This is a genomic window from Kitasatospora sp. NPDC097691 (assembly GCF_040302665.1).
Classification (GTDB): Bacteria; Actinomycetota; Actinomycetes; order Streptomycetales; family Streptomycetaceae; genus Kitasatospora.
Genome location: NZ_JBEORY010000073.1, coordinates 1 through 44908, shown reverse-complemented (window position 1 = coordinate 44908; position 44908 = coordinate 1). Strand labels below are relative to the sequence as shown.

At 71.0% G+C, this 44908-nt stretch carries 39 protein-coding genes and 7 pseudogenes; 18 read left to right on the top strand and 28 right to left on the bottom strand.

The annotated features are described in order from the left end of the window. Positions 1–207: 207 nt before the first annotated feature. From ABTY56_RS34295 to ABTY56_RS34275, 5 genes and pseudogenes are all read right to left on the bottom strand, one after another. Positions 208–642 (bottom strand): hypothetical protein, encoded by a 435-nt coding sequence (locus ABTY56_RS34295; RefSeq protein WP_350633288.1) that lies wholly within the window; start codon positions 640–642, stop codon positions 208–210. Positions 643–822: 180 nt separating this feature from the next. Then, a pseudogene (locus ABTY56_RS34290) lies at positions 823–1089 on the bottom strand (ATP-binding protein); the annotation flags it as partial. Positions 1090–1214: 125 nt separating this feature from the next. After that, on the bottom strand, positions 1215–1742 hold the full coding sequence (locus ABTY56_RS34285; RefSeq protein WP_350633287.1) for a hypothetical protein: 528 nt from the start codon (positions 1740–1742) through the stop codon (positions 1215–1217). A 48-nt stretch (positions 1743–1790) separates the two neighbouring features. Then, the gene (locus ABTY56_RS34280) at positions 1791–2714 is read right to left on the bottom strand and encodes a tyrosine-type recombinase/integrase (RefSeq protein WP_350633286.1); all 924 of its coding nucleotides are present in this window, start codon (positions 2712–2714) and stop codon (positions 1791–1793) included. Between the two features lie 6 nt (positions 2715–2720). Beyond that, entirely contained in the window at positions 2721–3398 is a 678-nt protein-coding gene (locus ABTY56_RS34275; protein WP_350633285.1) for a TetR/AcrR family transcriptional regulator, read from the bottom strand. 62 nt (positions 3399–3460) lie between these two features. On the opposite strand from ABTY56_RS34275, the gene ABTY56_RS34270 reads away from it, so the two are divergent. Next, complete coding sequence (locus ABTY56_RS34270) at positions 3461–4270, top strand: 2OG-Fe(II)-dependent halogenase WelO5 family protein (protein ID WP_350633284.1); 810 nt, start codon at positions 3461–3463, stop codon at positions 4268–4270. A 24-nt stretch (positions 4271–4294) separates the two neighbouring features. Continuing rightward, positions 4295–5347, top strand: a complete 1053-nt coding sequence (locus ABTY56_RS34265; protein WP_350633283.1) for a pyridoxal-phosphate dependent enzyme — start codon at positions 4295–4297, stop codon at positions 5345–5347. On the opposite strand, the gene ABTY56_RS34260 is transcribed toward ABTY56_RS34265, so the two are convergent. Together ABTY56_RS34260 and ABTY56_RS34255 are read right to left on the bottom strand one after the other, a co-directional pair. After that, positions 5257–6135, bottom strand: a complete 879-nt coding sequence (locus ABTY56_RS34260) for a DUF559 domain-containing protein (RefSeq protein WP_350633282.1) — start codon at positions 6133–6135, stop codon at positions 5257–5259. The genes ABTY56_RS34265 and ABTY56_RS34260 overlap by 91 nt on opposite strands. Before the next feature lie 438 nt (positions 6136–6573). After that, positions 6574–7427 (bottom strand): annotated as a pseudogene (locus ABTY56_RS34255) (IS5 family transposase). Positions 7428–7612: 185 nt separating this feature from the next. Here ABTY56_RS34255 and ABTY56_RS34250 point away from each other — a divergent pair. The 4 genes and pseudogenes from ABTY56_RS34250 (at position 7613) to ABTY56_RS34235 (ending at position 11926) form a co-directional block, all read left to right on the top strand. Beyond that, the gene (locus ABTY56_RS34250; protein ID WP_350633281.1) at positions 7613–7852 is read left to right on the top strand and encodes a hypothetical protein; all 240 of its coding nucleotides are present in this window, start codon (positions 7613–7615) and stop codon (positions 7850–7852) included. 304 nt (positions 7853–8156) lie between these two features. Next, a pseudogene (locus ABTY56_RS34245) lies at positions 8157–9566 on the top strand (NF041680 family putative transposase). Positions 9567–9615: 49 nt separating this feature from the next. After that, positions 9616–10224, top strand: a complete 609-nt coding sequence (locus ABTY56_RS34240; protein ID WP_350633280.1) for a replication-relaxation family protein — start codon at positions 9616–9618, stop codon at positions 10222–10224. 448 nt (positions 10225–10672) lie between these two features. Beyond that, positions 10673–11926 carry a glycine-rich protein gene (locus ABTY56_RS34235; RefSeq protein ID WP_350633279.1) on the top strand — a complete coding sequence of 418 codons (1254 nt, stop codon included), beginning with the start codon at positions 10673–10675 and terminating at the stop codon, positions 11924–11926. Between the two features lie 80 nt (positions 11927–12006). Here the strand turns inward: ABTY56_RS34235 and ABTY56_RS38900 are convergent. The 4 genes and pseudogenes from ABTY56_RS38900 to ABTY56_RS34215 all read right to left on the bottom strand — a co-directional run. Further along, positions 12007–12186: pseudogene (locus tag ABTY56_RS38900) on the bottom strand (helix-turn-helix domain-containing protein); the annotation flags it as partial. 71 nt (positions 12187–12257) lie between these two features. Further along, on the bottom strand, positions 12258–12605 hold the full coding sequence (locus ABTY56_RS34225) for a GNAT family N-acetyltransferase (protein ID WP_350633278.1): 348 nt from the start codon (positions 12603–12605) through the stop codon (positions 12258–12260). A 4-nt stretch (positions 12606–12609) separates the two neighbouring features. Next, positions 12610–12789, bottom strand: a complete 180-nt coding sequence (locus ABTY56_RS34220; RefSeq protein ID WP_350633277.1) for a hypothetical protein — start codon at positions 12787–12789, stop codon at positions 12610–12612. Further along, on the bottom strand, positions 12786–12959 hold the full coding sequence (locus ABTY56_RS34215) for a hypothetical protein (RefSeq protein WP_350633276.1): 174 nt from the start codon (positions 12957–12959) through the stop codon (positions 12786–12788). The genes ABTY56_RS34220 and ABTY56_RS34215 overlap by 4 nt, the downstream gene beginning before the upstream one ends. Positions 12960–13644: 685 nt before the next feature. Between ABTY56_RS34215 and ABTY56_RS34210 the strand changes: the two genes are divergently transcribed. Continuing rightward, the gene (locus tag ABTY56_RS34210) at positions 13645–15087 is read left to right on the top strand and encodes a tetratricopeptide repeat protein (protein ID WP_350633275.1); all 1443 of its coding nucleotides are present in this window, start codon (positions 13645–13647) and stop codon (positions 15085–15087) included. 1179 nt (positions 15088–16266) lie between these two features. Here the strand turns inward: ABTY56_RS34210 and ABTY56_RS34205 are convergent. Beyond that, positions 16267–17262: a hypothetical protein gene (locus ABTY56_RS34205; RefSeq protein WP_350633274.1), complete on the bottom strand. Its 996-nt coding sequence runs from the start codon at positions 17260–17262 to the stop codon at positions 16267–16269. A gap of 419 nt (positions 17263–17681) precedes the next feature. Continuing rightward, a complete protein-coding gene (locus tag ABTY56_RS34200) occupies positions 17682–18137 on the bottom strand; it encodes a bacteriocin immunity protein (RefSeq protein WP_350633273.1) in 456 nt (151 codons plus the stop codon). Between the two features lie 95 nt (positions 18138–18232). On the opposite strand from ABTY56_RS34200, the gene ABTY56_RS34195 reads away from it, so the two are divergent. Together ABTY56_RS34195 and ABTY56_RS34190 are read left to right on the top strand one after the other, a co-directional pair. Further along, a complete protein-coding gene (locus ABTY56_RS34195) occupies positions 18233–18568 on the top strand; it encodes a hypothetical protein (RefSeq protein WP_350633272.1) in 336 nt (111 codons plus the stop codon). A 534-nt stretch (positions 18569–19102) separates the two neighbouring features. Further along, on the top strand, positions 19103–19612 hold the full coding sequence (locus ABTY56_RS34190) for a DUF6650 family protein (RefSeq protein WP_350633271.1): 510 nt from the start codon (positions 19103–19105) through the stop codon (positions 19610–19612). Between the two features lie 236 nt (positions 19613–19848). Here ABTY56_RS34190 and ABTY56_RS34185 read toward each other — a convergent pair. Continuing rightward, positions 19849–21100, bottom strand: a pseudogene (locus ABTY56_RS34185) (IS701 family transposase). A gap of 151 nt (positions 21101–21251) precedes the next feature. After that, a complete protein-coding gene (locus tag ABTY56_RS34180) occupies positions 21252–21674 on the bottom strand; it encodes a hypothetical protein (protein WP_350633270.1) in 423 nt (140 codons plus the stop codon). A 154-nt stretch (positions 21675–21828) separates the two neighbouring features. Between ABTY56_RS34180 and ABTY56_RS34175 the strand changes: the two genes are divergently transcribed. The 3 genes from ABTY56_RS34175 (at position 21829) to ABTY56_RS34165 (ending at position 26136) form a co-directional block, all read left to right on the top strand. Next, positions 21829–24531 carry a protein kinase domain-containing protein gene (locus tag ABTY56_RS34175; RefSeq protein WP_350633269.1) on the top strand — a complete coding sequence of 901 codons (2703 nt, stop codon included), beginning with the start codon at positions 21829–21831 and terminating at the stop codon, positions 24529–24531. Continuing rightward, complete coding sequence (locus ABTY56_RS34170) at positions 24528–24962, top strand: hypothetical protein (RefSeq protein ID WP_350633268.1); 435 nt, start codon at positions 24528–24530, stop codon at positions 24960–24962. Before ABTY56_RS34175 ends, ABTY56_RS34170 begins: the two co-directional genes overlap by 4 nt. 1003 nt (positions 24963–25965) lie before the next feature. After that, positions 25966–26136, top strand: coding sequence for a hypothetical protein (locus ABTY56_RS34165; RefSeq protein ID WP_350633267.1), 171 nt, complete (start codon positions 25966–25968; stop codon positions 26134–26136). A gap of 19 nt (positions 26137–26155) precedes the next feature. On the opposite strand, the gene ABTY56_RS34160 is transcribed toward ABTY56_RS34165, so the two are convergent. Both ABTY56_RS34160 and ABTY56_RS34155 read right to left on the bottom strand, forming a co-directional pair. Continuing rightward, a complete protein-coding gene (locus ABTY56_RS34160) occupies positions 26156–26749 on the bottom strand; it encodes an RICIN domain-containing protein (RefSeq protein ID WP_350633266.1) in 594 nt (197 codons plus the stop codon). A 392-nt stretch (positions 26750–27141) separates the two neighbouring features. Next, positions 27142–27333 (bottom strand): hypothetical protein, encoded by a 192-nt coding sequence (locus ABTY56_RS34155; protein ID WP_350633265.1) that lies wholly within the window; start codon positions 27331–27333, stop codon positions 27142–27144. 19 nt (positions 27334–27352) lie between these two features. On the opposite strand from ABTY56_RS34155, the pseudogene ABTY56_RS34150 reads away from it, so the two are divergent. From ABTY56_RS34150 to ABTY56_RS34140, 3 genes and pseudogenes are all read left to right on the top strand, one after another. Further along, positions 27353–27517, top strand: a pseudogene (locus tag ABTY56_RS34150) (restriction endonuclease fold toxin-2 domain-containing protein); the annotation flags it as partial. Between the two features lie 60 nt (positions 27518–27577). After that, positions 27578–27952: a hypothetical protein gene (locus ABTY56_RS34145; protein ID WP_350633264.1), complete on the top strand. Its 375-nt coding sequence runs from the start codon at positions 27578–27580 to the stop codon at positions 27950–27952. A 1008-nt stretch (positions 27953–28960) separates the two neighbouring features. Further along, on the top strand, positions 28961–29128 hold the full coding sequence (locus ABTY56_RS34140; protein WP_350633263.1) for a hypothetical protein: 168 nt from the start codon (positions 28961–28963) through the stop codon (positions 29126–29128). Positions 29129–29223: 95 nt separating this feature from the next. Here ABTY56_RS34140 and ABTY56_RS34135 read toward each other — a convergent pair whose 3' ends face one another. Next, complete coding sequence (locus ABTY56_RS34135; protein ID WP_350633262.1) at positions 29224–29529, bottom strand: ATP-binding protein; 306 nt, start codon at positions 29527–29529, stop codon at positions 29224–29226. A gap of 117 nt (positions 29530–29646) precedes the next feature. Next, positions 29647–30066, bottom strand: coding sequence for a Mu transposase domain-containing protein (locus ABTY56_RS34130; protein ID WP_350633261.1), 420 nt, complete (start codon positions 30064–30066; stop codon positions 29647–29649). Positions 30067–30656: 590 nt separating this feature from the next. On the opposite strand from ABTY56_RS34130, the gene ABTY56_RS34125 reads away from it, so the two are divergent. Next, the gene (locus ABTY56_RS34125) at positions 30657–31004 is read left to right on the top strand and encodes a hypothetical protein (protein ID WP_350633260.1); all 348 of its coding nucleotides are present in this window, start codon (positions 30657–30659) and stop codon (positions 31002–31004) included. Positions 31005–32376: 1372 nt separating this feature from the next. Here the strand turns inward: ABTY56_RS34125 and ABTY56_RS34120 are convergent. The 5 genes from ABTY56_RS34120 to ABTY56_RS34100 form a co-directional block, all read right to left on the bottom strand. Next, positions 32377–32916 (bottom strand): GNAT family N-acetyltransferase, encoded by a 540-nt coding sequence (locus ABTY56_RS34120; RefSeq protein WP_350633259.1) that lies wholly within the window; start codon positions 32914–32916, stop codon positions 32377–32379. 619 nt (positions 32917–33535) lie between these two features. Further along, on the bottom strand, positions 33536–33931 hold the full coding sequence (locus tag ABTY56_RS34115; protein ID WP_350633258.1) for a hypothetical protein: 396 nt from the start codon (positions 33929–33931) through the stop codon (positions 33536–33538). A gap of 1314 nt (positions 33932–35245) precedes the next feature. Next, a complete protein-coding gene (locus tag ABTY56_RS34110; RefSeq protein WP_350633257.1) occupies positions 35246–35701 on the bottom strand; it encodes an LppU/SCO3897 family protein in 456 nt (151 codons plus the stop codon). A gap of 745 nt (positions 35702–36446) precedes the next feature. Then, complete coding sequence (locus ABTY56_RS34105) at positions 36447–36944, bottom strand: hypothetical protein (RefSeq protein WP_350633256.1); 498 nt, start codon at positions 36942–36944, stop codon at positions 36447–36449. 487 nt (positions 36945–37431) lie between these two features. Continuing rightward, positions 37432–37800 carry a hypothetical protein gene (locus ABTY56_RS34100; protein WP_350633255.1) on the bottom strand — a complete coding sequence of 123 codons (369 nt, stop codon included), beginning with the start codon at positions 37798–37800 and terminating at the stop codon, positions 37432–37434. A 390-nt stretch (positions 37801–38190) separates the two neighbouring features. On the opposite strand from ABTY56_RS34100, the pseudogene ABTY56_RS38895 reads away from it, so the two are divergent. Continuing rightward, positions 38191–38959 (top strand): annotated as a pseudogene (locus tag ABTY56_RS38895) (IS630 family transposase); the annotation flags it as partial. 616 nt (positions 38960–39575) lie between these two features. Here the strand turns inward: ABTY56_RS38895 and ABTY56_RS34085 are convergent. Both ABTY56_RS34085 and ABTY56_RS34080 read right to left on the bottom strand, forming a co-directional pair. Further along, on the bottom strand, positions 39576–39950 hold the full coding sequence (locus ABTY56_RS34085; protein ID WP_350633253.1) for a hypothetical protein: 375 nt from the start codon (positions 39948–39950) through the stop codon (positions 39576–39578). Positions 39951–40710: 760 nt separating this feature from the next. Beyond that, the gene (locus ABTY56_RS34080; protein WP_350633252.1) at positions 40711–41112 is read right to left on the bottom strand and encodes a DUF6193 family natural product biosynthesis protein; all 402 of its coding nucleotides are present in this window, start codon (positions 41110–41112) and stop codon (positions 40711–40713) included. Positions 41113–42437: 1325 nt separating this feature from the next. Between ABTY56_RS34080 and ABTY56_RS34075 the strand changes: the two genes are divergently transcribed. Next, positions 42438–42581, top strand: coding sequence for a hypothetical protein (locus ABTY56_RS34075; protein ID WP_350633251.1), 144 nt, complete (start codon positions 42438–42440; stop codon positions 42579–42581). Between the two features lie 146 nt (positions 42582–42727). Here the strand turns inward: ABTY56_RS34075 and ABTY56_RS34070 are convergent, their stop codons facing one another. Together ABTY56_RS34070 and ABTY56_RS34065 are read right to left on the bottom strand one after the other, a co-directional pair. Further along, the gene (locus ABTY56_RS34070; protein ID WP_350633250.1) at positions 42728–43690 is read right to left on the bottom strand and encodes a hypothetical protein; all 963 of its coding nucleotides are present in this window, start codon (positions 43688–43690) and stop codon (positions 42728–42730) included. Between the two features lie 718 nt (positions 43691–44408). Continuing rightward, on the bottom strand, positions 44409–44908 hold a 500-nt coding region (locus ABTY56_RS34065; protein ID WP_350633249.1), incomplete at its 5' end, for a trypsin-like serine protease.

Here is a 44908-nt window from a genome sequence, read left to right as displayed (position 1 = left end):
TCACAGCACACAACTACCGGGACCGCCCCTCCGCCAGCAGGCGAACGCTACTGCTTCACCCGTCCGAGCGACATCACGCATTCAACTTCAATAGCAGCGATTGGTCAGCGGTTTTGGGCAGCAGTTGGCGATCTTGAGTGCTGTGGATGTTCACCAGAAATGACGTCACCCGGCAGCGGACAGAGTGGTCTGCGCTGCGGCCGATGATCAGAGCTGGTTGGCGATCCGTCCGCCGAGCTGTTCGAGGAAATCCTGCAAGCTCGTCGCGGCGACGTCGAAGTCGTCGAACCAGGAAGCCGTGGCGGACTTCCAGATCTGCCCGCTGTCGCCGATCGCGAACAGGTGGCCGCCGCCGTCGCTGGCGAATACCAGTGCGATCCACTCACTGTCGATCGGCGCGGGGCCGTACTCGCGGAAGTGTCCCGCCGCCGTCGCGGGTGAGTGGATGAAGTATCCGCTGTCGACATCAGGCAGGGAAGCTTCGCTGATCACCCAGTAGAGCGTGGTCAGGTCGGAGGGGATCGGCGTCAGGTCCACAAGCGCGCTCGTCGCTTGGTGGCTGTCGTCGGTTGTGATCGTCACGGCGTTGTCGCCGGGCGGGAAGCCATGCGTCGGGAGGAACGACTGCACCAGCTTCGTCAACGCCGCATCAGCCTGCTCCCGCCAGGATCGGACCCACTCTGCGTCAAGCCGCTCACCTGGCACGTTTCCCTCTCAAGTGCGCGTCTGGCCCGCCAGGGCGAGTCCGGAAGAACATAGCGGAAGGCATTGACGGCTCTCCGCCCGGAGGGCGGAGAGCCGTCAAGCGGGTGCCCGCGGCGGTCAGCCGGCCTTGGCGGGCGCTTCGGTTCGCGCCCGGGTCGAGGCGAGTCGGTAGGAGTCGGTGCCGGTCTCGATGATGGTGCCGTTGAAGGTGAGGCGGGCGACGATCGCCGCGCAGAGGCGTGGGTCGGTGACGGTCTTGGTCCAGCCGCCGAACGACTCGTTGGAGGCGATGGCGACGCTGTTCTTCTCCTCACGTTCGGTGAGGACCTGGAAGAGCAATTCGGCGCCGTGGCGGTCGAGTTCCATGTATCCGAGCTCGTCGATCTATGCGGATATCGGCATAGCTGGACCTATGCCGAGACCGCGACTATGCCGAGAAGGCTGTCGGCAAGCCTGATCGTGGGCTGTGCGGCGGCTGTTCTGCTCGGCATAGTCGATGGCGGGAGGATTTATCCTGCCCAGGGATTCGGGCCCTGCTTGAGGACGACGAGCCCGCAGGGCTGGTCGGCGGGCCAGAGGTCGATTCGATAGAGGAAGTGATCGCCGGGTCCGCCGTTGGTGTCGACGGCCGGAGGGTCAGATGGGATGTAGGAGACCCGGGCTCGCAACAGCCCAGCAGGAACGGTCAGGCTCGGTCCGTCCTCCGGGTGGACTCCCGGGCTGGACAGGGCGAGTCGGCCGGTCGGGGCAGCCAGGTCCACCTCCACGATGTGTTCAGCCGCCGACTCGATCATTGGCACGGACGTGTGGATGGTGATCAGCGATTCGACCATGTCATCCCGTGCGGTGCCGACGGAGATCGAGTGCGGTTCCACCCCGATGCGGTGAACGTGTACCGCCTCGTCGGTCCAGCCAGCCGGCGGCAGGTCCGGGTCCATCGCGTGCTCGGCCATCCACGCGTCATAGGGCTCAAGGTCTTGGACATAGAACTGCCCATGATCGGCATCGATCAGAAACTTCAACGAATCATCAGCCACCGCCGCAGGCTATCGAAGCGGACTGTCACCCCCGGCTCCGCTCACGACTCACAGGCGGTCGAGGAACGCGAGGACCTTGTCGGTGGGCTGGTAGCGGCCGGGGCGGGCGGTGACCGGTGCAGTCAGGGAGAGCGCCTTCTCCTTGATGGTCATGTCGGCGTGGACGTAGGCGTCGGTGGAGCGGACGCCGGCGTGTCCGAGCCAAAGCGCGATCACCGTGGTGTCGACACCAACCTGGAGCAGGGACATCGCGCAACTGTGGCGTAGGACGTGCGGGTGGACGCGCTTGTCGAGGAGGGTCGGGCAGGCTTCGGCAGCGGCTCGGACGTGGATGGCCAGGCGCTGGGCGACGGCGTCGCGGGTGAGACGTCGCCCTGTTCGGGTGCAGAACAGCGGTTCTCCGCGCTTTCCGGAGCGTTCACCGAGCCAGGCCCGCAGCAGTTCCTGGATGCTTCGGTCCAGTGGGACGGCGCGGTGTTTGCGGCCCTTGCCCTCGCAGCGGACGGACGCGCCGTCGCCGAGGGTGACATCGTCGCAGTCCAGGCTCGTGAGTTCGGAGACCCGCAGGCCGGTCTGGACGGCCAGGGCCAGCATCGCTTTGTCCCGCCGGCCCTCCCAGCGCCGCGGATCCGGTGCCGCGAGCAGGGCGTCGATCTCGGCGCCGGTCAGGAAGGTCACATTCCTTTTGTCGAACCGCTTGGGCGGGATGTCCAGGACGCGTTGGATCAGGAGGGCGTGTTCGGGGTGTTGCAGGGCTGCGTAGGAGAAGAGGGAGCGGATCGCGGTCAGCCGGACGTTCCGGGTGCGGGCGCTGTTGCCGCGCTCGTCCTCCAGGTAGTTGAGGAGGGCGGAGACGGCGTCGGCGTCCAGGTCGGTCCAGTCCAGCTTCTCCGGGGCGGTGCCGGTGCGCTGGTGTACGAAGCCGAGGAGTAGTCGGAGCGCGTCGCGGTAGGCGGCGAGGGTGCTGTCCACGCTGATCTACTTCCCCTCGGCCGCCTGTCCGGGCACCAGCGTGGTCCGGGCCGGGTCGGCGGCGGCGATGAGCTGGTGGAGCGCGCCGAAGTAGACCTCGTGGTCGACCACGGCGGGCAGGATGGCGCCGAGCTGCCCGGTCAGCACCGGGAACTCGTCCGGGTCGAGTTCGGCCAGCGCGCGCCGGGTGGCGGCCTGGGCGGCCTTGGGGTCGCGGTGGTTCACGAAACTCGCGCTGCCGAGCGTCAGCAGGTACAGCCGCCGGTAGGTGATGATCGCCTCTTCGGGGGTCATGCCGGCGGCGAGGGAGTCGGCGAGCTGCGGCTCCACCAGGCGCTTGAGCAGCTGCGGGCCGAGCCAGGGGCGGTCACCGCGCAGGGCGACCAGGCCCGGATGATCCGTCAGCAGCTCGTACAGCGCGGTGAACCGGGTCTCGGTCGCCGTGGCCCAGCCGGTGCCCGGCGGGATCTGCGGCAGGCGGGCGGCGAGGTGGTCGGTCACCAGGTCGAGCAGACCGGCCAGGTCGGTGACGCGGCGCTGGAGGGACGCCACGGGGATGTCCAGCGCGGTGGCCAGGGTGCGGAAGCTGAGTGCGGTGTGCCCGTCCTGATCCACGATCAGCAGGGCATGTTCAGCGATCAGTTCGGGAGTCGCGCGGTTGAGGGAAGTGGATTGCCTCGGCATGCGAGTCAGCGTACGGTACACCGTACCGTCACGGTAGGCTCATGCATCCTTACGGAGGCGACATGCCCCGCACCACGGCACTCGACCCGCTGTTCACCGCCGTGGACGGCACGTCCTTCACCGACCGGCACCTGGCGAACCTCGCCGCCGGCACCCTCGCGGCCGTCCGCGTCCCCGACTTCCTCGACCGGCGCACCTGCGCGAGCGCGCTGTCCGCGCTGGACCGGCTGCCCACCGTCGACTACGACCCGGCCCGGGTGCCGACTCCGATCGTCCGGTTCGGCCCGGCCCTCAACGACTACCGTAGCCAGGACGGCCGGCTGGACGCCGGCCGGTACTGGCGCGACGCGGAGACCGCCCGCACGGCCTGGCAGCGGGCCGGGATGCGCCCGGACCCGATCGCCGTCTCGCTGGCCCGCCTCGGCTCCGCCTGGGGCGCCGCCGTCGCCCCGGCCACCATCACCGGCCGCCCGGTCTTCGGCGGCACCCTGCGCGAGATCAACGCCGGGGCCCTGATCCACTACGACGACATCAACCGCGAGTTCCCCACCGGCCTCTTCGACCAGGAGGTGCTCGCCCAGCTCGCCTTCAACGTCTGGGTCTCCGTCCCGGAGGACGGCGGGGCGACCACCGTGTGGCGCCACCGCTGGGAGCCCGCCGACGAACAGCAACGCCAGGCGTACGGCTACCGACCCGAGGCGGTCGAGCACTGCCAGCACGTCGACCTCACGCCGCAGCTCGGCGACGGCCTGCTGTTCAACCCCGCGAACTTCCACCCGGTCGCCCCGAACCCCACGGGCACGGGCCGCCGGATCGCGTTCGCGTTCTTCCTCGGCCTGACCACCACCGGCCAGCTCATCGCCTGGTCGTGACCACCTCATCGCAGGAGCAACGAAGTGCACCAGCTCACGTACGGCGACATCAAGGCCGCCACCGACCGCATCGCCGGACGCATCCGCCCCGTCGCCCTGGCCCAGGTCGACCCAGGCGCGATCCGCACCGCCCACCGCGACCCCCTGGACGAACGTGAGGTCACCCCGTGCGAGGTGTGGGTGGCCATGGAGTTCATGCAGCACACCGGCTCGTTCAAGGCCCGCGGCGCGCAGAACTTCATCCAGGCTCACCGCGACGCCAGCACCCTGCCGGACGCGGGGGTGACGATCGCCTCCGGTGGCAACGCCGGGCTGGCGTGCGCCTGGGCCGCCCAGCAGCAGGATGTCCGTGCGACGGTCTTCCTCCCGGAGACCGCTCCGGCGGTGAAAGTGGCCAAGCTCCGCGGCTACGGCGCCGAGGTCCGCCTGGTCGGCGCGGAGTACGCCGAAGCCCTCGCGGCCTGCGAGGACTTCGCCGCCGTAACCGGCGCCCTGGCCAGCCACGCCTACGACCACCCGCTGATCGCCGCCGGGGCCGGCACCCTGCTGGAGGAGATCCACCAGCAGATCCCCGGCCTGGACACCGTGGTGGTCGCGGTCGGCGGCGGCGGTCTGTTCGCCGGCGTCGCCACCGCCGCCCAGCACCACGGCATCCGCACCGTCGCCGTCGAGCCGGAGAACTGCCGCGCGCTGAACGCCGCGATCGAGACCGGCCGCCTGGTCGACGTCACCGTCGACTCGATCGCCGCCGACTCCCTCGGCGCCCGCCGCACCTCCGCCATGGCCCTGCACGCCGCCCAGCAGGACGGCGTGCGCTCCCTGCTGGTGCCGGACGGCGAGATCGTCCGCGCCCGCCAGGCGTTGTGGGACCACCGCAAGGTAGCCGTCGAGATGGGCGCCGCGACCGCGCTGGCCGCGCTCACCGCCCCGGACCAGCACGTCGCCGACCGGGACCTGCCGACCCGCCCCGCCACGGCGGGCCGCAGCTACCGGCCCGGCAGCGCGGAGAAGGTCTGTGTGGTGCTGTGCGGGGCGAACACCGACCCGTCCGACCTGGTGAAATCCACCGCGTACTGACCAGCAGTACGACGAAGGGGCAGCCGAGCGGGCTGCCCCTTCGTCGTACTCGGAGTCCCTGTCGAAAGCCGCCCAGCGGCTGCGCGGTGCCCTCGCTGTCGACCGCGACTGACGGTGGCCCGGGGCGCATGCTGGAGGTCCAACCACTCGGTGACGGCCGCGCGCATCCGTGCCGCGCACTCCGGGAGGTCTCCGATCAGGTCGCGTTCCCAGAATCGCAGCACCCTCCAGCCTGCCTTGGTGATCGCGTGGTCCTGGCGGGCGTCGTTGGCCATGTTCCCCAGCACGCGAGGGTCCTCCCGGGACTCAGGGAGCAGTCCATGCCAGTAATCGCCGTCCGCCTGCAACACCAGCCGCAGCGAGGGGACCGCCGCGTCCACCGTCCATCGGCTGAGCAGCAGGTGCTGGCGCTCCCAAGCAACCTCCGGCGCCAGATCCGCCAGCACTTCGCCGATCAGCGCGTACAGGATCCGCTCCGGCCGCGTCTCGTTCCGTGTCGTCAACAGATCGTGCCGGGCCTTCGTCAGGATCGCCGACCGGCCGGGATCTGCGCCCATGATCTTCACCCAGCAGTCGCGTGAGCAGGTCCGCCGCTTGCCCTCCAGCGAGGCCGGCACCCAGAACCTCGTGCCGCAGCACGGGCAGGTCAGCTCCACCCGGTTCCGGTGCCCGACGTGGCGGCAGTCGTTCGAGCAGTAGAACCCGTGGCCGTCGTCCGCTACCGACACCTTCACCGAGAACGCCTCGCCGCACACCCGCACGACCGCTCCACCCGCCGCGCAGTACATGCCTGCGAACAGAACTGGCCCCAGCCACGCTCGGCTTCACTACGTACCACCCGGAATGTCTTCCCGCAGCTCCGGCATGGCCGGTAGAGGGTCCCCTCGGCCCGGACCTGGCAGTCCAGGCCGCAGTACCGGCCTCTCCCTCGCTCGACTCGGGACGCCTTCACCTCGAACGTCACACCGCACTGTTCACAGGTCCGGGCGACCCGAGTTCGCTGGGCCAGGCCCGAGCAGGTCTTCGAGCAGAACAGTCCGCGCAGCGAACCCTCGGGGTTGTTCGGGCTCTTCGGGAAAAACGCCGTCCCACACTGCGCGCAGGCCCGGACCGTGCGGGCAGTCGCCGCCCGGTGGCACTCGCGTGAGCAGTACGCCGCGCCGGGCCTGTTCCTTCAGCGCGCCGTGGGACGGCTTGTACGACACGTGAGGGACGCGGGGACGCGGTCAGTCGGCCACGCGTGAGAGCGGTCGCGGGCCGGGTCGGGTTGCCGGTCGGCCCCGGGTGAGCCGACGGGCCATGATGCCGATCATCGCCCAGCGGATCATCGTCTCCGAGCGGGCCGGGCTGGTCTCGTAGTCCCGGGCGAGGCGCCGGTGGGCAGTGAGCCACGAGAAGGTGCGCTCCACCGCCCACCGCTTGGGCTGGACCTGGAAGCCGCGCTGGTCAGGGTCCTTGCGGACGATCTCCAGCTCACGGCCGAGAATCTGGGCGGTCCACTCGACCAAACGGCCGGCGAACCCCTGGTCGGCCCACACTTTCCGGACCCCGGGGTGGTCCAGGCGGGTCCACAGCAGCGGCCGCTTCGCACCGTCACGGTCCTGGATGCTCGCCGCGACGACGTGGACCGCCAGCAGCAGGCCAAGGGTGTCGGTGACGATGAACCGCTTGCGGCCCTTGACCTTCTTACCCACGTCGAAGCCCCTGGTGGAGACGGGGACGGTGTCGGCAGTGCGGACGGACTGCGAGTCGATCAGCCCGGCGCTCGGCTCCGCGTCGCGGCCCTCGGCTTCACGAACCCGGCCGCGCAGGGCATCGTGGATGCGCTCGACGGTGCCGTCGTCGTGCCACCAGGTGAAGTACCAGTACACCGTCGGCCACGGCGGGAAGTCCTTCGGCAACTGCCGCCAAGCACACCCCGTCCGCACCACGTAGAAGATCGCGTCCACGATCCGCCGCCGTGGATGCTTCTCGCGCCGACCGCCCTCCGGCCCACCCGCGTCGGCGGCAGCAACGGCTCCACCAGCTCCCACTGCTCATCCGTCAGATCCGACGGATACCCACCCCCAACACCACTCACGACGAGCTCAACGAGACTCTCAGCAACGGGACACGGCAGATCTCAAACACGGTCTCAGGTAGGTAGTTCAATCGATCAACTATTAATTATCCGCCGTTGCACGGCACGCTGCAGAGGTCAAGGTGCGATCACCGGTGTTCACGAGTGGAGTGGGTAGAGGGACCAGTGGGGGTGAGGAGTGCACCATGCCCGCTGTGATCGCGAAGAAGGCGTTGACGTTCTCGCTGGTCAGCATCCAGGTTGGGGTCGTCGCGGCAACGGGCGAGCACCGGGTTCCGCTGCACGAGGTCCACGCGAAGGACGGCGCTTCTCTGGGGGCCAAGCTGTGGTGGGAGGCGGGATCCGGAGACTTCGTGCAGCTCAGCGCCGTTGAAGCCGACGCTAGTCCGTGCAGCACGTGTGGCGCTATCGCTGGACGACGGTGACAATTGCGGCTGGGGGGTGGACGGAACAGACTTTCAAATCGTGAACGGGCAAATTCAGCTGACTTGCGATATTGCCATCCGTGGGACAGTGGGTATTTTTAGGCTGACCTATCAGGTCACCGCATTTGGGCATGCCATCTGAGCTTGGCGTTTAACCTCGCAGGTCACTCGAGCTGCTGATCTGCGGTTCTTCCCGGGACAGAAGAGGCGGCCGTTCTCCACGCTTCGAGGTGTCGAGTCACGAAGCACAAGAGAACGGCCGCTGCGTACGAGTCTTCACGTCGACGCGCCCGCCGGTGATGCATTGGGCATCTTGTCCCGCTTTCGGGTCGAGTTCTACGAAAGCCTCTACGCCCGCCAGGACGCGCTCTTCGGCCTCACGGACGCGGTGTTGTGCACGGACGGGCCGGTGAGGACCCTGGTCGAGCTGTCGCTGGCCGTTGAGCACCGACGCGGTCACGGCGCGCTGTACCAGGCCCTTGACCGGGGCTGGTGCGAGCCCTCCCGCCTGCGGCGCGCCCTGGCCAGCCTGCCGTTGCCGCGGGCCGCCGACGGACGGATCGTTCTCGCCGTCGACGTGAGCAACTGGCTCCGCCCCGACGCCCCGACCAGCCCGGAAAGGCTGTTCTGCCACGTCTACGGACGCGGCGACCGAAGCCGTGACCAGTTGGTGCCGGGCTGGCCGTACTCATTCGTCGCCGCGCTCGAATCCGGCCGCACCTCCTGGGTCTCACTGCTGGATGCCGTGCGACTCGGGCCCGCGGACGACGCGACCACGGTCACCGCTGCTCAACTCCGCGACATTGTCGATCGGTTGACCCAGGCCGGGCACTGGCGCGATGGCGACCCGGAGATCCTGATCGTCATGGACTCCGCCTACGACATCGCCTACCTCACCCACGCCCTCGCGGACCTTCCGGTCGTCCTGGTCGGCCGCCTGCGCTCGGAGCGCGTCATGCTCCGCGACCGGGGCCCCGCCCGCCGCGGGCCGAAGGGAGGCCGGCCCGCCGCCACGGCGGCGTCCTGGCCTTCGCCAAATCCGATACCTGGCACCAACCCGATGTCACCACCATCACGGACACCACCCGATATGGCAAAGCCGAGGCGATAGCCTGGGACCGAATGCACCCCAGGCTCACCCACCGCGGCCCCTGGCTGGAACACGCAAAGGAAGAACTGCCCATCCTGCACGGCACGTTGATCCGGCTGGTGGTCGAGCGCCTGCCTGGCGAACCGCGACCCGAAACCGGTCTGGCTGTGGTGCTCAACCGCCGCCGCCCAAGCGGCGGACATCAACCGCTGGTGGCAGTCCTTCCTCCGCAGAATCGACCTGGAGCACACCTTCCGGCTGATGAAGCAAACGCTCGGCTGGACCGCCCCGAAGATCCGCCATCCCGACACAGCCGACCTGTGGACCTGGCTGATCATCGCGGCCCATACACAGCTCCGCCTCGTCCGGCCGCTGGCCGAGGACTTTCGCCGCCCTTGGGAACGACCCGCCCAGCCCCGTCGCCTCACCCCCGCCCGAGTCCGCCGGGGCTTTCGCAACATCCGAGCGGCAACCGCCTGCCCCGCAGCCGCACCAAAACCGTCCCGGCCAGTCCCGGGACGGCCACCCGGCTCGAAGAATAAGCAGCGCGCCAGGCGCCACGACGTCGGCAAGACCGTCAAACGCGCCAAGACGATCAAGAAACACCAAGCCCACCAGGGTTAAACGCCAAGCTCAGAGGCAGCAGCCCGGCCATGACCACCGGGAGACGTCCGTGAGCAGCCGTCAGAGCTTTGCCCAGCCCGACGACAACGACGGCCAGGCCGACGCCGTCGAACCCGCCGAGCCGGCCCGGCCGGGACGGACCGCGTACCGGCGCGGCGCCGCCAACCCGAACGGCTCGACCACCGCGCTGCGCGCCGACGTCCTCGGCGCGCTCGGCGTCCTCAAGGTCGCCACCGCCGACCAGCTCCAGCGACTGCTGCGCCCGGCGGCGGCGTCGAACACCGTGATCAGGCAGGCGCTGCGCGATCTCGCGCTGCACGGTCTGGTCGCCTCCGACGGCAACACCCGGGACCGCCACAAGACGTGGCGGCTGGAGGGAACGGCCGGAGTGGAGGCGGCTGGGCAGGTGCTCGGCCTGCCTCGTGCCGACATGGGCTCCACGGCCCGGGGCGCCGGACGCTCCGGGGCCCAGCATGCGATGGCGGTCAACGAGACGATCACCGCCTTCGTGCGGGGCGGCACCGCGCCTGGGGCCGCGGGCGGGGTCGGCACCGTGACCGACTGGGCGACCGAGGTGGAGTTCCTGCTGCCGGGCGGCCGGCGCAAGGTGCGCCCGGACGCGGTGTGGCAGGCCCCGGAGATCGGGTGCCGGTCCTGATGGTCGAGGTCGACCGCTCCACCATGGCGCCGGAGTGGGTCGCCGCGACGTTCACTGCCTACCGCGAGCTGTTCCGCACCGCACCGTCTTCCGGCCGTGCGCCCCGCACCCGCATCGCGCGGTCCGCGCGGAACGCACCGCGCGCGTCGGCGCCTGGCGCGCGGCCTGACGGTCTGTGGTGTCGGTCACGGACATACCGGGAGGACAAGGCTCCAGGCCGGGGCGAATCGGGCGGGACAACACGCTGGTCAAGGCGTCGGACAAGGGGTGTGGTCAGGCCGCCGCGTGCCGTCGGCGGTGAGGGTGGGGCCGGCGCGCGACACCACCGGGGTGAATCGACGGTGTGTCAGGTCCGCTGCCGACCGGGGTCCGGACCGTCTGATCCACAGTGGCGGGAGGCGGGCACCCCCTGCCGAAACCCCCCTCCGTCCTCCTCCTGGAGCAGATCGTGAAGTTCTCACCGCCGGCCGCCGCCGGCCGCCGCGCACCCGCGCTGACCGTCGCGGCCGGCATGCTCTGTGTCGCCGGCATCGCCCCGGTGGCGCTGTCCGGGACCGCCCACGCGCAGGGCACCTGCACGGTCTCGGGCCCCACCACCACCTGTACGTTCGCCTCCACCGGCGCCGAGCAGACGTTCACCGTCCCGAGCGGCGTCACCCAGGTGAACGTCACGGCGATCGGCGCGGCCGGCGGCCTGGAGGGTGTCAACAAGACGCCCGGCGGCCGTGGCGCGCAGGTCTCGGGCACGCTCACCGGCCTGTCCGGCGGGCAGACCCTCTACGTCGAAGTCGGTGGCATCCCCACGCTCACCACCCCCACCTGCTACCCCATCTCGCCGTGCATCGGCGGTTTCAACGGCGGCGGCAGCAGCCACTACGGCGGCGGCGGAGGCGGGGCCTCCGACGTCCGTACCCAGCCCCGGACCACGCCCCTCACCACCATCGACTCCCGCCTCATCGTGGCCGCGGGCGGCGGTGGAGCCGGTGAGGTATTCAGCTCGTCGTGCACGGGCGGCAGCCAGGGCGGGGACGCCGGCCAGCCGGGCGTAACCGGGGTGTGCAGCGGGGGAACCGGCGGCGGGGCCGGCACGGCCACTCAGGGTGGGCCCGGCGGCACGTCCCCCAGCGGTTCCAGTGGCGCCCCCGGCACACTCGGCACCGGCGGCGACGGCGGCGGTCCAGGCGGCTTCCAGACGGGTGGCGGCGGAGGCGGCGGCTACTACGGCGGCGGCGGAGGCGGCGACCTCAACATCAACATCAGCCCGTTCGGGAGCGCGGGCGGCGGAGGCGGCGGCTCGTCCCTCGTCCCCGCCGGGGGCACCGGCCCCACGGTGACCAGCGCCGCCGCGAGCATCACCATCAGCTACACCACCCCAGGCAAGCCGGTGACCACGCGCCTGATCGCCCTGCCCCCGCAGGTCCGGCTCGGCCGGCCGGTGGTGATCGACGACCTGGTCTGCCCCGCCGGTACCGGCGCCACGACCCCGCCCACCGGCACGGTGACCTTCACCGACACCACCACCGGAACGCCCCTGGGCACGGCACGCCTGGTCCTCGACGTCAGGAACTGCGCCGCCGCAGGGCGCGTCGTCTTCTTCCGGACCACCGGACCGCACGTCATCACCGCCGTCTACAGCGGTGACACGGTCTACCAGGGCAACAGCGCGAACCCCGAGATCACCACGGTGACGGTGACTCCCTGACGACGCCGCGGCGCGCGGCCCCGTCCTGGCGCGGGGCCGCGCGCCGCGGCTCTCATCCGGCCCGGCATCCCGCCGTGAACCCGGAAGGTGTTGCGGTAGGCCTGCGGTGACACCCCGATCGCCGCGTGCAGGTGCTGGCGCAGCGACGCCCCCGTGGCGAAGCCGACCTCCGCGGCGATCCGGTCGACCGCCAGATCGCTGGCCTCCAGCAGGTGGCGGGCCCGGTGCACCCGCTGCTGGATCAGCCAGCGACCCGGGCTCGGGCGGCGTCCGCGGTGAGGCCCAGGGGTGTGTCGATGTCCGTCCGGGGCGGCGCTGGCTTGAGCAATCGTCAAGAATTGTGGATTGGCTGAGTTGTTGATGTGTTCTTGCGTTCCAGCTCTGTGATCGTGACGCCGGGTGCGACCTGGCGCTCGCCGACGGGCGCGAAGCCGCGCCGGCGGTAGAGCGCGAGCGCGGGCAGGTTGGCCGTTCCGGTGGAGACGATGGTCAGTTCCGCGGGCTTGATCGAGTCCGTGGCGTCGAGAAGCACGGTTGCGATGCCGCGGCGATGTGCGACGGGATGGACCATGAGGCGGCAGATGTCCAGAGCGCCGTTCGGCAGGCGGGTCCAGCCGACTGCTCCGACCGGTTTCGACTCGTCGCGGATCCCGGGGAAGGACTCATCGCATGCGCGCAACTGCTCAGGGGATTCGTGCAAGGGGTGGGAGGCCGTCGAAGCCGATGAGTCGGGCTTCGGCCGCGTAGGAGGCCCGCTGGAGGTTCCACAGCTGCCGCAGGGTGTCGGGATCGGCCGGGTCGAGCCGGACCGGCTCGGCAAGGGGCCGGTGGGATTCGGTGGCGGCGTTGTGTTGGCCGGTCATGCGGCGATTGTCCCAGAACGCTCGACCAGGACGCGGTTCTCGAACGTCGCACCGGAGCGGACCAGGGTGACCGGGTGGGCGCCGACTTCTACGCGGTCCTTGCCCGGCAGCGTCGCCCGGGATCCGTCCGCCCACACCGCGTGGGCGGCCTGCCGCTCGGCCTCCTCCAACCGCGCCGACGCCCTGTGGCGCCCTGGCGCTGCCCGCGGGCCGTCTGCGGCCGCCGGGGGCCGCCGGCGCCGGGCGGCGACGGGGTCGGGTGTTCAGTGCTGCGTGCCGACACTGTCTGCGGCGGTGGCCCGTCCTGGCGCGCGGGCCATCGCTCGCTGCCGTGGGTTCCGCACGCGCAGTCCTCCGGGCGGCGGTGGCGCCCGTGTCCTGCCCGCGGACCGGCGGCCGTCCTTGCGGCGCGGCGTGCCGCCAGCCGCCCTCGGAGTAGCCGAAGTAGCCGTCACGACGGTGTGACCTTGTGGTGGGTCGGTTGCGTGTTTGCCTGTTTTGGGGGCTTTGCCGGTTTGGGTTGGACCAATTGCGGGGTGATCGTCGGGGGTCGGGATTGGCTGGTCGGGGTGGCCGGGTCTGGTTGCTGTCCGTGTTCGCAGTGAACGCGATACGCAAGCGAGGTGGCCGGTTCGGGGCGGGGGAAGTCGGGCCGGTTTTCTGGTTGTCTATGAGGGCGTTTCAGGGCGTTGTCTCTCGGGGGAGTTCGGTGTCGTTTTCCGTGGCCGTCCGGCGGCGTCCCCGGGCCCCGCGGCCGCTCGCCCCGCCCCTGCCCGCTCCGCCCCGACCGCCCGCGCCTTGGCGCAGGCTTCCTGCCGGTCGGAGGCTGTCGGTGGTGGTTCGTAGGGTGCCTGTGTGAACGTCGATGATCTTTCCTGGCAGGCGCGCTACCACGGTGGCGTCTACCCGCGGATGGTGCGGACCCTTCTCGACCTGGGGCAGTTGGAGCTGCTGATCCGGGCGGCGCAGGAGCGCGGGGACTGGAACTGCGCGCAGGCGGCGGCCCGGGAGTTGTGCGCGGCCGGGGAGTTCGAACGGGCGCTGACGCTGGTGGACCCGTTCACGGACATCGGCTGGCGGGCCGCCGAGTGGCTCACCGCCGAGATCATGATCCGTCGGGGCGAGGGTGACGAGGCGCTCGCGATGGTGCGCCCGGACGCGGCCGAGCTGGGCGACGGCCACGTATGCGCCCGCTACGCCGAGCTGTTGTCGAAGGCCGGGCGGGTCGAGGAGGCCATCGACGTGCTCACGCCCCATCTCGGGGAGTCCTGGCTCCGGTCCCGCCTGGTCGAGGTGACCGAGGGGCAGAGACGCGACGACCGGGTTCTGGACGTGCTCACGCAGGAGGCGGAGCGCATGGAGCGCACGGAGAGCGCGGCGTGTGAGCGGTGCGGTCAGTCGTGCTGCGGGGCATCCCGGACGGACCGGTGGGACGTGCTGCTCCTGATGTCCCGGGTCCTGGAACGGGCCGGGCGTACGGACGAGGCCGTCGAGGTCCTGCGCGCCGAGATGGCCTCGGGCCGGCGCCACCCCGTCAACTTCCCGGAGTACTACGCGCAGCTCCTCGCCCGGCTGGGCCTGATCGAGGAGCTGGAAGCCCTCGCCGCCACAGAGCACCGCTCCGCCTTCGACGTGTACGCGAAGGCGCTGGAGGACGCGGGGCGGGCCTGCGAAGCGGAGAGCCTGCTGCGCGAGGGGATCGAGACCCATGACCACCCGAAGGACCGTGTGGCGCTGATGCACCTCCTCGTCCGCCAGGGACGGATCGACGAAGCCGTCGAGACCGGCCGGCCCACATTCGACTACTACGACGGCGGGAACCTCCTCCACTGGGCGCTGGAACTGCTCGTCGACGACGGCCGGCCGGGCCGGGCGCTCGAACTCCTGGAAGGGCTCACCGGCGCGTACGTCGAGGGGCACCCGGACCAGGTCCTCCGCCTGCGGCTGTGGCTGCTGGGCGAGGCGGGCCGCTGCACGGAGGGCATTTCGCAGGCCACCGCCCTCAACGAACGGGAGCCCGGCAAGTGGGACACCGCGCTGGCACGGCTGCTGGAGCTGGACGGCCGGCTGGAGGCGGCCCTCGCACTCCTCCGCTCATCCACCCAGTACTCGGCCTACCTTGACCTGGCGCACATGCTGATCAGGCACGGCCGCCCGGCTGAGGCCATCGCCTCCATCCCCGCGATCGCCGAGAAGCGCGCGGCTGCCGAGCGCCGGGAGCGAGAGGCGGCGGAGCGGCGGAGGCAGAACGATCCCTGGGCTGTGGCGGGCGAGTTCTCCCCGGAGCCTCCGTTCTAGCCAGGAGCGACGCAGTCAACCTTCGGCGAGAAGCGTCAAACCCCCGCCGCCGTCCGCTCGCTCCCACCCGGCCGCCGTCGGGCTGCGCCCCGCGGCCCGCCTCTCGGAGGTGGGCGAGGTCGGGGGTGGCGTGCTTGTCCAGCATGGTGCGCACGTCGTCGGGGACCGGGTCTTCGGTGAGGCACAGCCAGCCCAGTGCCGCGCTGACGCGGACCTCGGGCGGCCGGGTCGGGCCGGACCAGCAGGCGTGCATCCAGGCGATGGCCGCCACGTCGTGGTGCGTGCGGGCCTGTTGGGCGATGGCGAGGACCAGGCCGGCGCGGACCGCGGGGTCGTGTTCGACGGGCAGGCGGGTGTGGAGCGGGGTCAGGATGTCCTGGGCGCGGCCGGCGGCGGCCGCCAGGACGTAGGCGGTGGTGAGGCGGACGGCGGGGTCTGGGTCGTCGAGCAAGGGCAGGAGGAGGCCGGTGTCGGCGGTGATCGCCTCCCGGGCGGCCTGTACCGACCAGTTCTGCGGGTAGCCGGTGACTTCGAATTGCCAGTCGTCGGCCGCGTGGAGTTGCAGTAGGCCCTCGCGCGTACAGACGCCGTGGTGGCGCATGCGCGCCACCTCGCCCGCGGCGGTCAGCGCCCGGGCGCGGTGTTGGCCGGCCGTCGGGTCGGCCGCGATCCGGAGCAGGAACGGCACTGCCGGTGCGGCCGCGGCCCTCGTGTCGTTGGCACACAGCCCGATGACCATGTCGACGGCGTGGTGAGCGGCGTCGTCCCCTGAGCGCGCGCGTTCCAGGTCCTTCCTCACGTCAGCGCCGGACGGGAACCGCTCCCAGGGCACCTCCTCGATCAGGAACCCGTCCTTGGCTTCACGGCGGATGGCCGCGACCACCGCCCGCACGTCCAGCGGACCGCCGACCTGGTCGAGCGGATCCCCGTCGACGAACGCCCGGACCACCGCCAGCTCGGCCGGACTGTACTTCCACGCCTGCACCGACAACCCCCACGACGACAGCATCCCCCTTGGGGCTGCCGGCACTGCGCGCCGGGCCCGGAAAGGATCCGAATATCCGGCCGATCATGCCAGTCGGCGCAGACAATCCGACCGCAGTAGACACATGCGGCGAGGGCTCGGCCGGAGGGTGCGGCGGGGGCTGAGGGGGCGGATTCGGCTGGCCCCGGCAGGGCTCAGTCTGACAGCGAGGCCGCCCAGGGATCCTCGGGCGCTGTTCGGGTGCTGTTCTCTGTGAGTATGTCGTCGATGCAGCTGCGCAGGCCGAATCCGGTGGTGTCGATCCAGGTGAGCCATGGCACCGGGTGGAGCAGGTCGTCGTATCGGCGGATGGCGGGGTCGGTGAGGAGGGTGCGCAGTTCGTCGGGGGCGGGGTCGGTGACCAGGCACAGCCAGGCCAGGCCTGCGCCGATGCGGATCTCGGGCGGCCGGCCGGGAGCCGACCAGAGGTCCCGGGCCCAGCCGGGGGCATGGCTGTCGTGGTGTTCGCGGGCGAGTTGGGCGATCGCGAGGACCAGGCCCATCCGGGCCACGGCGTCGTCTTCGGTCGCCAGCCTGGAGTGCAGGGCCGAGGTGAGGTGGGGGAGTTCGCCGGTCGCCGCCGCCAGGGCGTAGGCGGTCACGGCGCGGACTTCGGGGTCGGGGTCGGAGAGGAGCGGGAGCAGGAGGTCCAGGTCGTCGGTGACGGCCTGCCGGGCGGCCTGGATCGTCCAGTCCACCGGGCACACCGTGCTGCCTTCGACCAACGCCGGATCTTCGGCGACCTGGAGCAGGCCTTCGCGTGATCCGTCCCCGATGTGCTGGCACCGGCCGATCTCGGCGACCAGGCGAAGGGTCCGGGCACGCAGTTCGGGGCGCCGGGTCGCCGCGATCCGCAGCAGGAACGGCACCGCGAGTGCTCCCACCGCGATCGTGCCGCCCTGGTGGTGAAGATTCGTCCAGAGCCGGCACAGGGCTCCGTCGGCGGCTTCGGCGTCCCCGGACGCGAGGGTGGCGAGCAGGCCGGGGATCTCCTCGCCCGGGCCGTAGAAGTGGCGGAACCGCTTCCAGGGGACCTCGTCGTACCCGAACCCGTCCCGAACCTTCCGCGGGATCGCGCTGACGGCCGTTCGTATGTCGCAGTCCGTGCCGGCCCACCGCTGCGGCCAGTCGTCCCAGTGGTTGTCGTCCACGGTTTGGCCTTTCCATCGCCCGGCAGCATCCGAACGGCGTGAGTCTAACGACCGGTGATCAAGAGGCGGACCGCTGCTGCCACGCTCCGACCGCGTACTGACCGACCCTGTGCCGTCACCGGCTGGCTCCGCCCGGCTGCCGGCCCGGGGCGGAGCGGCCGGGCGCGGTGCCTGGTTCCGGCCGGACGCTGCCGTACTCGCGTCGGGCCAGGGCACCACAGCTCACCGGATCCCGGGCCCCTACAGCCGGGTAGACATGCCGTCACCGCGCGATCGCAGCCGGGAGTCTGGCGTCCCGCGAAGCGAGCGCAGGCCATCCCCCGTGCCCAAGGAGCATGCGCCACAACGGACTTCATCACTCACTACCCGACCGAGCACCGCGTCGAGCAGCAGGCAGCGGCGGGCTGACGTTCAGTCACTCAAAGCGAGATCGGGCGATACTTCAGCGCCTCCTCGACGATCTGCTCTGCGGAGGCTTCCTGGAGCTCTGCTGGCGGATGGAACAGCAGGTCACTGACCCGGGGATGCGACACATTGGCACTCAGGAGCCGAAGGTAGTAGTCGCTCTCCGGGAAGGCCGCCGACAGTCTGCGGACGACTTCGACAAGCTCGTCCCGGGTGATGTCCGGCACCCGAGGGTGAGCCGGCCGGGCAGCCTCCCTGGCGAAGTTCTCCAGGTCTCGGCTGGCGTCGTACTCGGCGAAGTCGAGGGCTCCGTAGTCGTGTCCGGTCATTGCGTTGAAGGCCTCGATCGCCTCATCCGCATCCTCGGAGCGCAAGACCACCAGATCAGAGATCCGCTCGATCTCACGACACAACTCATCCAGCCGTTCCCGGCTCACAGGCGGGGGCAGCAGCTCCAGTCTCAGGTCCACGACTCGGATTATGTCCGTCAGCGCCGACACGCCCGGAACGAGCCCTGGCAGATGCCCGACCACCCCGTCGGCAGCGCAAGCCAGCTCCCAACCCCGTGTCGCCCAAGAAGATCGACAAGAAGGAGCTCTACCGGCGCATCCGGTACGACGCCGAACGGGAAGCCCTTTCGATGCGAGCACTGGAAAAGCGCCACAACGTCTCCTGGCGAACCGTCCGGGCTGCCCTGGACGGCCCTGAACCCCGCCCCCGCAAACCGCTACCTCGTCGGCCGACCGCCATCGATCCTGTCCAGCACCTCGTCGACTCCATGGTCGAGGTGGGGCACCGCCCCACAGAGATCTGGGCGAAGCTCATGGATGAGCACGAGACCTCGATCTCCTACGGTGTCATCAGACGCTACGTCCAGGACCGCGCACCCAGCCCACGCTGACGGTCCTCCGTGACAACCAATCAAGTCGAGCCAGGCACGCTGTGTCTAGAAGTCAACGAAGCCGATGGGCAGACCGCTCCGCCGCCACGGCCGACAGAACTCGCGGGAGGGTCCTCCGAGAGCTCAGAAAATGGCACACCAGGCGATCTGCCTGCGACTATCGAGCCTTCGTGACGCTGACCGACACCGAGATAGCCGCCCTGATCGCACCCGCCGGGCTTCACTTCGTGCAACGGCGCCGGGACGATGTCCGGCTGCCGCCACTGCCCGCTGGGTGCTCGCCAGCAAGTGCCCGCCCCGAGCACGGGCGATTCGACATCGAGGGGGCTCGCTCCGTCGGCGGCTAACGCCGGGTTCCCGTCAGCTCCGCCGGCCGCGGCGGTAGACGTCGCCGCGGCCGTCCGGGCGGCCCAGCTCTGGTCGCCAAGAGCCCGCTTCCGCCGCAGGCTCTTGGGCAGAAGCCCCCCAACCGGGCAGAGGCCGGCTCCAGGATCCACGAGGAGGCAGGCAGGCCGCCCCTGCCTGATGATCACTATGAACAGCACATCAGCAGACAAGCCAGGTCGGCTGCGGAAGAAGGACGTCGAGAAGAGACTTACCGGCTTCAACATCCCTGTCTTCGGCGGTGGGTTGACCTTCAAGGAAGTAGAGACCGATCGCCCGACGGCCAAGCAGGCGCTGGCGTACCTTGAGGACCGGCGAGTGCTCTATCTGCCCTTCTCCCAGGAACCCGATCAAGTGAACTGCGTCCGGTCGGTCAGCGAGATCCGGAATCGGATGGCGGACTTGCTGGCGGACGCGAAAAACGACCCGCTGCGGCACTGTCTGCGCAGCGTCACCGCGGCGGCCAGGCAGTTTCTAACCGACGTGGGCGCCAGTCGCTACGACGCCTACATGTCGCGGTACCCGGACTTCCAGTTCTGGCAGTTCCTCGGTGCCTTCCGAGCGCGCGTTGGCCAGGAGGTGGCCATCCTGGTCTACATCTTCGATCTTGACGTCTGGGAGGAACTTGAGTCCATCCTGCCCCCACTGGCCGAGGAGTAGGCCGAGCCCAGGAAGCACGTTCGGTCGCGATGCCGAGCTCCACGGTTGTCCGGCACGCCTAGTACTCCAGCAGGACTTCGACGTTTTGCCTGATCAGACGGCTGCGCGGTGAGTGTAGCGGGCTGGCGCCCGTCAGGGGCGGTCTTCTTGGGGCCGCCCCTCGATCGTGTCCTGCCGGCGTTGGTAGTGACAGTGGCGGGCGACGGCCTGGCGTTGCCGGCGCCAGGTGGACCAGTTCAGGGCGTGGGTGCGGGGCGAGCAGCGTTGCGGACGCGGGTCATGGGTGCGGCCAGCCGCCAGGAGCCGCCGGATCTCTGCCACGGTGAGGTCGACCAGGGTGCGGGAATCGTTTCTGCAGCCCCCTTTGATGTTGCGGCTGCTGCCACCGCGGCCAGGAACGCGTGGGCGAGCATGGCCAGGGTGATGTGCCGCATCCAGCCGGTGTAGCGACGGACCTCGTACTGGTCCAGACCGCACTCGTTCTTCGCGGCCTGGAAGCACTCCTCGATCGCCCAGCATTCCGGCGATCCGCACCAACTGCTCCACTGTCGTGTCGAGTTGTGCGTAGGCGAGGTAGCAGGCGATCTCGTCGGGCCTGCTCAGGCTGCGGCGGGCCAGCGCCCACCGGCGGCGGATCAGGGTCTCGTCCTGGTAGTCGTACTCGGCCACGGCGGGCAGCTGAATGGCCGCCCAGTGGTAGACGCGCGGTCCCTTGGCGCCGTTGCCGCACGAGATCCGCTCCCAGGCCTGGGCCGGGGCCTGGGCGAACAGCCCGTCGATGCGCGGACAGCCCACGCTGAACTGGGACTTGGGCACCGCCAGGACGTAGCCGACGCCGGACTGTTCGAGCAAGCGCCGGAAGCGGCCCTCCTGTCCGTAGGCCGAGTCCGCGGTGACCCAGGCGATCGGCAGCTCGGAGGCGAGTGCCCGCAGCACCATGGCCTTGGCCAGGCTGCCCTTGGTGTGGAAGTCCCGCTCGTCGGGGATCTTCGCCGCGCGGCAGCGGTCCCGGTCCTCGGTCCAGGATTTGGGGAGGTAGAGCTCGCGGTCGACCAGGGCGCGGCCGCGGGTAGAGGCGTAGGCGGCGAAGACGCCGATCTGGCAGTTCTCGGTGCGGCCGGCGGTGCCGGAGTACTGGCGTTGCACGCCAGCCGAGGTGGTGCCCTTCTTGACGAAGCCGGTGTCGTCGAGGATCAGGACCCCGTCGTCCTCGCCGAGGCGTTCGGCGACGTAGTGCCGGAGCTCGTCGCGGATCTCGTCCGGGTCCCATCGGGAACCGGCGAGCAGGTGCTGCAGCCCGTCGGGGGTTGCGTGGCCGGCGTATTCGGCCAGCTGCCAGCCGTTCTTGCGGCCGACCGGGCCGAGGAGGCCTCGGACGTAGTCGCGCATCCGGCGGCGCGGCTCCACGCGGCTGAAACGGTGGCCGACCCGGAGGAAGAGGTCTTCGAGTTCGCGGTCCCAGCTCTCGGCTGCAGGCTCGTTGATCACGGCGAGAGGCTGCCCCGCCACTGTCACTACCAACGCCGGCTGGACACGATCGAGGGGCGGCCCCAAGAAGACCGCCCCTGACGGGCACCAGCCCGCTACACTCACCGCGCAGCCGTCTGATCAGGCAAAACGTCGAAGTCCTGCTGGAGTACTAGCCGTCCAGGTCGCTCCGGTGGCCGGCCCCGAGCCGCTCATCCATCCACCGTGCGAGGGTAGATTCGCGCCAGTGCGGCCCCGACGGGCGCCACCTGCCCAACCACGCCTCGTCCGGGACGTCGGGCGCCGGCGCCTGCCCCCGGGCGACGTACCCGCGCCAGGTCGCTTCCTTGATCCCGGCGCGGTACGCGCACTCGCCGATGCCCAGGGCTTCGCCGAAGCCAGTGACCTGGTAGGAGCGCTCGGCCACCACGCCCCGGCCGTAGTGGTGCAGGACCACGTGGATCTGCACCTGCTCGCCCTCGGGGTAGGCCATGGGCCCGAACTCCTGCTTCATCCGCTCGCGGACGTAGTCGTCGGGCTCCAGGTCGCTGCGCCCTCGGCGCCGGTTCCCTGTTGCGGACGGGTGCTTCGGCATCTGGTCCTGTGGCGGGCCGGTTCTGATCCGGAAAGTGCCCGACAGCCCTGCCCGGCGTGCGGAATGATGGCGCGTCAAAGCCACCATCCCGGCATCGGTGCGTCCACGCTCACGGCCCCGCGCCGGGTTGGGGCGCGAGGGAGGGGAGTGTCGCATGGGCACGACAGAGGACACGGATCCGGCCGAGGACGACCGGCGCGGGCCGAGGCCCTGGTCGGCCGCCGGAGCCGAGCCGCGGAATCCGCTGCGGAGCAGGGTGGGGCGGTGGTCCCGGGGGCACTGGCGCGGTTCCGACGCCGCTCCGGACCGGTCGTCCCGGCTCGGGGTCGTCCCGCTGACTCAGATTGATCCGCAGGCCGCAACCGGCCGGGCGTCCGCCACCCCGCCGCGCTTCGATCCGGGGGCCGCGACACGCAGGATACCCGGCGCCGAACCGCGGTACGCCCCGCACGCTCGGACGTCGGTCCGACCGGACCGCCCGGGACGGCAGGACAGCGGTGGTCCCCACGACGACACAGGCGACCCGTCCGAGGGCGCCTTCCCGGACGTCCTGCGGGACCGCTTCATCCCGCTGGGCCGGGCCGGCACCGGATCCGAGGGCACTGTCTGGTACGTCAGGCGCACCGACGACGGCGGCGACGCGGCGGTCAAGGTGGCCGCCGCCGGCCAGCCGATGGACCACGCGCTGCTCGACCACCTGCGCAACGACGGCTTCCGCCGACACGTCCCGCACCTGATCGACTTCGGGCGGGTCCGCCAGCACGGCGCCCAGGTCGACTGGGTGGCCATGGAGTACCTCCCGGTCACCCTCGCCGCGCACGTTGCCGGGCTGTGGCGCGAGGCCGGGCATACCGACCGGCGGACCACCGGGCAGATCGTCCACGAGCTGGTCGCCATGCTGGAGTTCTGGCAGCGGCGGATCAAGCGCAATCCGCTGGACCTCAAGCCGGCCAACATCCTGGTGCGGCCCGGCAGGGGGGCCGGCGAGTTCGTGATCGCCGACTTCGGTGGCGTCGACCGGCTCACCGACAGCCGTCGGTTCACATCCGCGATGATGGTCACCGTCGCCTACATGGCCCCCGAGCAGCTCGCGGGCAACAACCACCCGGCCGGACCCTGGTGGGGCCTGGGCAACGTGCTGTACGAGCTGTTCGTCGGCCGTCCGCGCTTCGTCGGCGCGGACGGCGAGCGGGCCGACGACCGGGAACTCGAACTGGAACTGGTCATGGGCGAGGAGGTGGACCTCGCCGCCGTCCGCGACCCTCGCCAACTGCTGCTCCTGCAAGGACTGTTCACCAAGGACCCGGAGGACCGCTGGACCGCTTCGCAGGTCCGCAGCTGGCTGGCCGGCGGCAGCCCCGAGGTGATCCGCCGTCGGCCGCAGGGCCAGACCCGGGCCCACCGCCCGGTCACCTTCCTCGGAAGCCCCTTCACCGATCCGGTGCGGCTCACCGAGACGCTGCTCAAGAACTCCGGCTCGGCGGCCCGCTGGCTCTCCACCGGGGGAGCGGAGCGGCTGCGGGACTGGCTGCGCGACGAGGTAGGGGACACCGTCTTCGACCTGCACTATCTCTCCGACGTGGCCCGGGCCCGCCGCTCCCGGCGCGAGTTCGTCGCGGGCGTCGCCGTGCTCGCCCTCGGCGCCGCCTTCGCCCCGTCCGCCGTCCCGCACTACCGCGACCGTGCGATCGACGCCACCGGACTGGAGCGCATCGTCACCGAGTGGGACGGCGCCACGCTCATCGACGAACTGGTCCGCGGCGGCGTGCCGGCGGTCGTCGCCCGCTACGACTGCTTCCACCCCGAGTGCGCCGGTGAGCACTGCTCGCGGCTGCTCGCGCTGGCCGGGCTGCCGGAGGTGCTGGCCGAGGTGGACCGGCTGGCCCGCACCGTGGGCGGCGGCCGGCACCGCGGCGGTGGACTCAGCCCGGAGGAATGGGAAGAGGCGTACCGGCAGGCGGTCCGGCTGAGCATCCGGCCCGAGGAACGCCGCCGGCTGCTGGGCCGGCTCTCGCCGCTTCCTGCCGCGCTGCACCGACTGCCACTGTCCGATCGGGTGTCGGAGCTGGCGGCCGTGGTGGCCGCCACGGTGGTGGACGGCGTGCTCGCGGTGGACGCGGGCGCCCGCACCGCCTTACGGGCGGCGGCGCGCAGACCGCCACCCGACACGGCGGCACCCACTGCCCGGGACGTGGTGCGACGCCGTTGGGCCACGCTGCGGCGTCGCGCGGTGGCCGCCGATCCGGCGCAGCCACACGGGCGGGCGGCCCTGGTCGCGGCGCAGGCATTGCGTCGGCGCGCCCAGGGACGGCCCGAGCGGCCCGAGTCAGCTCAGGGCGTGCTTCGTGCCCGCCGCAGGGCCTACCGCCGGATGCGTGCTCGGAGGTTTCTGCGGGGCGCCCGCCTGGTCACTCGGAGGCTTCTGCGGGGCGTCCTCCTGGTCAGCTTGATCACCACGGTCCTGTTCCTGGGCCTGCGCGCGCTGCCTCCGGCCCACGGCTGGTGGTCGCTCACAGGCTTCCTCACCCTGTGGGCGTTCTTCGGAGCACTACTGACCGTAGGCCGGCGCGGCACAGCTGGCAGGCCTGGGCAGCACCCGCAGCCACCAAGCCCATCCGGGCACACCTGCAGGCAGGCCTTCACCCTCGGGATGCTTGACGCCGTGCTGCCGCCGTTCGCTCGGAGCGCCCCCGAGCCCAGAGCGCCAAGAGACCGTGGCAGTACGCCGCCTTCCTGGGACCGGGCACTGTGCCATGTCCTGGAGACCCAAGACCGCGTCCTTACAGAGCTTGGTGGCCCGCAGCGGCCGCAGCACGACCCTGACCCCGAATCTGGCCCTGACAGGAACCAGCCATGACAGCCGTGACGCTGCCGGAAGAGTCCGGCCACGCGGACGACGAAGAGCCCCCCGGCGGGCAGGCGGGCGTCCCTCGGCTGCCTCCCCCCGACCACCTCCTGTTGACGACCGAGGATGCGGAACGACTGGAGGGCCTGGGGGCTGCAGGACGCAGGCTCGTCCTGCGCGAAGCCAAGCTGCGCTTCGACCGGGAAGCGGAGGAGCACCGGCAGTGGTGCCTGGACCAGGTCCACCGCCGCCGGATGGACCTGATCAGCCTCGGGTTTCGGGCGGCCGGCACTGTCACGGGTGCCGCAGGTCTGGCCGGGTATCTGTGGATCGCCAAGTACTTCGTCGATCACGATGCCGCCGTCCCTGCGGCCGGGATGCTGGGCGGCGGGGTGGCGGCCCTCACCGCAGCGTTCTTCCGCGCCCAGAACCGGAAGGAGTAGAGCCCATTCCGTGCTGCCCCTGCCCGGCTCTCGGCACTGCTGGCCTCCCGGTGGCGCCGCAGACGACACCCCCGCCCCCACCCGAGGGACCGTCAGACACCGGTCCGCGCTCTTCCCTGCCCGGTCCCGTGCGCGTCCTGCCGCGAGGTTTCCCGTCTCAGGATTGGCACAGCTCCTGCGCCGTCGACACCGCACCGCCGAACCACCCGCGAAGGAACCCTCAGCCCCCTTCCCCGCAGGCCCCCTTCCCGTGCCGGCCGGCCCCGCCCGCACCACACCCTCGCTGCGCCCCCGGACACCGCCGTGCCATGCCCTCCCACCGCCCCGCCCCCCATGCTCGGTGGCGCCGCAGGCGACACCCCCGGCCCCACCCGAGGGGCCGCCCGGTCGGGCGTGGGTTTTGCCGCTCGTCTGCTTGCTGGGGGCGGGGGCGGTTTCCCGTGTCGTTCGGGGGCGTGCGGGTGCGGTGGTCCGGACCGTTCCCGGGGTGGTGTCCGTCGTGGTTTCGTGGCCGGACGCCGGACGCCGGACGCCGGACGCCGGACGCCGGACGCCGGACGCCGGACGCCGGACGCCGGACGCCGGACGCCGGACGCCGGACGCCGGGGGTTCGGTACCCGCGGCCCCCGAACGAACCACTGCTGTGCGAGGTGTCCGCCGCCCTCGACACCCTGGCCCGCCACCTCACCCCCGCCACCGCACGCCCCCGCTGACCCCCGCCTTCGCGTTGTGCGGCACCAGGCAGGCCCCGCCCGGCCGCCCCAGAAGGTGCAGCCCGCGGGGCGGCCCGGGGCGCCGGTACGGGCTGTTGCACCTGCGATGGGCTGTCCTTTTCTCGCGTCCGGCTGGTGCCGGCCGCTCGCTGGTCCGGGGTGGCGGCGGGGGCCGGATCAGGGGGGTGGGAGAGGGCGCGGCGCGCGGGCCGACAACGGGCTTGGCGGCTGTCGGGAGCGCCGGATATCCCTCGAAGGCAACGCCCGGCCACGGCCACAGGGAGACGCCCGTGAGCACCCGTCAGCGCCCCGCCGAGCCTGACGACAACGATGACCAGGCCGACGCCGTCGAAGTACCGCAGGTGTCCTGGCCGGCCCGGACCGCGTACCGGCGCGGGTCTGCGAACCCGAACGGCTCGACCACCGCGCTGCGCTCTGAAGTCCCCGGCTTCGGCCCATGACCCGAACCTTGAACAGCTCCTACCAGGCGACTCGCCAGTACTGGTCGGCGAAGGCGCCGTTCGTCACCTGGATCAGCTGCTTATTGTCCTCGTACCCCTGGACGGCCAGAGAGAGATTCGTGCCCGACTTGGTGAACTGAACGAGCTGCTCGCCGTTGTACCAGACCAGCTGCGTATACCACACCTGGTCCGAGAAGTTCCCGTTGCAATCCACCTGGATGGCTTGGGTCCCATCGGAGTTTCCCTGTGCTGCAATGCACTTGTTGCTGTTCAGGTTCTTGATCAGGTTGAAGCCGGGGGCGATCGAGATGTAACCCCATGCCTGGTCGTAGAAGTCCAAGCACTGGTACTGGAACGGTATGGCCCTGTCGGCGTTCCCCTGAACGACGAGGCACTTGTTGCTGTTGCGGTTCCGCAGTCGGTGGCCCGCCGCGCTGTCCGCGAGAAGCGCGGCCGGGGGCTTGGCGATGCTGTCGGCACCTTCCGCGAATGACGGCACGCTGGACACGACCAGCGTCTCCGCGGACGAAGCCGAGGCTGTCGGAGCGGTTCCGAGCGTCAGACCGAGCGCCGATGCGAGGACGCAGGCCGCCGTTGCCTTGCGCAGGTTCACTAGCCTCTCCTGTTCTGTGGGTGGGACGGGTACTTCGAGTGAATCAAACCTGCCGGACGGCGTTTCAAGCCACCGTCAAACCGGCCAAAGGTGCGACCAAGAAGGCTCTCTGTGCGCTTGCGAACCTGAAGCCTGGGCCGATATGAGCATCGATCGAAAAATGCGGCAATTGGGCATTCTCCTGACATCGAGTCACTCGCGCCGCGATGGGTGTTCGTCAGCGAAACTCCCTCACCACTCCGTCGCCGCGCGGAGTCGGACACGGGTGATGGAGCGGGCGTTCGCCAGCGGCGTGGGCGCTCGTGATCCCGGAGGGGCGGTGATGATCGGCGTTTGGTTTTCAGTGGTTCGGCGTGGCTGTTCACTGGGGCGGCTGGGGTTCTTTCCCCAGGTCACGGGTGTTCGTGGTTGGGGATGGTGAACGGTGGGGCCGGGTGCGCGGTGAAGGGGCCGTGCTCGGCGTGGAAGCGGCGCTCAGGCAGGTCACGCCAGGGCGCCCCTTTCACGCTCTGCAGGCGGCCGGAGAGCCGGTCGGCGAGGTTGTACTGACGACGACCACCAGGCCGTCCGCGAGCTTGTTGCACGGACGAGAGCGCCCTCGCCGATCAGACGTGGGAGAACGCCCGGTACGCCAGCGCCTTCAAGGATCCCCGGAACAAGCCGATCAACCACCTCGAAGTCATCACCAACGACGAGAAGGCCGCCGCGTACTTCGACGCGATCATGGCGGCCGAGAAGGTCCCGGGCCGCACCCGGATCGAGAAGTAACCCCGTACCCCAGCCAGGCGGCAGAGCCAACCTTGCCGCAACCTCGACGAGAGGAAGCCCGTGAGCGGCAAATACCTCATCATGCCGGACCAGGACCACGGCGGCTCCTGGGACTTCACCCCCGAACAGCTCGACCAGGCCCTGCACGGCAACTGGCCCCACGCCCGCCTCGTCGGTCCCATCCCCCGCTTCAACGTCTACACGCTTTCCGTCCCCTACCGGGACGAGCTCCGCGAGTTCAGTTACTTCGACGACCGCAAGTTCTTCTCCTTCTCCGACCAGGACCCCATCGACTTCCCCTTCCGTGTCGTCTTCACCCTGCTGATCGCCCTGGCCCCCAAGCAGCAGGTGATGTGGACCGACGACTTCGGCGGCGACGTCCACTATGCCGATCTCTCAGCCGGCATCCACCAGCTCCTGCGCCCTTTCCAGTAGGCGCACCTGGCGTGATCCGTTGGTCCGGCGGTACCGGGAGCTGCTGCCGGCCATCACCGTCACGTCGCGTCCACGGAGTGGGAGTTCGGCGACGGGGAGGTCGGCGAGCTCGTCGCGGGCGGTGGAGAGCGGCGGCGGTGGGTGTGGTGGCAGCCGGCGCGTGGGCGGCGGACAGGGCGAGCAGGACGGTTGCGGCGCGGCACCACGGGCGGCTGGTAGCCATGGCGTACACGTACCGCCCCGCTCTGCCAGTGCCTGTCACCCGCGTCCGTTCGTAGGCGCCTTGACACCCTCTCGGTCGGGAATGCGGCGGCGCCTGAGGTGAAGCCGGCCACCGGATGGCCGGGCGCTGCGCTCTGTCCGGTCGGAAGCCGTGGCCGCGTCCTCGGTCTGGGGCGTGGTTCTGTGGCCCTGCAGCGGGGTCTGGTCGGCACTGGGTGTCGGTGCCGCTTGCCCGTCCAGGCGGCTGTGAACGGCAGAAGGGCGCCGGTGTGTGGCCGGCGCCCTTCGGTATCTGCGGGGGAGCCTGGCGGCTCCTGGTGCGGCTGTCCGGCGATGGGACCGGCTGCGGCAACAGCTTGTGGTCCATGTCCCCTGTGTGTTGACCAATCGACGCGGCCGGGGAGGCCAGTCGCGGACCAGCCTGCCGACTCAGGGCGATCGGCGGCAATACTTCATGGGACACGGCCTTGCGGACTGAATTAATGGAAGCCGACAGGAGTTCCCCTGACCAGCTGATATGTCGCAGAAGGCGCACGTTCTGAAAGTTGTTTATAGGAGATCTGAACGGGTCGGATTGAATTAATGAGCGCTTTCCGGGGGCTGAATGGTCTTGCTTTTCGGGCTGCTCCCAATGGATGACTTCTAAAAGCCCGTCAGGCGCGGCCGGCAAGCCGTGGGGCCCGTGTTGACCAGTTCGACAAACCCGAGAGGGGATGGACAGCCTTGTCCATGAAGATCACGTGTCCGTGGCGACGCGGAAGCATTCCGGCAGGTACCACCGGCGTCGTGATCCTGATCGTGGTGATCGGGATCGTCGCAGCTGCCCGGCCGGCCGTGCTGGCGGACCCGGTCGTCTCGGCGGCGGCGACCGCCGTGGTGGGCGCCGCCGCGGCCTGTTTCACGAAGCGGGTTCTTTGCAGCGCCGTCTGCCTGCGTTGGAACCTGGGCAGGTAGCCGGTGGCCGGCCGTTTGAAGGCCGGGGTCAAGGCCGGGCCGGCGGAGGAACTCGCGAGGTTTCTCCGCCGGCTGCGCCAGCGGCCCGACGGGGCTCAGGCCCAGTTGATAACCGGCGGCCCGAGGAAGATTGCGTTCTCCTTGGCCGCGATGAAGTCCAGTGTTCCCAGGTAGGCGAGCTGCTGGCGCGTCATTCTGCGCAGATGGGCGAGGTCGAGTTCCTCGATGGTCTTGATCGCGGGGAAGCGGGCGGTGCGGATGCGGCCCTCGCCGCCGTGGGAGTCGCGGGCCGAGACCTCGCGCTGCAGACAGGCGACGAGGTATTCGAGTTGGCTCCAGGACTCGGCCTGCGCGCGTTCGGCGAGCCGCTCGGCGGCGTCCAGCAACGCGGGTGCCTTCATCGCGCGGGCGAGGAAGGCCAGGTCGGCGATGGTCTGCCGGGTGGTGCGGGCGGCGGGGACGCCTGCTTTCGCCGCGTCGGTGGCAGTGTTCGGGGACTGGGGAGCGGTGCGGGGCCATCATGTGTCCTCCTTCCCGGCGCCGCCCTCGATGAGGGTGAACATACGGTCATAGGTGCCCAGTTCGCGTTGCGCGACCTCGATGCCGAGACTGTCCGGGGCCAGCACCGCGGCCCGGGCAGTGGCCGCGCGGGCGGCCTGCTGATGGATCACCTCGCCGCGCATGAGGTCCGCTGCGGCGGCATGGTCGGGATCGGTCAGGCTCTGGTGCCTGGCCCAGCAGCGCGGATGGCGGGCCACGGTCCCCTCGCCGCAGAGGACGGTGATCTCCTCGTTGTCGGCGCGGACCATCACCGTCCGGCCGATCGCGCGAGGGTGGACGGAGTAGTCGTTGGTATCGACGCGGATGTAGTGGTCGCGGCCGATACGGACACGAAGCGGCCACCAGTCCGGCGGGTCGACCGGCGGGATGGTGAGCATCGCGGTGCGGTCCGCCTCCCACCGGTCCGCGGGGCGGGGGAATTCGGGCCGGTTTTTCTGGGTGTTTATGAGGGCGTTTCAGGGCGTTGTCGCTCGGGGGATTTCGGTGTCGTTTTCCGGTGGCCGTCCGGTGGCGTCCGCGGTGCCCCCGAATGTCCCGCCCCTGCCTCGACCGTCCCGCCTCGCCCTCCAAGGGGGCCGCCAGGCCCCGGCCCTGCAGTGCTGTCCTGGAAGCGGTCTCGGATGGGGTCCTGCCGTGGTTTCCCACCGGGGGGTGAACGGGCATGTCGGGAGGCTTATCAACCCTCTTGGAAAGCCTGACGACTGGCGTCCTTCCTCTTGTGAGTGAGCTGGCCGGTTCGGGGTGGGGCGGGTGGGTGCGGCGAGGTTGCGGCGCCTGCGGCGGGCTTCTTCTTCTCTCGCGTTCGGCTGGGCCGGTCGCGGGAGGGGGGATGGGGCGCGGCCGCGCCCCGGTCTGCCGTCCCGGGCCGTCGCCGTGCTGGGTGGCCGGCGATGACTGGGTACCTGATCCGTCCCGACTGAGTAGTCGCGCTCATGTGTGGTCCGGTTCGGCACGGTGGAATCGGTCTATGGACAACATCCCGGCCGGATCCGCATCGCCGCTGCACGACCGCGACGCGTGGAGGTTTCCGCTCGTTGTGACGGTTGTGCTGCCGCTCTGCCAGGTCCTCTACTGGTTCTTCGTACTGGTGCGCGCGGTCGAGGTCGACCAGTGCGTGCCACGGGGTGCCTGTGGGCGGGACTGGGGCCTGCAGTACGACGCTGCCCACGGCCTGATGGGCGCGCAGTTGGTGCTCATCGCGGCTGCCTGGGTCCTGCCGGCCCGGATGCGTTGGGCTCCATGGCGCTTCGTCGCATCCGCCGTGAGCGTGATGTGTGGCCTGGCATGCAGTGTGGTGATCCAGAACTTCGGCTGAGGGCGCCTTCCAGCGCCTGATCCGTCGGCCGTCGGCGTTCAGGCGGTGGTCCCGGGCCCCGCGCTGCTGTCCTCTTCGGGGGGCCCGCATTGGCGTCCATGCCGAGCGCTACCGGCATGCGTGCCCGTGACCTGATTCGCCACGAGACGCCAAATGGCCTTGATCACCGATTTCTCTGGACCACTGGCCCCGGCCGCCGCGCCGACCGCCGGACGGAGGCCATTCCGCCGGATGGTGACTGTGAGTGCACACCGTTCGCCGAGACCCTGCCGGAGCCCCGGCCCGCGACCGACCCGGCCAGAGCACCGGAAATGGCCGACCTGAGTATTCAGGGAAAGGGGGGCGGAATCGCGTTCACGGTAATCTCTTGAATCCGCATCGGAAAGACCTCGGAAAGGCCGTCGGAGGGCCGGTGTTCGCTTTGGAGGGCCTTGCTGTGCTCGGTCGCTTCGGTCGTGCTGCGTCCCCGGCCGCCGCCGCCGCCCGCCGCCTCGGTCGCCTTGGTCGCCTTGGTCGCCTTGGTCGCTTCGGTCGCTGCGGACGGCGGACCCGCCGCCCGCCCGCCCGGCCGTGCCGTGCAGCAGCGCGGGCGCCTGTGCGGCTGCCCGTTCCGCCGCGGCGGCTGGTGCGCCCCCGTCCCGGCCATCTCGGCGCCTGCCGGTGTCCCGGCCGCCGACGTCGACCAGGAGCTCGCCGTTGTCCCGTTCGCTGGCGTCGACCAGGGGCCCGTCGTCACCGCGGCCCGGCCCCGCCGTCTCCGCACCGGTCGCCGGTTGCTGTGGTGGCCCGGGGCTGGGGGGTCGGTGCTGTGGGTTGTGCTGTGCCCCGTTGGCTCCCAGGGCGTCCTGGTCGCCGCCGTCACGGCCCGCGTCCTCACCTTCTCCGGCAGCCCGTCGTCCGGGGGTGGTCTGGTGTGGGTGGCCGTCAGGCCGGCCTCGGGGGTGTTCTGGTGGCTGTCGCGCCGGGTTGTCGCGGGGTTGTCGTGCGTGGTGACGTGGGGGGATGCCCGGTTTACCCTGCGTGTGGTTTGGGCGCGACAGCTGGGTGGGACAGGGGGCTGGGTGGGGCCTCGGGTGCTGTCCTGCTGTCCTGCTGTCCTGTGACAGCGAAGTCGGGATGGTGGTCACCGATGTCGGGAACAGCGCAGGTTTGTGACAGCGAAGTTGGGAAGCGCTGACGCCGATGATTCGTCGTGCCTGGTCAGAGGGCCGCAGCTTGCAGCGCCCGTTCGCGGATCTCTGCTCGCCAGCGCTTCGCTGCTGGCGGCGGGCGGACGAGTACCAGGGGTTGTGGGACGGTGTGGTGTTTCTGAGGTGCGCCGTGGCCGACGGCCGGTCGGTGGCTTCGTGGATCCGCGTTGTCGAGTACGAGTTCAAGCGGACGGCGTGATGGGGGACCGCTGGCCGAGCCACTGCTCGGCGTCCCAGGCCTGGTACCGCTCTACCTCGGTGAACCCCAGCTTTGCCGCGAGGCGCATCGACCGGTCGTTGGCGGTCTGGGTGGTGAGCACCACCGGTTCGCCGGGAAGCGCGCCGTCGAACCAGTCGAGCGCCGCCGCGCACGCCTCGGCGGCGTACCCGCGCCCCCATGCCTGCGGCAGGAACAGGTAGCCGAGATCGGCCTTTCCCGTGGCAGCCGGGCGGCGGTGCTCCGTTGCTCTCCTGAGCAGGATCTGGCCGATCATCGCCCCGTCGAGATCAACGACGAAGCTCCCGGGCCACCGCTCGGGCACCCCCAGCATCTCGCGCTCAAGCACGTCACGCAGGCGGGGGCCGCCGAGGTAGGTGTGCACCCGCCGCGATGCGAGCAGCTCGATGAACGCCGCACGGTCCCGGGCCTCGGGCTCACGGAGCATGAGCCGCTCGGTCCTGATCGGGGCAGGCGGCCAGGCGACGGGTCCAAGATCAGCCATAGCAGGCAACCTATCCCACGCCCGCCGGGCACGACTGGCCAGTCCCAACTCCGTTGTCACAAAACATAGTTGTCCCAACTTCGGCGACAACCATCCCAACTTCACTGTCACAGGTCGCCTGCGCCCGCCGTTCTGGCTGGTCCGGCGGGGCCCCGGCGTAGCGGGGCGGTTCCAGAAATCCGGAACGCCGGGTGACGGGCCCGCCGTCCCGCTCGTCGTGTTCGGGCGTCCGGTCGTCCTGGCCGCCGCGCCCGTACCTGCCGGCGTCGGGCCGCAGGCCCGCCTCCAACACCCCCAGGCCCGGCACGGGCCAGGGGGCCCGCAGGGGCACCGCGCCTTCCCGCTCACCAGCCAAGGCCCCCCTCAAGGCCGGTACGGGCCCGCAGGGGCCGCCTGCCCATGGGGACGCGGCAGGCGACGCCCCCGCACCCGCCCCCGGAGCCGCCAGGCCCCGCCCCGCCGCCCCCGCGCACCGGGGGAGCCGCAGGCAACCCCCGCGCCGCTCCCGGCCCCCCGCGCCGCTCCCGGCCCCCCGCGCCGCTCCCGGCCCCCCGCGCCGCTCCCGGCCCTTCGGCCCGCCCCGGGCCGCCGTACGGCTTCGCCGGCTGCGTCCCGGCTGCTATGGGCTGGGCCGTCGGGTGGGCTTGCGGGTCGGGGGCTGGTTCTTGACGGCGCTGCAGGCGAGTAGTTCGGTGCCGGTGGCGTTGAAGTAGAGGGTGAAGAACCAGGACCGGTCCGGCGCGTCGAGGAGGCCGGTTCGGAACGGCACGTCGCGGTGTCGGGAGAGGATCTCGACCGACTCGTCGAGGCCGACGGTGGTTAGGCCGATTCGTCGTGCGCGGCGCAGCCGTGTGGCGGCGATGCCGCGCACCATCCAGTCGGGCACCTCGCGGTCGAACAGCCACAGCTCGCCGCCGGCCAGGAGAGCTTCGCGGGCCGGGGCGCAGGCGGCGGTCTGGTCCGCGAGCATGGCGGCCAGACCGGGTCGGGTCGGGTGCTCGTTCTGGCTGGTCATGCCGAGACCGTAGTCACCGGCCGGTGGACGGTGCCACCGGATTTGGGCGGTGGGGGCCCTGGAAGTCCCGGGCCGGACCCACGCGGGCCAGCAGGTCCTTCCAGCCTGGGGACCATATGGCAGGACAGTGACAGCCCGTACCGGCAGGCACTCAAATTCGCTGGTCAAGATCACCAATCAGTCAAGATCGAGTGTCGGAGGGACACCCGCGCCGACGTCCTCAATGTCGCGGGGGGCACCGGCCTCGCCCCGATGAAGGCGATCGTCGAGCAGCAGGCCGATGTTCTGCTCCACCGTCGCCCCGCTCTGGCCCGCTCCAGCCGGCACCGCGGTCCTCGACGGCCTGGTCGCCGACCTCGGCGCGCCCACGCCGCCGCCCGCACCCCACCCCCCTGGTCCCGCCGCCGGGCTGCGCCCCGCGGCCCGCCTCGACGTCCCGGTGCGGGCCGCCCTTCCCGCCGTCCTCGCCGTCCTGGTCGATGTCCCCGCCCCCGGGGTGCGCCCCGCCCCGCTCGCCGGGGCCTCGACGGCCCGGTGGTGTTCGCCGTCGTCCTCGCCGTCCTGGCCGCGGTCCTCATCCGGGCCCGCCCGCCGACGCCTTGTCCGTCGGCCTGTCCGGGGCCGCAGGCCTCGGTGCTGTCGCGTCCCTTGTCCCGCTCAGACCGCTGTGATGACCGTTCCGGCCCGGATACCCCGGATCCCCCCTCCTCGCCCCGGGCCGCGACAGCACGACAGCACCACCCCCACGGCCAGGCCCGGCGCAGCCAGAGCCCACCCCCGCCCCAAGGGCCGCAGGCCCCGCCCGCACCCCCTCGCCTCCGGGGGAGCCGCCTCCGAGGGGAGCCGCAGGCGACCCCCTGCCCACGGTGACGCCGCAGGCGCCACCCCCCACCACCCGCCAAGGGGCCGCCAGGCCCCAACCCCCGCCAACGGCCCCGCCTTTCCGGAATTTCCCGCCTGACGCTGCGCCCGCCCCGGCGCCCGCTGCTGCACGCCCTGCTCACAGGGTCTTTTCCCTGTGTTTTCTGGTGGTGTGGTCCCTGAGGTTTCCTCACCGGCGCGGGCCCGGTGATCGAGAGGGGATGACGGTATCCGAGGTGAGGAATCTCGGACCGGTGGAGGGGGTGGACGCGGTGTCGTATCAGGGAGTCTTGTCGGCAGGAAATCGGTCCCGCTTCGACGGTGATGCTCGGGTGACTCGGTGTCGAAGCCGCCGTTACCGGTGCCGCGGTTCTCCAGCTTCACCTTGATCGGCGCGCGACCTGGCCAGCGCCCTGGGAGTTTCCCTTCGGGTCCGCCGGTGCCTGTGAGGCGTCAGCCGGTCTGGCCGTACTCGTCGGGCCAGTTGGGGGGCTGGACAGGGCCGCCCGGCCGATCGGGATTGACGGCCAGACAGAGCACGACGACGCTTGTCGATCGCTTCTGGGTGTACGAACCGAAGATCTCGGGCCCCTCGCCGTAGCACGGCCGGTACTGGCTGGCATCCCGGACGACCTTGACGACCTTGTACTGCGCATCCGGTTTGCCGCAGCCCACGATCTGCAGATCCGCTCTGGACGCAACACCGCGATCATGCATGCAGTCACCGACCCGAGCGGCATCGGCCTCGGTCGTGCTCAGCCAGCCGGCGACCAGCAGCCCGGTGGTGGCCAGGGCGACCAGGATGAGTGGCGCCCGCGAGGCCTTGCCGAACCGGCGCAGGAGTGAGGAGGAAGTCGGTTCCGAAGCGGTCGGGTGTGGGTTGGCGGCCCGGAGCAACGGGGACGTCATGGCAGCTCCTTGCGGTCGGATCATCGGATTGCGGCGCCGAACACTAGCAGCGGATCTTGTACGGGTCCGACGTGCCGATCCCCGTCCAGCGGAGTGGAACTTCCGGCTGGACGACAGATCGTGGTGGACCCCCTGCCGGTCGTCTACCTCAGTCACACGGCCGCTCCGCTGCTGGAGACGGCCCGGGCCGAGGACGAGGCCCGGTGGCCGGCCGCTGTTGCACGGGAGCGGGAGCAGGCCCGGCGGACGAGCGCGGCCAGTTCCGGGGGCGGCCTGGCCGCCCGTCCCGGCGGCTGTGCCCGCGCCGTCCTGCGTTGCCCATTCGGCCGGGCTCGGCGCTGCCGGCCCCGGCGCTGTCATGCTGGGCCCGTTCCCTTTGTCCGGTAGCGCACCCGCCGCTTTGGCCCGACGTGGAGAGGCCCGCCGCCTGGCGGCGGTGGGCCTCTCGGTGTCTCGGTTACTCGGGTCCTGCGGCGGCGGCGTCTGCGTCTGCTTCCTGCCTTTGGTGGCGCAGCTGCTCGGGATGGCCGTGTAGGCCTTTCACGTGCCGCGCGCCGCTTCGTGCGCGGCTCGGCGCGGAACACGGTGACGGCTGCCGGGTAGCGGCCGGTGGAGTCGGGCCCCGTTGAGGCGGTCGATCTCGTTGGGGCCGTCACCGGTGTCCTCTGACAAGTGATCTTGACCGATTGGCAGGTGATCTTGCCCTCCCGGCGCCGGGGCGGAGCGCGCTGTCGGGGTCCGGCCGTCAGGACAGCGGGCCGGCCAGCAGTTGGGAGGCCAGGTCGTGCAGTTCGGCCACCATCTCCTTCGTCAGCCCGCCGCAGTGCTCCTGTTGGTCCTCCGCGCGGTACAGCCATCCGCGGACCGGCCGCAGCGGTGAGCCGGGGTCGTCGGCGGGGCACAGCTCGAAGCCGATCCGCTCGGCCGCCGCCAGCGGATCGAGGCGGCCGTCCAGCAGGTCCCGCAGGCAGTACCGGGCCAGCGCCCGGTCGCGGCCCTCGATGGTGGCGGGCAGCCGCAGCACCGGCCAGAGTTCCTGCTCCGCCTCGGCCAGCAGGCGGCGCGCCTCCAGGACCTCCCCGTCGGACAGTACGCCGAGCTCCCACAGACTCGGGGTGTCCACCCCGCCGGCCAGCGCCGCCCAGGCAGCCTCCACCGCCGCAACGACCGACTCCGGATAACCGACGATGCGTCGCTCCAGCAGCACCCGGCGCAACGGTTCCAGCGCCTCATCCATCTCCATCGCGCGAGCGTAACCACCCACTCCAGCCCGGAGCGACACGTTTTGATCCGACGACAGCCCGCGCACTCCGCCAACACGGCATCACTACCCGCCCGCGCAGCAGCCTCCACCGCTTCCCCCGCCACCGATCAAGATCAAGTGGCGGGAACCTCCCGGTGATCAAGATCGAATGACAAACTGTTCCGGCCGCCCAAGGGGGCTGTCGCGTGCTGCTGTCGCGTGGGGTGCTGTCGTGGGCTGTGACGTGGGTGGATGCCCGGGATCCCCCATGGGTGGTCCGGGCGCGACAGCCAGGGACAGCCCCGCCGGTGGCGCCGCAGGCGACACCCCGCAGCCACCACCCAAGGGCCCGCCAGCCACCACCCAAGGGCCCGCCAGCCACCACCCAAGGGCCCGCCAGGCTCCACCCCGGCCCGTGTCGCGCCCTGCGCCAGCTCCCGCCCCGCGCCGGCCCCCACCACCCCCGCGCCGCCGTGAAGGGTCGAGGCTAGGGGGTGAGACAGACGGCGTAAGCGACCAGGTCGGCAGGGGCGCTCCCGTGGTTCGAGCCCGTCACGATCCACCAGTCGAAATCGGGGACGGAGTTGACGACGGCGACTTGCTGAGGATTGGTGTCGAAGCCTCCGCCCCCTCCGGTGAGCACGGTGCCCGCCGGGCAGTGTGCGGCGGCAGAGCGGTCTTCTCCCGGCGGAACCGTCTGGGGGGTGCCGGGGTACCCGGCGGTGGTGGCCTTAGGCGCATTGGCGCTTTTCGGGAGTGGTGATTCTTGGGAGCCGGTGTCCTGCGCGGCGGAGATCCCTGCGCCGGTGGCCAGGGCCACCAGGGCCGCGAGGGCGGCTGTGCGGATGCGCTTCAACTCGACCTTCCTTTGCTGTGCTGATGCGGGCGCTCTACATTCCCGCCGTGCCCGGTTGGAAGCGCCGTGTACCTAGGGCGGCGCAAGCAGAATCGATTTTTCGGCACCCTTTCGAATGAGCGGTACTCGGATCATCGGACTGGCCGTCAAGATCGACGAAAGGAGTAAAGACCAACGCCGTTGCGTTTACGAGCGGCGGCGTGATGCAAGTCCGTTCTCCATGATCTGGATGTCGACGGTGAGGGTGTGGGTCTGGCACCTCCACAAGACAGACCAAGGCTGATGACGCCGTATGGCGAGTCCGCTGGACCCGGAAATGGCCACCTACTCAGGTTGAACTCGTCTTGTCGGGGCTGATGAGGGCCGTCGATCCGTGGGTATGCCCTCGTCGTGCGATACGCGCAGGGGGGCGGGTTCACTGCCCAGGAACAGCAGCGCCGGGAGCGGGTGGGGCTTGACGCCGTTGAGCGGTTCGAGCGTGGTGACAGCAACAGAACGATCGCGGCTGACCTGAGAGTCACGGTGCGATCGGTCGAGCGGTGGCGCCGGGCCTGGCGGGAAGGCGGCTCGGTGGCTCTGGAATCGAGCGGACCGCAGTCGCCGCCGAGACTGGGTGAGCGGCAGTTCGCGCAGTTGGAGCGGGAGTTGGAGAAGGGTCCGCCGGCACACGGCTGGGAGGACCAGCGCTGGACGTTGGCACGGATCAAGACTCTGATCGGCCGTCGCTTCCATGTCTCGTACACGGTCCAAGGTGTGTGGCAGCTCCTACGGCGCAACGGCTGGTCCTGCCAGCAGCCGGTCCGGCGCGCGATCGAGCGCGACGAGGGCGCGGTCGAGGTGTGGAAGAAGCAGGTGTGGCCGCAGGTAAAAGCCTAGCGGCGGCGCTCGGAGCCTGGCTGGTGTTCGAGGACGAGGCCGGCGTGTCGATGACCCCGGCACGCGCCCGCACTGGGGACGCCGCGGCCGCACCCCTGTCGTCCGGGTGCGCGGCCGCTCCCGCCGGCGAGTCTCGATCGCCGCCCTGACCTGCTACAAGCCCGGTGAACGGTCCCGGCTGATCTACCGGCCCAGGCCGGACGACAGTCAGGCCCGGGCCACAGGCCGCAAGAGCTTCGCCTGGACCGACTACCTCGACCTGATCGCCGCCGCGCACAACCAGGCGGTCGTCCCGGGTCCGCGCTGCTGTCCTCTTCGGGCGGCCCGCATTGGCGTCCATGCCGAGCGCTACCGGCATGCGTGCCCGTGACCTGATTCGCCATGTGGCGGGTGGGTGGATTGCTGGTTGATCTTGTTGGTGGGCTGGGGGTTCGCGGGTTGGTTGAGAAGTCCAGGGTGGGGCTGGGCTCGTGTTCGGGGGTAAGAGCCGGTTCTGCCGGTGTCGTCGGCTGGGTGTTCCGGCCGTTGGCCTGTGTGTTTGTGGGGTTGGTTGAGAACCTTCGGATGGCATGAGAAGTAGTGGGGTTTTCCGCAGTTCTGCTGAGAGCCCTGTATGTGCCTCGCAAGCGGGTTGCCGGGGCCTGCTGCCGCCCGGCGGGCTGGCCGGGTGCAGGTGACCGAGCCTGCTGCGCTCTGCGGAGCGGCCTGGCTGCGGCGTGGTGCCGGAGCCGGAGAAGGTCTGGGTTGTCGAAGCCCGCACCGAGTGGACCCGCCCGCCCTGCTGGACCTGCGAGGGCCCGTTGGGTGGCCCGGAGGGTTCCGAGCGGGAACTGCGTGCCGAGGCGGCGCCGGAGGTCGCTGAGTGCCCGGACTGCGTCCAGGCCCGGGAGTGTGGGCGGCTATGTCTTCTCCGGTGTGTTGTCGGGGAGCCTGTGGCCTTGGGCGTGGAGCCAGCGCCGGATTGACTCCGTGTGGCGGACGGCTGTTGCGTGCAGGGCTGGACCGGTCTTCGCGGCGGCGGTCTCGCGGCCGATTCGGGCGGCGTCCTGCTCGGCAGCCTCGACGACGGCGCTCGCGACCCAGTCGTCGAGGACTCCGTCGTTCTTCCACCTGGTGAGCCGGTTGCGCGCGGCCCGGTGGGCGGCCTGGGCTTCGGCTGCCTTCGTCCGTTGAGCGGCCCGCTCCCAGTACCGCGTGCGGTTGGTGAGGTATGCATCGATGGCGCTGCGGGCCATGGCCTCGTCCCGTTCGGGATCGTGCTGAGGGCTCGTCATGCGGGAAGGATAAGAGAGCGTCGATGGGTCGGCTCGCTGCCCGCTTCGGCGGGCACGGCCGGCGAGGGGCAAACGCGCGCAGCGGGGGAGCTGCCTCGTCGAGCCGGACCAGGACGCCGCCTCCGTGGGCATGCCGATTGGCGCGGGCACTGGGGCCCGGGAGACGAACGCCGTGCTGCGCCCCTGCTGGACCTGCAAGGGCCTGCTGGGCGGCCCCGAGGGTTTGAAGCAGGAACTGCGCAGCGCGGCCGCGCCGGAGGCCGCCGCCGGTGACCGGCTGCGCGCGCTTCCTGACCTTCGCGCGCTTCCTGACCTCGGCCGGCTCGGCCTGGGCCCGCGTCCTCGCCACGGGTCAGCGTGCCGCGATGGGCGCGATCGCCGCCACCCCGGACCGGGCCGACCGGGTCGGGCAGGCGGGCGCCGGACTGCCCGCCGAGGCCGACGCCGACCCGCGTTTGTGGCTGTGGCTGTTCCGGGTCACCCGTGTCGGACACGACGTCGTGGCCGCCGGCGTCCGCACCACCCTGCGCCGCCCGGCGTGCCTGCGTGCCGGCGGCTTCGTCCGCCCGCAGGGCTGCTCGCCCTGGCTGCTTCGCGGGGGCCAGGCCGGTGCGGCGGGGAGGGCGGTGGATATCCATGTGTACCTACCGGGGGTCTGCCGGTGTCACCGGTGGGGAGCGGATCCGCGCTCCGGGCCCGGGACGGCATACGGCCCGGCCGGCTCACCGCCCGCCCAGCCGGTCTGCTGTTCGGCCGGGCGTCAGGTCGGCACCTCTGTGTCTCCCGGGGGTTCGTTCGAGAGAGCCTCACTCGTCAGGAGAACCATGCACTCCAGCGCGGCCGCGGGGTCCGTGGTCTCCAGTACCACGTGGTCCGGTCCCCATGGATGCGTCATGACGAGAAAGCCGTGGGTCGTCGACGCGGCGATCGCCGGGAACGGCTCCGTGCGGTACTGACGGAAGTCGCCCGTCGCCGACACGTGCAGTTCGTTCATGGCCGTCCACGGAAACAGCCTGCGCAGCAGCGGTTCCGACGCTGCCGGCTCCAGCAGGTCCCACAGTGCTGGGCTGACCCAGTCCCCGGGCGTGTGCGGCGGACGCCAGTGGTCCAGGATCGCCTGCCATTGCCTGTCGCGCTCGCCGTCGCCACCGGAGATCGTCATGCACCGACGATCGAGCCGTCCCCGTCCGCTGTCAACACCGGGCGGTCGCACGCGCGAAGAGCCACCGTCTGCAGATCACGGACACCCGCAGACCCCCCCGGACCGCCGGAGACCACCTGCCGGGCACCGTCGGCAGGCGTGGGTGCTCTCGGTTCCCGTCGGCATTCGGCCTGCGGTCCACCGCGAACCGCTGCCGGCACCCGCCGACGAGTGCTCTTCATCCTCACCACCTGCGCGGCCGCCGTACTTCGCGGGGCTCTGCATCCTCGTCAGTCGCAGGCAGGGCCGTGCTGCGGCGGCGGGCCCGGCCGGCTGCGGCCCGGCCGGGCCGCCGCGCCGCTGCCGGGTCTTCGCGGACACCAAGTCCGCCACCACCGCCTGCCGGGCCGGGCACGGCGCGGCCGGGGACCGGGCGGAGGGCCGGCACGGTGGCCCGGGTGTCCGGAACACGGGCGCGCCGTCAGGACCAGCTGCGGCGGACGCCGGGCCGTCTCGCGTGGTGGATGCCGCGCCTGGCGCCGGCGGCGGACGTCGTCGATGCGCTGGGCGCTGTGGCGCCACAGGACGGCCGGGGCGGGTTCCGGCGTGGAAGCTTCAGGCCCTGTGGGACGTGCTGCCGGTGCTGCGCTGCACAGCGGCCCGTGAGCCGGGCACGGAGGCGGCGCGCGGTCTGTCGCAGGACCGGGGCACCGCTCTGTTCACCCCGGTCCGCACAGCGGAGCGGTTCACCGGCGATCCGGCGAGGGTGCTGGCGCGGGCAGCGGTACACCGTGCACCGGGACGATAACGACGGGGACGGCTGGTGGGAGTACGACGACGTGGTGCCCGTCGTCGCGGCCACGTTGGAGCTGCTGGCCGCGCACGGGCCGCTCGGCCGGTGTGGTGGCGCTTCGGCTGCCCCGGCGGGCACTCCCTGCTCGACGCGCTCGACAACCCGAACAACCGTGCCGCCTACGACCAGCGCCAGGCCGCCCGGGAGGAGAAGGTCCGCCAGGTCCACCGGGAGGTGATACGGATCCTGGCCTGTGCCGACTGCGGTCAGGTCCCGAAGGAGGAGAGCACCTGGGAGTACGGCTTCCACGGCCGCGAGCAGTGGATCCGCCGTCCCGGTGGCCGCTGTTGGTCCTGTCACCAGGAACGCGAGGAGCGGCTGGAGCGGGAGGCCGGGGAGCTGCTGGAGGCGGCCCGGGCGGCGAACGCCGCGCTGCGCCCGTGCTGGTCGTGCCGGGGCCCGATCGGCGCCGGAGGCGGGCTCGGAGCTGGAACTCGACGAGAAGACCGGCCCGGACCGGCTGGAGTGCCTGCAGTGCCTGAGCGACCGGGAAGTGAAGGAACTGGGCCCGCTGGTGCTGCCCGCGCCGACCGAGTGGGAGCTGGTGACCGCGATGGTCTTTGTTCCGGACGATCCGTGGTGGGAGGTGCGGGTGTTCCACGCGAGGCTCTACCCGGCAAGGGACCGGAGGGTGTGACCTCTTCGGTTCGGGGAGCCGTTGCTGGAGGGTGTCGATTCGGGCGGGAGGCCGAGACTGGAGGGCCCCGCTGGTCGTCGGCCGAGCGTAACGGCGTCGGCGGGGGCGGGGCTGGGCTTGGTCTGCGATCGGGTGGGCGCGGGGGCTTATGCGGGTGGAATGGTGGCGATGCCGCCTTCTTCCTCGGGGCTGATCGGCGGCCGACGCTTCCCGGTGCCGCGCCACCACAGCAGGCGGCCGTAGGTCGAGACGGTGACCAGGGCGGCGCCGGCGACCGCGTAGATGCTCAGCACGACGAGTTGCTGGGTGATGGAGTTGCCGTCGAAGTAGAGGGTGTTGCGGATCAGGGTGGAGCCGTTCCAGGGTGGCAGGCCGGGGCCGATGGCCTGCCAGAAGGCCGGCAGGTAGGCGGTGCCGTTGACGCCGCCGGTGGATGGGTTGCCGAAGAAGACCATGATGACGACGGTGACCAGGGTCCCGATCGGGCCGATCAGGCTCTGCAGGGTCGCGGCGAACAGGGCCACCGCCACGCACAGCAGGGCGAACTCGCCCCACAGCGGCCAGAAGTTGGAGCCGACGTCGGGGTAGGCGCCGAGGATCGGGCCGGTGATCACGTCGAAGACGAGGGCGACGGTGATCGCGTAGCCGATGAGGCTGAGGACGCGCCGGCGGGCGGCCGCGGTCTTGGTGCGCTGCATGGCGAGGGTGGAGCCGAGGTAGCCGGCCACGAGCAGCACGAACGCGGCGATGCCGGGGACCACGCCGAGCGGGTCCTCCTTGGGGAGCTTGTTGGTCACCTTGAGGGCGAGTTGCTGGCCCTGGGCCTTGGCCGCCTCCTCGTAGAGGGCCGGCATCTGCGCAGGGGCGACCAGGCTCGCGGCCTCGGCGATGACCACCGTGTTGCTCTGCGGAACGAAACCGCCGTAGATCTCCGCCCGGTTCGCCGCGGCCTCCAACGCCTCCTGGTCGGAGTACTGGTGGATGTCGAGCGAGATGTGCTGCTGCACGGCGGTGGTGATCGGCGAGCCTCCGGTGACCCCCCACGGCAGGTCGCGCGCGACCACGGCATGCTGCGCCGACACGTACGTCGTGATCATGATGGTGGCCATCACGAGGGCGATCAGCAGGCCCGTGATCAGCGCACGCCACGACGGCGGACGCGGGCCTTCATCAGTGCCCGGTACCTCGCCGCTCGGCCGCGCACCCGAGCCGCCAGAGGCCGAAGACCCTGCGTCCGGCCCATCCGGTCCCGGCGGCACGGCAGGCGTCGGAGTGCCGTCGGCGGCCCGGTCCGGATCCGGGTGGGCCCCGTCTCCTGCGTCACTCATGGCAATCCCCAGGTCACCCAGGCACGGGCCGGTCGGCTACGGGCCCCTGAACACCCATCGACTCTCCCAGACCAGCCCACCAGCACCACGGAGCCGCGAAGACGTTTAACCCGAACAGCCCGAGAACCGACCGCAGGCCGCCGCCAGCCGTCCACACGGCGCCGCGCGCAAGCGCCCACCTCCGGGAGGCCTCACGACTGCTCGACCCGCCGCCCCGGCGGTCGCTGCTGGACCTGCTACCAGGAACGCGAGGAGCGGCTGGAGCGGGAGGCCGGGGAGCTGCTGGAGGCGGCCCGGGAGGTGAACGCTTTGCTGCGCCTGTGCTGGCCGATTTCTGGCCGCGGATCGAGCCGGGCCTGGTTCGCCGACAGCCGCGCACTCACGTACCGCACGTCGTCCGGATCACGTACCGCCGTGACCTCCGGCCGACGACCCCGCCGGCCACGAGCACCGGGACGACGAGCACCACCAGGAGCACGCCGTCGTCGGCTGGCTCTGTTCACGAACCTGGACGGCAAATGTTCAGCACTCCGGGAGGCGCTGGGCGAGTGCGCTGTTCGATGTTCACGAGAGCCGACAGCACTGCGCGGACCTTGCGGAGCTGTGGACTTGGGTGGGTCATCCGCTGGTGGGCGGGGCTCCGAAGGTACGCCGGTAGGCCTGCGGCGTCGTGGTCCAGGCCGGTGGTGTGGCGCGGGTCCACCCGGTAGGCCTTCACCCGGCGGACCTGGCCGGCGGTGCCGGTCAGGTCGGTGCGTCCGGCGATGACCCGCAGCGAGCGCGGGTCGTCCGCCTCGGCGACGCAGTGGCCCGCGGTCAACACCTTGGGCGGCGCGATCAGCGCGCCGGTGCACCACTGCTCACCCGCGGCGGTCTGCAGGGCCACGGCGAACGGGTGGGACGTGGTCGTGGTGTCCGATCCGCCGTGGACGGCGGCGGCCGGGGCGGCCGCGGCGGCCACCAGAGCGGCGGCGGCCAGCAGGACGGTGAGGGGGCGTC

What these genes read in the sequence shown, in the direction of transcription:
- ABTY56_RS34275 (WP_350633285.1), bottom strand. Translation starts at nt 3,398, where the DNA reads ATGCCGAGGCAATCCACTTCCCTCAACCGCGCGACTCCCGAACTGATC.
- ABTY56_RS34270 (WP_350633284.1), top strand. Translation starts at nt 3,461, where the DNA reads ATGCCCCGCACCACGGCACTCGACCCGCTGTTCACCGCCGTGGACGGC.
- ABTY56_RS34260 (WP_350633282.1), bottom strand. Translation starts at nt 6,135, where the DNA reads ATGTACTGCGCGGCGGGTGGAGCGGTCGTGCGGGTGTGCGGCGAGGCG.
- ABTY56_RS34250 (WP_350633281.1), top strand. Translation starts at nt 7,613, where the DNA reads ATGCCCGCTGTGATCGCGAAGAAGGCGTTGACGTTCTCGCTGGTCAGC.
- ABTY56_RS34220 (WP_350633277.1), bottom strand. Translation starts at nt 12,789, where the DNA reads ATGACCGGCCAACACAACGCCGCCACCGAATCCCACCGGCCCCTTGCC.
- ABTY56_RS34190 (WP_350633271.1), top strand. Translation starts at nt 19,103, where the DNA reads ATGAACAGCACATCAGCAGACAAGCCAGGTCGGCTGCGGAAGAAGGAC.
- ABTY56_RS34180 (WP_350633270.1), bottom strand. Translation starts at nt 21,674, where the DNA reads ATGCCGAAGCACCCGTCCGCAACAGGGAACCGGCGCCGAGGGCGCAGC.
- ABTY56_RS34175 (WP_350633269.1), top strand. Translation starts at nt 21,829, where the DNA reads ATGGGCACGACAGAGGACACGGATCCGGCCGAGGACGACCGGCGCGGG.
- ABTY56_RS34170 (WP_350633268.1), top strand. Translation starts at nt 24,528, where the DNA reads ATGACAGCCGTGACGCTGCCGGAAGAGTCCGGCCACGCGGACGACGAA.
- ABTY56_RS34135 (WP_350633262.1), bottom strand. Translation starts at nt 29,529, where the DNA reads ATGAAGGCACCCGCGTTGCTGGACGCCGCCGAGCGGCTCGCCGAACGC.
- ABTY56_RS34130 (WP_350633261.1), bottom strand. Translation starts at nt 30,066, where the DNA reads ATGCTCACCATCCCGCCGGTCGACCCGCCGGACTGGTGGCCGCTTCGT.
- ABTY56_RS34125 (WP_350633260.1), top strand. Translation starts at nt 30,657, where the DNA reads ATGGACAACATCCCGGCCGGATCCGCATCGCCGCTGCACGACCGCGAC.
- ABTY56_RS34120 (WP_350633259.1), bottom strand. Translation starts at nt 32,916, where the DNA reads ATGGCTGATCTTGGACCCGTCGCCTGGCCGCCTGCCCCGATCAGGACC.
- ABTY56_RS34115 (WP_350633258.1), bottom strand. Translation starts at nt 33,931, where the DNA reads ATGACCAGCCAGAACGAGCACCCGACCCGACCCGGTCTGGCCGCCATG.
- ABTY56_RS34110 (WP_350633257.1), bottom strand. Translation starts at nt 35,701, where the DNA reads ATGACGTCCCCGTTGCTCCGGGCCGCCAACCCACACCCGACCGCTTCG.
- ABTY56_RS34105 (WP_350633256.1), bottom strand. Translation starts at nt 36,944, where the DNA reads ATGGAGATGGATGAGGCGCTGGAACCGTTGCGCCGGGTGCTGCTGGAG.
- ABTY56_RS34085 (WP_350633253.1), bottom strand. Translation starts at nt 39,950, where the DNA reads ATGACGAGCCCTCAGCACGATCCCGAACGGGACGAGGCCATGGCCCGC.
- ABTY56_RS34080 (WP_350633252.1), bottom strand. Translation starts at nt 41,112, where the DNA reads ATGACGATCTCCGGTGGCGACGGCGAGCGCGACAGGCAATGGCAGGCG.
- ABTY56_RS34070 (WP_350633250.1), bottom strand. Translation starts at nt 43,690, where the DNA reads ATGGCCACCATCATGATCACGACGTACGTGTCGGCGCAGCATGCCGTG.